The 57671-nt window shown below is 58.9% G+C and carries 48 protein-coding genes, 1 tRNA gene and 1 pseudogene (2 of these 50 only partly in view); 39 read left to right on the top strand and 11 right to left on the bottom strand.

All coding sequences use genetic code 11. From position 1 onward, the window contains the following. The 5 genes from PK28_RS07615 to PK28_RS07595 form a co-directional block, all read right to left on the bottom strand. Positions 1 to 98, bottom strand: partial view of a 3-dehydroquinate synthase gene (locus PK28_RS07615; protein ID WP_044513026.1) — the start only. 1084 nt of this gene lie to the left of the window's left edge; the window shows 98 of its 1182 coding nt (coding positions 1–98); its start codon is at positions 96 to 98; the stop codon falls past the left edge of the window. Positions 99 to 158: 60 nt separating this feature from the next. Beyond that, positions 159 to 1070 carry a UbiA-like protein EboC gene (eboC, locus tag PK28_RS07610; RefSeq protein WP_044513025.1) on the bottom strand — a complete coding sequence of 304 codons (912 nt, stop codon included), beginning with the start codon at positions 1068 to 1070 and terminating at the stop codon, positions 159 to 161. Positions 1071 to 1081: 11 nt separating this feature from the next. Then, complete coding sequence (locus tag PK28_RS07605; RefSeq protein ID WP_044513023.1) at positions 1082 to 1987, bottom strand: TatD family hydrolase; 906 nt, start codon at positions 1985 to 1987, stop codon at positions 1082 to 1084. Positions 1988 to 2036: 49 nt separating this feature from the next. Then, positions 2037 to 2909: an EboA domain-containing protein gene (locus PK28_RS07600; RefSeq protein WP_044513022.1), complete on the bottom strand. Its 873-nt coding sequence runs from the start codon at positions 2907 to 2909 to the stop codon at positions 2037 to 2039. A 409-nt stretch (positions 2910 to 3318) separates the two neighbouring features. Further along, a complete protein-coding gene (locus PK28_RS07595) occupies positions 3319 to 4569 on the bottom strand; it encodes a hypothetical protein (RefSeq protein ID WP_044513021.1) in 1251 nt (416 codons plus the stop codon). A 507-nt stretch (positions 4570 to 5076) separates the two neighbouring features. On the opposite strand from PK28_RS07595, the gene PK28_RS07590 reads away from it, so the two are divergent. The 13 genes and pseudogenes from PK28_RS07590 to PK28_RS07535 all read left to right on the top strand — a co-directional run bounded on the left by PK28_RS07590 (position 5077) and on the right by PK28_RS07535 (position 27157). Beyond that, positions 5077 to 5607, top strand: coding sequence for a c-type cytochrome (locus tag PK28_RS07590; RefSeq protein ID WP_044513019.1), 531 nt, complete (start codon positions 5077 to 5079; stop codon positions 5605 to 5607). Positions 5608 to 5752: 145 nt separating this feature from the next. Beyond that, positions 5753 to 6814, top strand: a complete 1062-nt coding sequence (gene nirK, locus PK28_RS07585; protein ID WP_044513016.1) for a copper-containing nitrite reductase — start codon at positions 5753 to 5755, stop codon at positions 6812 to 6814. Between the two features lie 40 nt (positions 6815 to 6854). Then, positions 6855 to 7634: a formylglycine-generating enzyme family protein gene (locus PK28_RS07580; RefSeq protein WP_197070493.1), complete on the top strand. Its 780-nt coding sequence runs from the start codon at positions 6855 to 6857 to the stop codon at positions 7632 to 7634. 1 nt (position 7635) lies between these two features. Beyond that, complete coding sequence (locus tag PK28_RS07575; protein WP_048825726.1) at positions 7636 to 8241, top strand: SCO family protein; 606 nt, start codon at positions 7636 to 7638, stop codon at positions 8239 to 8241. 201 nt (positions 8242 to 8442) lie between these two features. Beyond that, entirely contained in the window at positions 8443 to 8847 is a 405-nt protein-coding gene (locus PK28_RS07570; RefSeq protein WP_044513012.1) for a group III truncated hemoglobin, read from the top strand. Between the two features lie 16 nt (positions 8848 to 8863). Next, positions 8864 to 9604, top strand: a complete 741-nt coding sequence (locus tag PK28_RS07565) for a cupin domain-containing protein (RefSeq protein ID WP_044513010.1) — start codon at positions 8864 to 8866, stop codon at positions 9602 to 9604. A gap of 307 nt (positions 9605 to 9911) precedes the next feature. Then, positions 9912 to 11009 (top strand): DUF4856 domain-containing protein, encoded by a 1098-nt coding sequence (locus PK28_RS07560; protein ID WP_044513008.1) that lies wholly within the window; start codon positions 9912 to 9914, stop codon positions 11007 to 11009. A 93-nt stretch (positions 11010 to 11102) separates the two neighbouring features. Then, positions 11103 to 12200, top strand: a complete 1098-nt coding sequence (locus PK28_RS07555; protein ID WP_044513006.1) for an imelysin family protein — start codon at positions 11103 to 11105, stop codon at positions 12198 to 12200. A 27-nt stretch (positions 12201 to 12227) separates the two neighbouring features. Then, positions 12228 to 13607: an HTTM domain-containing protein gene (locus PK28_RS07550; protein WP_044513004.1), complete on the top strand. Its 1380-nt coding sequence runs from the start codon at positions 12228 to 12230 to the stop codon at positions 13605 to 13607. A gap of 4 nt (positions 13608 to 13611) precedes the next feature. Then, complete coding sequence (locus PK28_RS07545; protein WP_044513002.1) at positions 13612 to 16041, top strand: TonB-dependent receptor domain-containing protein; 2430 nt, start codon at positions 13612 to 13614, stop codon at positions 16039 to 16041. A gap of 860 nt (positions 16042 to 16901) precedes the next feature. Continuing rightward, a pseudogene (locus PK28_RS20905) lies at positions 16902 to 21650 on the top strand (N,N-dimethylformamidase beta subunit family domain-containing protein); the annotation flags it as partial. A gap of 126 nt (positions 21651 to 21776) precedes the next feature. Further along, positions 21777 to 23930, top strand: coding sequence for a cadherin domain-containing protein (locus tag PK28_RS20900; protein WP_052430539.1), 2154 nt, complete (start codon positions 21777 to 21779; stop codon positions 23928 to 23930). Further along, complete coding sequence (locus tag PK28_RS07535; RefSeq protein WP_044513000.1) at positions 23930 to 27157, top strand: putative Ig domain-containing protein; 3228 nt, start codon at positions 23930 to 23932, stop codon at positions 27155 to 27157. Before PK28_RS20900 ends, PK28_RS07535 begins: the two co-directional genes overlap by 1 nt. 703 nt (positions 27158 to 27860) lie before the next feature. Here the strand turns inward: PK28_RS07535 and PK28_RS07530 are convergent. Together PK28_RS07530 and PK28_RS20400 are read right to left on the bottom strand one after the other, a co-directional pair. Further along, positions 27861 to 28469 (bottom strand): TlpA family protein disulfide reductase, encoded by a 609-nt coding sequence (locus tag PK28_RS07530; protein WP_044516547.1) that lies wholly within the window; start codon positions 28467 to 28469, stop codon positions 27861 to 27863. Between the two features lie 52 nt (positions 28470 to 28521). Next, positions 28522 to 28674: a hypothetical protein gene (locus PK28_RS20400; RefSeq protein WP_156126296.1), complete on the bottom strand. Its 153-nt coding sequence runs from the start codon at positions 28672 to 28674 to the stop codon at positions 28522 to 28524. A gap of 7 nt (positions 28675 to 28681) precedes the next feature. Here PK28_RS20400 and PK28_RS20895 point away from each other — a divergent pair, with 7 nt between their 5' ends. Then, positions 28682 to 28855, top strand: coding sequence for a hypothetical protein (locus tag PK28_RS20895; RefSeq protein WP_156126295.1), 174 nt, complete (start codon positions 28682 to 28684; stop codon positions 28853 to 28855). Positions 28856 to 29029: 174 nt separating this feature from the next. Here the strand turns inward: PK28_RS20895 and PK28_RS07525 are convergent, their stop codons facing one another. After that, the gene (locus PK28_RS07525; protein WP_156126294.1) at positions 29030 to 29401 is read right to left on the bottom strand and encodes a hypothetical protein; all 372 of its coding nucleotides are present in this window, start codon (positions 29399 to 29401) and stop codon (positions 29030 to 29032) included. A 248-nt stretch (positions 29402 to 29649) separates the two neighbouring features. After that, positions 29650 to 31305, bottom strand: a complete 1656-nt coding sequence (locus PK28_RS07520; RefSeq protein ID WP_197070492.1) for a bifunctional metallophosphatase/5'-nucleotidase — start codon at positions 31303 to 31305, stop codon at positions 29650 to 29652. 80 nt (positions 31306 to 31385) lie between these two features. Here PK28_RS07520 and PK28_RS07515 point away from each other — a divergent pair, with 80 nt between their 5' ends. From PK28_RS07515 to PK28_RS07420, 20 genes are all read left to right on the top strand, one after another. After that, the gene (locus tag PK28_RS07515) at positions 31386 to 31703 is read left to right on the top strand and encodes an ArsR/SmtB family transcription factor (protein ID WP_044512997.1); all 318 of its coding nucleotides are present in this window, start codon (positions 31386 to 31388) and stop codon (positions 31701 to 31703) included. 70 nt (positions 31704 to 31773) lie between these two features. Further along, positions 31774 to 32589, top strand: a complete 816-nt coding sequence (locus tag PK28_RS07510; RefSeq protein ID WP_044512994.1) for a sulfite exporter TauE/SafE family protein — start codon at positions 31774 to 31776, stop codon at positions 32587 to 32589. Positions 32590 to 32679: 90 nt separating this feature from the next. Further along, positions 32680 to 34032, top strand: coding sequence for an MBL fold metallo-hydrolase (locus PK28_RS07505; RefSeq protein ID WP_044512992.1), 1353 nt, complete (start codon positions 32680 to 32682; stop codon positions 34030 to 34032). Positions 34033 to 34106: 74 nt separating this feature from the next. Next, positions 34107 to 34445, top strand: coding sequence for a rhodanese-like domain-containing protein (locus PK28_RS07500; protein WP_044512989.1), 339 nt, complete (start codon positions 34107 to 34109; stop codon positions 34443 to 34445). A 33-nt stretch (positions 34446 to 34478) separates the two neighbouring features. After that, complete coding sequence (locus PK28_RS07495) at positions 34479 to 35039, top strand: YeeE/YedE family protein (protein ID WP_044512987.1); 561 nt, start codon at positions 34479 to 34481, stop codon at positions 35037 to 35039. Positions 35040 to 35052: 13 nt separating this feature from the next. Next, positions 35053 to 35670, top strand: a complete 618-nt coding sequence (locus tag PK28_RS07490; RefSeq protein WP_044512984.1) for a class I SAM-dependent methyltransferase — start codon at positions 35053 to 35055, stop codon at positions 35668 to 35670. Between the two features lie 27 nt (positions 35671 to 35697). Then, positions 35698 to 36108 carry a DUF6691 family protein gene (locus PK28_RS07485; protein WP_044512982.1) on the top strand — a complete coding sequence of 137 codons (411 nt, stop codon included), beginning with the start codon at positions 35698 to 35700 and terminating at the stop codon, positions 36106 to 36108. A 38-nt stretch (positions 36109 to 36146) separates the two neighbouring features. Beyond that, positions 36147 to 37199: a c-type cytochrome gene (locus PK28_RS07480; RefSeq protein ID WP_044512980.1), complete on the top strand. Its 1053-nt coding sequence runs from the start codon at positions 36147 to 36149 to the stop codon at positions 37197 to 37199. Then, positions 37168 to 38652 (top strand): OprD family outer membrane porin, encoded by a 1485-nt coding sequence (locus PK28_RS07475; RefSeq protein ID WP_197070491.1) that lies wholly within the window; start codon positions 37168 to 37170, stop codon positions 38650 to 38652. Before PK28_RS07480 ends, PK28_RS07475 begins: the two co-directional genes overlap by 32 nt. Positions 38653 to 38670: 18 nt before the next feature. Then, the gene (locus PK28_RS07470) at positions 38671 to 39147 is read left to right on the top strand and encodes a DsrE family protein (protein ID WP_231576236.1); all 477 of its coding nucleotides are present in this window, start codon (positions 38671 to 38673) and stop codon (positions 39145 to 39147) included. Positions 39148 to 39193: 46 nt separating this feature from the next. Continuing rightward, on the top strand, positions 39194 to 40528 hold the full coding sequence (locus PK28_RS07465; RefSeq protein WP_082017010.1) for an MFS transporter: 1335 nt from the start codon (positions 39194 to 39196) through the stop codon (positions 40526 to 40528). A gap of 236 nt (positions 40529 to 40764) precedes the next feature. Further along, the gene (locus PK28_RS07460) at positions 40765 to 41991 is read left to right on the top strand and encodes an NAD(P)/FAD-dependent oxidoreductase (RefSeq protein WP_044512976.1); all 1227 of its coding nucleotides are present in this window, start codon (positions 40765 to 40767) and stop codon (positions 41989 to 41991) included. Between the two features lie 109 nt (positions 41992 to 42100). Continuing rightward, on the top strand, positions 42101 to 42358 hold the full coding sequence (locus PK28_RS20725) for a 5'-nucleotidase C-terminal domain-containing protein (protein ID WP_044512974.1): 258 nt from the start codon (positions 42101 to 42103) through the stop codon (positions 42356 to 42358). A gap of 51 nt (positions 42359 to 42409) precedes the next feature. After that, positions 42410 to 42598, top strand: a complete 189-nt coding sequence (locus tag PK28_RS07450; protein WP_156126291.1) for a hypothetical protein — start codon at positions 42410 to 42412, stop codon at positions 42596 to 42598. A 108-nt stretch (positions 42599 to 42706) separates the two neighbouring features. After that, entirely contained in the window at positions 42707 to 43384 is a 678-nt protein-coding gene (locus PK28_RS07445) for a response regulator transcription factor (RefSeq protein ID WP_044512970.1), read from the top strand. A gap of 4 nt (positions 43385 to 43388) precedes the next feature. Beyond that, positions 43389 to 44756 carry a sensor histidine kinase gene (locus tag PK28_RS07440; RefSeq protein WP_044512968.1) on the top strand — a complete coding sequence of 456 codons (1368 nt, stop codon included), beginning with the start codon at positions 43389 to 43391 and terminating at the stop codon, positions 44754 to 44756. Positions 44757 to 44849: 93 nt separating this feature from the next. Further along, positions 44850 to 45095 (top strand): hypothetical protein, encoded by a 246-nt coding sequence (locus tag PK28_RS07435; RefSeq protein WP_044512966.1) that lies wholly within the window; start codon positions 44850 to 44852, stop codon positions 45093 to 45095. A gap of 105 nt (positions 45096 to 45200) precedes the next feature. Next, a complete protein-coding gene (locus tag PK28_RS07430) occupies positions 45201 to 46352 on the top strand; it encodes an efflux RND transporter periplasmic adaptor subunit (protein WP_044512964.1) in 1152 nt (383 codons plus the stop codon). Positions 46353 to 46507: 155 nt separating this feature from the next. Continuing rightward, entirely contained in the window at positions 46508 to 49687 is a 3180-nt protein-coding gene (locus tag PK28_RS07425) for an efflux RND transporter permease subunit (protein ID WP_044512961.1), read from the top strand. Between the two features lie 9 nt (positions 49688 to 49696). After that, entirely contained in the window at positions 49697 to 51166 is a 1470-nt protein-coding gene (locus PK28_RS07420) for an efflux transporter outer membrane subunit (protein ID WP_082017009.1), read from the top strand. Between the two features lie 431 nt (positions 51167 to 51597). Here the strand turns inward: PK28_RS07420 and PK28_RS07415 are convergent. Then, positions 51598 to 51674: transfer RNA gene (locus PK28_RS07415), tRNA-Ile, on the bottom strand. Positions 51675 to 51825: 151 nt separating this feature from the next. Here PK28_RS07415 and PK28_RS07410 point away from each other — a divergent pair. The 3 genes from PK28_RS07410 to PK28_RS07400 are packed head-to-tail and all read left to right on the top strand — an operon-like array spanning position 51826 to position 54362. Continuing rightward, positions 51826 to 52491: an HAD family hydrolase gene (locus PK28_RS07410; RefSeq protein WP_048825721.1), complete on the top strand. Its 666-nt coding sequence runs from the start codon at positions 51826 to 51828 to the stop codon at positions 52489 to 52491. Next, positions 52454 to 53686, top strand: coding sequence for a site-2 protease family protein (locus PK28_RS07405; protein WP_231576235.1), 1233 nt, complete (start codon positions 52454 to 52456; stop codon positions 53684 to 53686). Before PK28_RS07410 ends, PK28_RS07405 begins: the two co-directional genes overlap by 38 nt. A 40-nt stretch (positions 53687 to 53726) precedes the next feature. Then, entirely contained in the window at positions 53727 to 54362 is a 636-nt protein-coding gene (locus tag PK28_RS07400; RefSeq protein ID WP_156126290.1) for a hypothetical protein, read from the top strand. A gap of 163 nt (positions 54363 to 54525) precedes the next feature. Here PK28_RS07400 and PK28_RS07395 read toward each other — a convergent pair whose 3' ends face one another. Beyond that, a complete protein-coding gene (locus PK28_RS07395) occupies positions 54526 to 55722 on the bottom strand; it encodes a phosphoglycerate kinase (RefSeq protein WP_044512953.1) in 1197 nt (398 codons plus the stop codon). Positions 55723 to 55924: 202 nt separating this feature from the next. Here PK28_RS07395 and PK28_RS07390 point away from each other — a divergent pair, with 202 nt between their 5' ends. Both PK28_RS07390 and PK28_RS07385 read left to right on the top strand, forming a co-directional pair. Further along, a complete protein-coding gene (locus tag PK28_RS07390) occupies positions 55925 to 56527 on the top strand; it encodes a porin family protein (RefSeq protein WP_044512951.1) in 603 nt (200 codons plus the stop codon). Between the two features lie 60 nt (positions 56528 to 56587). Then, positions 56588 to 57671, top strand: partial view of a D-alanine--D-alanine ligase family protein gene (locus PK28_RS07385; RefSeq protein WP_044512949.1) — the start only. The gene runs 1688 nt beyond the window's last position; the window shows 1084 of its 2772 coding nt (coding positions 1–1084); it begins with the start codon at positions 56588 to 56590; its stop codon lies beyond the right edge, outside the window.

The following is a 57671-nucleotide window of genomic DNA, read 5'->3' as shown; positions in this document are numbered from 1 at the left end:
GCCAGCAACGGGTTATCCGCCTGAAACAGCCCTTCGGTGAAATGAACCGTGTAAGAGAAGGTAACCTGGAACTGCTGCTGCAAGGACTGAGTAGACATAGCGGTGGGCGAAACAGAGTGGAGCAAGAGGCAAAAGCGCAGCGTAAACCGGCCGGGGCGCTAGGTAACGGCAAACACCCGGGCCAGCAGCACCGATACCGGAAACAAGGCCAGCACAAGGAGCCCGTACCACCAGCCGGCAAACCCGGCGGCCAGCGTAGCATCCAGCATAATCAGGGCCATGATGCCGGCTTTCACCGCCCGCCGGATATCCAGGGGCTTTAAGGAAGCAATAGCCCGGAGCAGGGGCGGAAAAATCAGGTAGCTGAACAGGGCCAGAAAGGGCACGATATATAAGCCGTTGATCTGCGGCAACCGCATCAGCACCAGCACACTGCCAATCACCAGACTATACAATCCCAACGACCCCAGTAATATCCTTTTATCACCGCCGTGCACCTCGCCCCTACTGATGGCCGTGATGGCCGCTATGTACACCACCGGCAGCAAGGCCAGATACCAGTAGGCCGATACCGCGGCGGGAACAGCACTAAGCCCCAACAATAAGTTGCCACCACGGCAGGCCCCCATATTCAGCGGCCCCAGAATGGGCTGTTTTTTTCCGATGGCATCATAAACCAAGGCCAGCAGCGCCACCAGAGCGGCAATCAGGCCACTGGTGGCGGAAACCTGAAAGGCCGCGGCCACGCCGCCGGCCAGCAGCAGGGTGCCCAGCAGTGCAGCGCTCCGGCGGCTGGCAGCGCCGCTGGGAATAGGCCGCTCGGGCCGCTCCACCCGGTCCAGGTCCGCGTCAAACACGTCATTAAACACCACCCCACCGCCGTACAGGCCAATGGTAGCCGCCACCAGCCAGAACAGCACGCGCAGCAGGGGGTGCGCAGCCCCAGCCGAATTATTTTGCAGCAGCAACTGAACGGAGCCCGAGGCGGCAAAACCGAGCAGGATATCCGCAATGGCCGTGATAATATTGGCGGGGCGCATGAGAATGAGGTGGGCAAAAAACCGGTTCATGGCCAGGACTGCTAGCGGATGATGGTAGGATCTGCCTCGATTTTGGGGGTTTGCCCGCCCCGCAGAATGGAGTTGCCGGAGAATTTGAGGCTCTGATCAATCAGCCGGTCATTGAGCCAGTCACTTTCCTGCATCTGCCCGCTTTGGCTGAATGCTGCCAGGGCATTCTGGTAGGTAACCAAGTGCACAGTTTCGGCGGGAATGCCGCGTTCCAGCATCAGTTGGGCGGTTTTAGGAACGGCCAGGGGGTCACTGATGCCCCAGTCGGCGGCGCTGTTGATGAAAATGTGCTCCGGGCCGTAGTGCTTCACAATTTCAGTCATCCGCTCGTTGCCCATCTTGGTATGCGGGTAAATGGTGAAGGCCGCCCAGAAACCGCGCTCCAGCACATCCTGCACGGTTTCTTCGTTGTTGTGGTCTACAATCACCATGGCCGGATCCAGCCCGTGCTCCAGGGCTACCTCCATGCTGCGCAGGGTACCCTTCTTTTTATCCCGGTGGGGGGTGTGAATCTGCACCGGCAGGTTTACCTCCCGGGCCAGCTCCAGCTGCAGGCGGTAGTATTTATCCTCGGCGGCGGTTTGGTCGTCGTAGCCTATTTCGCCCACGCCCACCACGCCTTCTTTGCACACAAACAGCGGCAGCAGTTCCATCACCTCTTCGGCCAGGGCCTCGTTGTTGGCTTCTTTAGAGTTCAGACCGATGGTGCAGTAGTGCTTAATGCCGAACTGACTGGCCCGAAACCGCTCAAAGCCAATCAGATGACTGTAGTAATCCTGAAAAGTACCTACCCGGGTGCGGGGCTGCCCCATCCAGAAGGCCGGCTCAATAACGGCCACTACTCCCGCCTGGCGCATGGCTTCGTAGTCATCGGTGGTGCGGGAGGTCATGTGCACGTGGGGGTCGATAAAGAACATAGCTCGGTGGATAAGGAGGTGAAGACAGCGTACCGGTGGGGTGCTTTTATCAGGAAGCGTAAGCTTTTTCGCCGATGCTTTGCCAGGTGCAGGCGCCATCGGTGATGGAATCCTTCATTTCCGGATGCTGCCGCAGCAGCTCCCGGGCCATAGGCAGGTCGCTTTCTATTAAAGCCAGGGCCGCTGCCTGTTTTTCCAACGTATTAGCGCTCAACAGCAGCCGCTGAATATCGGGCATGTACTGCAGGGTGAGATGCGGACTTACCAGGCGCCACACCTCCGGCGTGAGCGTGCGGCCGGCGGCCCAACGCTCGTGGGCGTAATCCACCAGCATTTGGGCCAGGGCGGCGTTGTGGCGGTGGTCCAGGCCGTAAATTCGGTGCAGAGGCCGCACGTTAAATACCGCTTTCAGAATCATCTGATTCCAGGCTTCCGTGGGCAGGTAGTCGTGGGGATAGGGATTATTCAAGGCCACGGCATCAAACACCTGCGTCATGGTGGTGCGCACGCCCTCGGCGGCGCGCTTCACGTGGGTTTCCGGGTAAGGCAGCAGCGGCAGGGCCGCGTAGAGGGTGGCTACTTCGCACAGGTCGGCCGCGGAGGCAAGCCGGTTTAGAATGGCCGTGTAGTCAGCAGGGGTTTGGTGCGGGGCGCGCAACAGGAGTAGCGTGCGGGCGGCCTGCTCCATCGTCCAGGAGGCGGGCTGGAACCCGGGGCGCAGCTGCTGGGCCTGCTCAAGCTCCGCCGCCGTCAGGCTAAGAGGGATTTTGCCCACAAAGCGCGGCGCCATGCTGAAAGCCAGATAAAATGCCTTTTCGGAAGCCAGACCAGCCAGCTGGTTTTGTAGCCAGGCCAGCCCTGCTTCCGGTAGCCGGGCCGCCAGAATAGTCAGCAGGTAATTTTGATAAGATTCTGATGGCATGGCTCCTACAGCATAAATATTGAAAACGGCAGTATTCAAAATTTCAGGGAGGCCATGCTTAACCACTCTCCTCCCTTATCCCAGAGTTTGTTTATCGGAATTCAAGCACAGAACTCAACGTCTTTTTCACCAATACTTTAATATCGCCACACTTTACAAGGCCATTAAATTAATATTTTAAACTTTTATTATCCTATAATAATTTAATCTTTTTTAATAATTATTTGAAACTATAAAAGAACATAGATGCGCATACCGGGGGCTGCGGCTGAATGCCACTTTCGGTTACTTAACTGATTAGCAAGAAGCATTAAATAAGGAAGCAGCCAGCCGCCCCTTGGCACTTGGGCAAAACCTGCCTGCTCAGAGGCCTTCCTGGGTAACCCAAAAACGGGGGAAAGCCGCGGCCTTAGCCTGCGTGCTTTACCGGCACCTCGGCCCGGGCGGCCCTGAGGGCCAGGAGCAGCGCCCCGGCGGGCAGCAGCAGCGTGGCCAGTAGCAGAATACTATGGTAGGCCGGGATATAGCTCCAGTCGAGCCAGAGCATGGTTCCCTGCAGAAACAGCAGCGCCTCTGTGAGCAGAAAGCCCGCCAGCAACAGCCAGGCCCCCAGCCGGGCTGCCCGCTCCCGCAACGCAAGCAGGCCTTGCTGGTGCAGCAGGGCCAGGAGCGTGAGCGTGGTAGCCCCCAGCGTAATCAGGTGCACAAACCCAATCACATAATTGCGCACCGTGAACGACATAATGGCCACGTAAGGTATGGCCACGGCCGCGTGCACCAGGGCTTTGAAGGCCAGGGAGCCAATGCCAAACGCCCACAGCCCGCGCAACAGCGGGGAAAGTGGGGTTACCAGCTGCCGCAGGGCCGGCCACACAGCCCGCAGCCATTGCACCACGCCCAGCAGTTGCAGCAGCACGCCCAAGGCGGTAACGGCATAAATAGCCGGGTGCCGCTCGGCCCAGGCCACCGCCAGGCCATACGTAGGCAACAGGCTGCTGATTAACAAGATAAACGCCTGCCGCAGGCGGGGGCGGTTCAGGGGCAGCTGCTCCTTTTCAAAGTAAGCCACCACCAGCCCCAACGTGCCGAACATAAACCAGCCGTTGAGCTGCCCGTGCAGAAAAAACTGAATAGCCAGGTAAAACAGCGTCATGTTGGGTGGCCGGGAGGCCATAATGGCCCCCAACGCCCACAGGCCCACTGTGGAAAGAACAATACTGCCCAGCCCGGCCAGCAGATAAGGCAGCGCCGCCCAGCCCGCGAGCTTGCGGCGCAAATCGGGCCAGAGCATAGCCACTGCTATGTAAGAAAGCAGCACGTGCAGGGAGGTAGCTACAATGGAGCTGGCCGCATAGCCCTGCAGCGCAAACAGTACAAAAATGGCTATAACAGTAAGCTGCGTGGCCCAGAATAAGTACGTATAGGCCCGCCGCCCGGGGCCGGCCAGCAATACATAGCCCGTAAACAGTGCCAGGTAAACCCAACCCAGCATAGCCCCGTGGCTGTGAGCGTGCATGATATTGCGGTACTCCACGCCCGGCACTTCCCACAGAAAAATATAGCGCATCAGGGCCCCCAGCAAAGCCGCTATGGCCAGGTTGATAAGCGCAAGCTGTATCCACTGACGGGCAGGCGGCCAGGAAACGGGCGAAGAAGGCATGCGGATAGGATGGGTTAGGATATACTAGATGCAAAATTATTTTTTTCCTAAAGCCGGGTTTATGATTTCTGTCATAAAAAGCCGGCGCAGAGAGCCATAGCTTTGGTGAGTTGATGAATGCCATTTCGCGTTCATTCACCCATTTTAATCACTGAAAAGCATGCCTCAGCCCTCCTGTGCTCATACTCCTTGCTTAGTCACACCTTCCTAAATTCTTCCGCGGTGTGCTACAGCTTATTGGAATTAGTGGATTCATGTGGATTATTCCGAAAAAAAACTTAGGTTCATCAGTAGCTTACTGTTAACCTCTTTGCCGGAGAATTCACATTTATCCTTTTCTATAAAAGCCCTGCCTACCTGTTTGCTCCTCCCGGCTGCCAGCGGCGCTACCCACCAGTACCCGCAGTTGGAAAAAGCGAATACGGACAACCTGCGACTGTCCGGGCAATCATTACTCTATCGACATTCCTGATTTCCATTTTTCACTCTTTCCCAATCACTTATCCCATGGTATTTTTAACAAACCCCTCCTCGGTCCGCTCACTGGTGCTGGCGGCTGCCATTCTAGCTGGTGCTGCCACCTTTAGTGCCTGTGGTAGCAACGAAAAACCGGCCGAGGAAACCACGGCCAGCGAAGGCAACATTTATGAATCGGAGGCCGGCAAAGAGGCCATGGCCAAGGCCGATGCGGAAAAGGCCGGCGGGGAGATTTTCACGGCGGAGCAAGTAAAGCTGAGCCCCACCATAGATAAGGAGAAGGCCGCCAAAGGCAAGGGCCTGGCGGAGCTGAAATGTCAGTCTTGCCACAGCATGGGCACCAACCGCGTGGTAGGACCAGGCTGGGCCAACATCACGGAGCGCCGCAAGCCGGAATGGATTATGAACATGGTGGTGCACACCGACAAAATGCTGGAAACCGACCCCGAGGCGCAGAAAATGCTGGAACAGTGCCTGGTGCGCATGCCTAACCAGGGACTCTCGGAAACGGAAGGCCGCGAGGTGCTGGAGTACATGCGCACGCTGGTTGCCAAGAATTAACGATTCCCTAACGGGCGCCCTTCCGGCTGAAGGGGCCTGCCAGGCTCCTGAGCAGGAAGGGCGTTTTTTGGGAATTTACGTGGGTGCTGTACGCAGGCATACGCCATAGTAAGTTCTCCCCACTCCAATTCACAGTTTACAGCGTATGCTTTTCAATATAGAACTACCCAAAGCCCGCATCGGCCTGCTGGCTACCGCTCTGTCGGCGTCAGCGCTTCTGTTTTCCTGTCAGGAAAATGCCCAAAGCAAGGACTCTGATACTGATGTGGTCAATCTGGATGCTCCACTAACCGGCACCGTAACCGCGGAGCTCACCGATGCCCCGCTGGTGCCCAAGCCCCTCACCTACAACACGCCCAAAAAGGTGCTGGTAGAGCTGGAGGTGATTGAGAAAGTGATGAAGATTTCCGACGAGACGGAATACACTTTCTGGACCTTCGGGGGCCACGTACCCGGCAAATTCATTCGGGTGCGGGTCGGCGACCTGGTCGACTTCACCCTGAAAAATGCCCCCAACAGCAAAGTGGTGCATAACATTGACCTGCATGCCGTGAACGGCCCCGGCGGCGGCGCCGAGGCCACCAGCACGGCCCCGGGGCAAAGCTCCAACTTTCAGTTTCGGGTGCTGCAGCCCGGCCTCTATGTGTACCACTGCGCTACCGGCCCCGTGGGCATGCACATTGCCAACGGTATGTACGGTATGATTCTGGTGGAGCCCGCCGAGGGCCTGCCTAAAGTAGACCGGGAGTTTTACCTGATGCAGGGCGACTTCTACACCAAAGGCAAGTTTGAGGAAAAAGGCCTGCAAGGCTTTGATGAAGAAAAAGCCATAAAGGAGCAAGCCGACTATGTGCTGTTTAATGGCCGCGTACGCTCTACCACCGGCAAAAATGCCCTGCAGGCCAACGTAGGCGAAACCGTGCGGCTGTTTGTGGGGAATGGTGGGCCTAACCTGGTTTCCTCCTTCCACGCTATTGGCGAAATATTCGACAACGTGTACATGGAAGGCGGCGCGGCCGTGAACCATAACGTGCAAACCACGCTTATTCCGGCAGGCGGCTCCAGCATCGTAGAGATGTCGCTGCAGGTGCCAGGCGTGCTGAACCTGGTAGACCACTCCATTTACCGGGCGTTTAACAAAGGCGCCATTGCCCAGATTAAAGTAAGCGGCAAAGAAAATCCGGCAGTTTTCAAGTCGAATAAGTAAGCGGTTTGGCCCGGTTGAAGCAGTTGGTGGTATGGAGCGCATGAAGCATTTTCTTTTTCTGATTCTACTGCTTACTGCTTCGGCCGGGGCCCTGACGCATCCTGGTGCGCCTAAGGGGAAACCCATGCATACCGTGCCGAAGGGCGTATATGAGCCCTTTTTCCGCACCGTGGCCAACCGCCCCGTGCCGGTAGCCGCCTTCCGGCTGGATGAGTATGCCGTGACCAATGCGGAGTTTGTGGAGTTTGTGAAAAAGAACCCTGCCTGGCGCCGGTCCCGGGTAAACCGGCTTTTCGCCGACAAAAACTACCTCCACCATTGGGCCACCGACACCACGCTGGGCCCGGCCAACGCGCGGCTGCTGCAGGCGCCGGTTGTCAGCGTTTCGTGGTTTGCCGCGCAGGCCTACTGCCGGTGGAAAGGCAAACGCCTGCCTACCGTGGCTGAGTGGGAAGTAGCCGGCAACGGCAGGCCCCGCAACATGCAGTTTGCCTCCCTCACCGACTATATTCTGGACTGGTACAAACGGCCCAACCCGGAGGTACTGCCCCCGGTGAAGTCTACCTATGTAAATCAGTATGGCCTGTACGATATGCACGGCCTGATCTGGGAATGGACCTTCGACTTCAACAGCTTTGTAGGCTCCACCGACTCCAGAGGCAATACCACCGACGAAGTGCAGGCATTCTGTGCTGCCGGTGCCCTCAATGTGAAAGACAAAACCGATTACGCCGGCTATATGCGCTTTGGCTACCGGGGCAGCCTAAAAGGCAACTTCTGCATTCAGAACCTGGGCTTCCGCTGCGCCAAAAGCATTTAACATGAAACAAACCATCCGGCTGGCATTGGCACTTCTGCTTCTGGCCAGCTGCAGCCCTAATAAGGAAGAGGCCACCGTGCAGTCGGCCACCACTCCGGCGGCCCGGCCAGCGGCAGTGCTGCCCCCGGAAAGCGTGTACCAGCTGCCTGACACTTTCCAGACCCAGGATAAAAAGCCGTTGGTGCTGAAGGCACTGGCCGGTAAGCCCACGGTGCTGGCCATGGTGTTTACCAATTGCGGCTACGCCTGCCCCCGCCTCACCGATGATATGAAAGCCATAGAAGCAAAGTTACCGGCAGATGCCAGCCGCATCAACTATGTGCTGGTGAGCTTTGATGTGGCCCGCGACACGGCCGAGCAGCTGAAAAAGTATGCTACTGATAAAGAGCTGGGCAAAAACTGGGTGCTGCTTCACGGGCCGGAAGAGGCAGTACGCACCTTATCAGTGCTGCTGAATGTGCAGTATGAAAAAAACGCCGACGGCAATTTCTCGCACGCCAACAAAATAATTGTGCTGGATAAAAACGGCGTGCCGCGCTTCCATCAGGAAGGCTTGGGCGTAAATCCGGACGAAACCATCCGGCAGATCAAAACCCTGCTGAACTGAGCAGGAGGCGGACGCCCGGCGCATGGCCGGCGGTCAGCCTGTACCGCCTTTTCTGAATTTCTCCGGTTCCTATGATCTAAGTCATAGGCTGCTGAGGCATGGCCGCCGTATTGTTGTAGTGCCTACCGCAACCGCGCCTTTAAGTAAGACGCGGCCAGGTGGTTGGCTATCCTTTGCCCGCCTGCCCTATCTGCTTACCTCATGGAGAATCCCATTTTATCCGACATCAGCACCCAGGAAGATATCCGCCGGCTGATTGATGCTTTTTACACCGTGGTGCGCCAGGATGCGCTGCTGGGCCCCGTTTTCGCGGCCCGCATTCCCGATGGCCACTGGCCCACCCACCTCGATACCATGACGCGCTTCTGGACGGCCGCCCTCCTGGCGCAGCCCGCCGGCTACCGCGGCAACCCCGGCGCCAAGCACCTGTATCTGCCCATCGAAAAAGAGCACTTCCAGCGCTGGCTCCAGCTATTTGAGCAAACCGTGGACAAAATGTTTGCCGGAGAAAATGCCACCGAAATCAAGCTGCGCGCCCTGAAAATGGGCGAGCTATTTCAGGCCAAGATTAGCATGGCCCGCCAGGGCGGCCTCTCTATTCTGTAATTTATTGCTGCTTGCTATGGATACCATGACCACCCTTTCCGAAGTGCTGAATCTCCTGAAAAAGGAAGGCTATACCGTTGATTTTAATTTGCAGGACAGCTGCCTGATGTGCCACGGCAACTCCCTGCAATTGCATCCGGAAGAGTTTTTGGTGGACAAGCATTATCGTTTCGAAGGCAATTCCGACCCGGGTGATGAAGCCGTGGTGTACGCCATTTCCTCCGACAAGCACCAGCTAAAAGGCACCCTGGTAAATGGCTACGGTATGTACAGCGAAACCCTGACGGATGAGCTGGTAAAAGCCCTGCAGGAGCACAACCCGGCAACCCATACCCAAACCACTGGCCCGGATGCGGCCGAAAAATCGAACGAGGCCACGCCCCGGCGCCCGGCCGGCAGCCGCGTGCTGAATGCCTCCCTGTTAACCTTGGATCTGACCCAGGCCCGGGAGCAGATAAAGCAGGAACCCGCCTGGCAAACCAGTGACCGGAATGCCCTCACGCTTTTTAAAGCGGATGGGATGCGCCTGGTCCTGATGGCGCTGCACGAAGGTGCCACGCTAAAAACCCATACCGCTCCCGGCATTATCTGCGTGCAGGTGCTGGAAGGACTGCTGGATTTCCGCACGGCAGCGCAGGCCGTAGAGCTGCGGCCAGGTGAGCTGCTAACGCTGCAGGCGGGTATTCCGCACCGGGTGGAGGCGCTGGAGGAGGCTGTTTTTCTGCTGACCCTGGCGGCGGCCGGGAAAGGAAAGTAGAGGCCTGACACCATTAATCAATTTTCGTTCAGGTAAATACACTAAATCTTCTGCCCTTGCCAGCTCTGGTGCCTTGCTCTGCCGCGTGCTACTATAGCTAAAAGGGGCAGCCGTTGCGGCCCACTGTGTGAAGCAAGGGCAGCTAAATGGGTACTGTACGTTTTATTCCGGAATGGTCTTTCGCAAAGGCTGCTTTCCTTCCTGCGCTGTCTATTTAGATTAATTTTAAATAGATATTGCACAGACGGGAAAGACGGCCTAATTTTGCGTTGTTTAAAATCATTCCAAATAATTCGCTTCTCTCCCTATGCGTAAGCCTGCTGTTCTTCTCCTTACTTCTCTCGTGGCCGCTTTCTCTTTTAGCTCCTGCGACAAGGATTCCCAGGAAGACCCCACGCCCCAGTACGACATTCCGACGACCTACAATTTTCAGAACGTAAGCTACTCCGGCCAGCAGACGCGCATAGCCATGCTAGATGAGATTGGCACCTATATCAGAACCGGTAACACCGGCGCTGTTTTGGATGCCCAGCAGCTGAAGGATATGTATGCCAACGTGAACAGCCGCTTTTCTACCGCGGAGCTGAACACCTCGGGCAAGCAACTGAAAGACAAAACCCTTTCTACTGTGCAGGCCGAGTACGAAGGCTATTTTGACGGCGTAGCTACCGCCAGCCTAATGGGCACCATGCCCGCCATGAACGGCCATGCTGGTATTCTGACCTCTGCCGATGGCGCCAAGAAATACCTGGTGGACGCCAATGGGATGGAGCTGGGCCAGCTAATTTCCAAGGGCCTGATGGGTGCCGTGTTCTTTAACCAGGCGGTGGAAGGCTACCTCACAGATGAGAAAATTGGCAATTCCGTAGATAATGCCACCGTAACCGCGGGCGAAGGCACCGCCATGGAGCACCATTGGGATGAGGCCTTCGGCTACTTTGGCTCACCTATTGACTTTCCTGCCAACGATAAGGGCCTGAAGTACTGGGCTAACTACAGCAACCAGGTTAATCCGGCGCTGGGTTCTAATAAAACCATGATGGATGCCTTCCTGAAAGGCCGCGCTGCCATCAGCAACAAGGACATGAAGGGCAAAGCCGAAGCCGCCGCCACCCTCCGCTCGGAATGGGAGCGGATAGTAGCTGCCTCGGCCATTCATGAGCTGAACGCTGCCAAAGGCGTAGTAGCCGACCAGGCCCTGAAAAGCCACTACCTCTCCGAGGCCCGCGGCTTTGTGAAGAGCCTGCAGTACAAGTCAGACCGCCGCATCAGCGACACTGTTCACAGCCAGGTGCTGGCCAAAATCGGCACTAACCTTTACAATACCACCGGCGCCGATATCGTAGCGGCCATTGATTTGCTGAGCACGGCCTATAGCTTTGACCCTATTAAAGGGCAGATCTAGAATTAGGGCGGCGTCACTTTTTCTGCATCAGGAAGCAGCCGCTATAGCCCGTACGGGCGTGGCGGCTGCCTTTCGCTTTCTCAACCAAGGAATATGTTTAAAGGAAAAACGCTGGTAACTGCTTCCGCCCTGTTCCTGGCGCTGGCAGCCGGCTGCGACTCGAAAGAGGATACGGCTCCCGCCTCGGAGTACGACCGGGCAGCCATGCTGACCAACTATAGCAACAACCTGATTGTGCCGGGCTATACAGCCCTGAATACGGAAACCACGCAGCTGAAAGCCGCCATAGATGCCTTTGTGGCGGCCCCCGGCGAAGCTACGCTGGCCAGCGCCCGTGCCGAGCTGCAGCAGGCCTACACCGCCTGGCAGATGGTGAGCGGCTACGAGTTTGGCCCCGCCGAGCAACAGATGCTCCGCACCAACCTGAACATTTATCCCGCCACTACCAGCACCATTGAGAGCAACATCTCAGCGGGCAGCTATGATCTGGAGTCGTCGGCTAACCTCTCGGCCAAGGGCTTCCCGGCGCTGGATTACCTATTGTATTCTGATGCCAGCGCCACGGCCGTAATTGCCCGTTTTGTGGCCCAGAGCAACCGGGGCCGCTATCTGCAGGATGTTGCTGCCAATATCAATACCCGCGTAGGTGCCACCACTGCCGGCTGGCAGAGCTACACCGCTACCTTCCAAAAGTCGGAGGGCACGGCGGTAGGCTCGGCCGTGGGCAACCTGGTCAATCAGCTGAACTCGGATATTGATATGACCAAGCGGGCCAAAGTGGGGATTCCCTCCGGCCGCTTCACGGCGGGTACCGCGCAGCCTACCAAAGTAGAAGCCTATTACAGCGGCCTTTCGCTGCCCCTGCTGAAGTCTTCTTTGCAGGCGGAAAAAGCCATGTTTCTGGGGCAGAACGCCGCCGGCGCCAACGGACTGGGCCTGGACGACTACCTGGACCACGTAGGCGCCAAATACAACAACGAGGCACTTTCCGCGGCTATTGCCAAGAAGTTTGATGAGGCCATTGCCGCTACTGATGCCGTGCAGGGTCCGCTTTCCCAGGCCGTAACCACCCAGCCGCAGGCCGTGGGCGCCGTGTACCAGAAGCTGCAGGAGCTGATTGTGCTGACCAAAACCGATATGCCCGCCGCGCTGGGCGTTTCCATCACCTATACTGATAACGACGGCGACTAAGCCTTTCTGCCGCTTCCCTCCTTTTGCATGCTGCGTAAGTTCACTGCTGTCTTAAGCCAACCTGTATCAGCGGCGCCCCTGGCGGTGTTCCGGCTGATATTTGGGGGTATGCTGCTGGCCAGCATTGTGCGGTTTGTGCTGAAGGGCTGGGTAACGGAGCTGTACGTAAAGCCGCAATTCTACTTCCCCTACTACGGCTTTGAGTGGGTGCAGCCCTTAGGCAGCGTGGGCATGCACCTGCTGTTTGGGCTGATGGCCTTGGCAGCCCTGGGCATTATGCTGGGGTTGTTTTACCGCTGGTCGGCGGTGCTGTTCTTCCTCAGCTTCACGTATGTGGAGCTCATTGACAAGAGCAACTATCTCAACCACTACTACTTTGTATCGGTGGTGGCGTTTTTGCTGATCTGGGTGCCGGCCGGGGGGCATTTCTCGCTTGATGCCTGGCGCCGGCCCCGGCAGTGGGTGAGCCACGTACCGCGCTGGGCTATCCTGATTTTTCAGGTGCAGATGGGGCTGGTGTACTTCTACGCCGGCCTGGCCAAGCTCAACCCCGACTGGCTGCTGGAGGCCATGCCCCTGCGCTACTGGCTGCCGGCCCACACCGGCATACCCCTCATCGGGCCTCTGTTCGATTACCTGTGGGTGGCGTACGTATTCAGCTGGTTTGGCGCGCTCTACGACCTCACCATTCCCTTCTTTCTGATGCAGCGCCGCACCCGGCTGCTGGCCTACGCCACCGTGGTGGTGTTCCACGTACTCACGGCCGTACTGTTTCAGATTGGCATGTTCCCCTACATTATGATGGTGAGCACGCTGATTTTCTTCTCGGCGGAGTTTCATGAGCGAATTCTAACCTTGCTGCGCCGGCTGATTCGCCTGCCAGATGCTGCTCCGGCCATGTTTCCGCGCGCAGCTTCGGGTATTCATCCGGTCCTGCTGGCGCTGCTGGGGCTGCATTTTCTGGTGCAGGTGCTGGTGCCGTGGCGCTTTGTGCTGTATCCGGGCAAGCTGTTCTGGACCGAGCAGGGCTACCGGTTTTCCTGGCGCGTGATGCTGATGGAGAAAACCGGCACTGCTTTCTTTTATGTGCGCGACCCACGCACCGGCTACGAAACGGAGGTCCACAACCGCCGCTTTCTCACCGTAAACCAGGAGAAAATGGTGGCCACCCAGCCCGATATGCTCCTGCAGTACGCGCAGATACTCCGCCGCGAGTATCAGCGCCAGGGCATCCCGAATCCGCAGGTGCGGGCCGAGGTGTATGCCAGCCTGAACGGGCAAAGCTCCCGCCTGCTCATCGACCCCAACACGGACCTGGCTGCCTTGCAGGATGGGTTTACGCCCAAACCCTGGATTCTTCCCTTCGACCGGCCTACCGCCCCCACGCCTATCGTAGGGCAGAACTAACGCTATGTACCGCTTTCTTCTTTTGTTCTTCCTGGCCCAGAGCCTGCTTTCCGCCAGCTTCGCTCAAACCTTTTCCATTACTGGGCGGGTTACCAATGCGGAAACGGGTCAGGCGGTAGCTCAGGCCGAGGTATTGCTCACGGGTACTTCCCGCATTGTGACCACCAACACGCAGGGTCAGTATCAGTTTGATGCGCTGCCCGCCGGCAGCTATGCACTAACGGCCTACGCCGCCAAGCTAACCAGCATTACCCTGCCCGTCAGCCTGGGTACTGACAATGCTACCCTGGACTTTTCACTGCCTCCGCTGCGCGTAACTACCGCCGAGGTAAAGGTGGAGGGCGAGCGGGACAAGAGCTTTGGCATCCGGCGGCTGGGCTCCGTGGAAGGCGCCGCCATTTACGAAGCCAAGAAAACCGAAGTGGTAGAGCTGGCCGGCGTTACGGCCAACCTGGCTACCAACAACAGTCGGCAGGTATTTGCCAAAGTAGCCGGCCTCAACATTTGGGAGAGCGACGGGGGTGGCCTGCAGTTGGGCATTGGCGGCCGCGGCCTCAGCCCCAACCGCACCGCCAACTTTAACACCCGCCAGAACGGCTACGATATTTCGGCCGATGCCCTGGGCTACCCGGAAAGCTACTACACCCCGCCTACGGAGGCCCTGGACCGCATTGAAGTAGTGCGCGGCGCGGCTTCTTTGCAGTACGGTACTCAGTTTGGCGGCATGCTCAACTTTGTGATGAAGCACGGCCCCGAGGACAAGCCGCTGGAAGTAACTTCCCGGCAAACGGTGGGCTCCTTTGGCCTGTTTAACACCTTCAATAGCCTGGGCGGCACTACCGGCAAGCTGAACTACTACAGCTTTTACCAGTACAAGCGCGGCAACGGCTGGCGCCCCAACTCGGGCTTTAACGTGCACACGGCCTACGGCGCCTTGCGCTACGACGCCTCGGCTCGTTTGAAACTGGGGCTGGAATATACCTTCATGAATTACCTGGCCCAGCAACCCGGCGGCCTCACCGATGCTGATTTTGCCGCCGATGCGCGCCAGTCCAAGCGGGAGCGTAACTGGTTTCGGGTGAACTGGAACCTGCTGGCCCTTACGGCCGACTACCAGTTGGGTGAGCACACCAAGCTGAACGTGCGCAACTTCGGGCTGTTTGCCGAGCGGGATGCCCTGGGTTACCTGGAGAAAATCAACCGGCCCGACCCCATGCAGGAGCGGCTATTGCTGATTGACCAGTTCCGCAACTTCGGCAACGAAACCCGGCTGGTGCACCGCTACTCCCTGCTTAAGTCCTTCTCCACGGCCCTGGTGGGCGTGCGCTACTACCACGGCTTCACGGACCAAAAGCAAGGGAATGGCTCCGCCGCTGCTGATGCCGACTTCCGCTACTACCCCAACAACGGCGACCCCAGCCTTTCCGCATTTCAGTACCCCAGCCGCAACCTGTCGCTGTTCGCCGAAAACGTCTTTAACCTCTCCGAGAAGCTCAGCGTAACGCCGGGCATCCGCTACGAGTGGATACGCACCCAGGCTGAGGGCCGCTACGACGTGGTGAACCGCGACCTGGCCGGCAATATCTTATATCAGGAGCGCATCCCGGAAAACCGCACCAACACGCGCGGACTGGCGCTGCTGGGCCTGGGCGTCAGCTACAAGCCCAGCGAAAAGCTGGAGGTGTACGGCAACTTCTCCCAGAACTACCGCGCCATCAACTTCAACGATATGCGCGTGGTGAACTCCAACATCCGCATTGACCCGCAGCTGCAGGACGAGAAAGGCTACAGCGCCGACCTGGGCATGCGCGGCGGCACAGCTGGCCTGTTCAGCTACGATGTAAGTCTGTTTAATCTGGTGTATGACAACCGCATTGGTCTGCAGCCGGCCAAAGACACGGTGCAGTTCACCAACTACCTGCTGCGCACTAACATTGGCCGCTCGCGCAACCGCGGCCTGGAGACGTTTGTGGAGGCAGATGTGCTACGCCTGCTCTACGGCGCCGAGCACCGCACCGGCCTTTCCGTCTTCTCCAACGTGACGCTGGTTGACGCCCGCTACCAGATTGACAACGAGCTGTTCCGGAACAAGAAAGTGGAGCTGGCCCCCAGCCTGATTGCCAAAGCCGGCGCCGCCCTGAAGCGCAACCAGCTGCGCCTCTCCTATCAGTACGCTTACACCTCCCGGCAGTTCAGCGACGCCACCAACAGCCTACTGGAACCCACCGCCGTATTCGGCCGCATTCCGGCCTACTGGGTTATGGACCTTTCCGGCAGCTACAGCTACAAGTTTCTCACGCTGGAAACCGGCATAAATAACCTTACTGACCGCCGCTACTTCACGCGCCGCGCCACTGCCTACCCCGGCCCCGGCATTATCCCGGCCGATGGCCGCAGCTTCTACCTGACGCTGCAAGTGCGCCTGCCCAAGTAGCAAATTAAGCAGAGGCAAGGTGGTATTGGATTAACTCCCAGGGCCGCCATGCTACCCATCAACTGCCTTACTATTAGCCAGGTGCCAGCGCTGATACCTGGCATGGCAATGAGGCAGGCAATGGAGATGGAAGCATACTGCCCACTTGAGGGCCAGAGCCCCGGCAGGCGGCAAGGTAGGTGCCGGGAAATTCTCATAGAATTAGCCATGTGAACTACCTGCAATTACTGGCGCTAAGCCCACATGAGGAAGAAATGCCCGGAAGCAAGTAAAAGGACTACTAACCAGGAAGAAACCTAGCTACTGCCTCCTGTAATCACTTGACTATCAATGATTATAGATCATACTACCTGTCATAAATCAATAGTACAGCCCCTGAAAGGCATAACTTCCGTTGTACGGATTATTATAAGCTCAACATTAGATTTATTATAAAATAAATGTATATAATCATGTCATTAACTATATAGCAATACTTATTATTTGTAACTTACAATCATACTAACGCCCTACTACTACCGTTTATCACGCTTACTTTTAAAAGCAGTTTACCCACTTCGCCTCTATTGTTGGACATAAAAAGTCCCTATCTGTCCATACACCAGCACGTATGGCTTGCCTGAGTATTCGCTACACACCTACGCCCCCTGCATTCCTAGTTTACCCGCACGCATCCATATAGGAGGTATACGTTTTCTGTGTGTCTACTATGCGCTGTAGCCTGATTATCTAGCCGGCTACCTCTTCTACCCTACTTCCTGACCAGCCCCATGTGCCCCGCTAAACCGGGGCTTAGGATTCTCTTGTGCCTATGGCACAATGGGGTAGAAATCTATTGCTACTTCTAAACCTATTGCCCCATGGAAACATCTGTAAACACAACTACTTGTTGTCGGCTATTTCATGCCTTTCGATTCTCCATTTTCATTCGATTTATTACCCGGTTAATCAATGGAAACGCCCGTAACGGCCTTCTTACCGCATTACCGCTTCAACCTCTCCTGATCAGTATTTTCTGCTTTACCATTTCGTCTGCCTGGGCCCAAACCAGCAATGCTATTGTTACCGAAAACAGCAAGCCGGGCAACCCCGCATCAGAATGGCAGATTCAGGGGGCGGGTGATTTATCCATTCAGGGCTTTGCTACCGATATCAGCTATAATAAAGGCGAGCTGGCCCATTTTAAGGTAAAAACCGATGCCAGCAGCTATACCATAAAGATCTATCGGCTAGGCTATTACCAGGGCAATGGTGCGCGACTGCAAGGCACCGTAGCGGTATCTGCCGCTCAAACCCAACCACTCTGCATTACTGACCCAAACACGGGTCTGCTGGACTGCGGCAACTGGGCGGAGTCGGCTAGCTGGCAGATTCCGAGTGACGCTGTTTCCGGAATATATATTGCCAGGCTCGCCCGCACAGATAACGGCGGCGCTAGCCATATTGTGTTTATTGTGCGGGATGATGCCAGCACCTCTGATCTGCTATTTCAGACTTCTGATGCCACCTGGCAGGCCTATAATGTGTACGGCGACAACGACAATGGCAGGAGCCTCTATACGGGCGTTGCAGGACTCAAGGCATCTAAGGTAAGCTATAATAGGCCCTTCTACACTCGTTCCGGTGGTGGCGGTGGTGAGAATGAGGACTGGTTATTCAATGCAGAATATCCTATGCTCCGATTTCTGGAAAAGAACGGCTATAATGTTACCTATACAACCAACATAGATACCGAACGGAGAGGTAGTCTGATTTTAAATCACAAGGTATTCATGTCTGTTGGCCACGATGAATATTGGTCGAAAGGCATGCGGGATAACGTAACGGCAGCCCGCGATGCCGGCAAGCATTTAGCTTTCTTCAGTGGTAATGAAGTATACTGGAAAACCCGCTGGGAAAAAGGCCTGGGCACCTCTGCCGACGATTACCGCACGTTAGTCTGCTATAAAGAAGGAACCGCAGGTGAAAACCAATGTAATGGAAAATGTGACCCTAGTACTGAATGGACTGGCCTGTGGCGGAGCGGATGTGAGTTTCCTGGTTCTGGCGCTTGCGACCCTGAAAACGCCTTATCGGGGCAGATAAGCTGGGAAGGCTTCAATACAGCCCTTCAAGTCCCTGACACTTATAAAAACTTACGCTTTTGGCGTAATACCAGCGTTGCCACTCTTCCTGCCGGACAGAGCCGGACCTTCACGCCTAATACTGTGGGATACGAGTGGAATCCGGAGAACGAAACCTATCGGGCCTCCTATCCCGCCGGCCGGATTATACTTTCCCGGACTGAACTCAATGGTAAGACCCACCATGTTTCGCTCTATAAGCACAGCAGCGGGGCTTTGGTGTTCGGCGCAGGTACGGTACAATGGTCTTGGGGGCTGGATAGTGAACATGACCGGGGCAATGACCCTGCCAGCCCAGACATGCAACAAGCTACTGTTAACCTGCTTGCTGATATGGGAACGCAGCCAGCTTCCCGCCAAACAGATCTGGTAGCGGCAACGGCTTCTACCGATGTTCAGGCTCCTACCCTTACCATCACCTCGCCTAATAGCGGGGCTAGTTTACCAGGAGGACAATCTGTAACCATAACCGGCACAGCATCGGACGCCAATACGGGGGCTGGGGTTGTGGCTGGGGTGGAAGTCTCCACTGATAACGGCGGTACCTGGCGCCTGGCGGCTGGCACTACTAGCTGGAGCTTTGCCTGGACGCCTTCTACTCAAGGCACTGCTACTATACAGTGTCGGGCTTTCGATGACTCTGGTAATTTGAGCTCAGTAGATACCAGAAGTGTTACAACTACCGCTCAGGCCTGTCCATGTACGGTCTTCCAGTCATCAGAGGCCCCATCGGGACAGCTTATTGGTGGTGGCGCAGGCCAGGGGCCCGTTTTGCTAGGCATGAAATTTCGGGCCGAAACTGATGGCTATATTACTGGAGTGCGGTTCTACAAGCAGACTGGCAATACCGGTACGCATATAGGACAATTATATAGTGGGGACGGCGCTCTGCTGGCTACAGCTAATTTTACTAATGAAACCGCTTCTGGGTGGCAAGAAGTTACCTTTTCCGCCCCTGTAGCAATTGCTGCCAACACTACTTATATCACTGCTTACCATAGTAGTGGCGGTTTTTACTCGTTTACCAATCCCTACTTTAATGTTGCTAAAGTTAATGGGCCCTTAAGGGGGTTGGCTTACGGCGAGGATGGTCCTCAAGCAGTATTCAATTACGGGTCTACACCCGCATTCCCCAGTTCGAATTTTGAAACTAGTAATTATTGGGTTGATGCGGTATTTGATACGTCGTTGGGCACTGATGATATACCTCCAACGGTCACGTCAATTACGCCCAGTAATAATTCGATAGACTTTAATATTAATAATAATATCACCGTCACCTTTAGTGAAGCTATTAGCTCTTCTTCCTTAACCAATGCGACCTTCAGGCTGCTTGATGGGAACACGGCATTACAGGCTACTCTGACCTATGACGCTCCAAGCCGCACTGCTACCCTTAATCCGTTAGCAGCTTTAGCTTATTCCACTACTTACACAGTAGAAGTAATAGGCGGCAGCACTGACCCTCGCATTAAGGATTTATCTGGCAATGGGTTAGCTACCACCACTACTTGGTCATTTACCACGCGCCCTTCACCACCACCCGTCGCTAACCCTAATGATGGCCCCGGTGGACCCATCCTCGTAATAAGTGCCTCCAGCAATCCATTCAGTAGGTATGCAGTAGAGATTTTGCGTGCTGAGGGATTCAATGAGTTTGCCGCGAAGGATATTTCAGAGATAAGTGCGAATCCTGGATTACTTGACGCATACGATGTTATCATTCTGGGAGAAGTGCCCGTTACAGACGCCAATGTCACTTCTTTGACCTCTTGGGTGAATGCCGGCGGTACTTTGGTCTCTTTCAAGCCAGCGCCCGCCCTAGCCCCTTTACTAGGTATTACCCCCACAGGCGGGGCTCTGTCTGATCAATATCTGCTAGTAAATACGAGTAGTGGACCCGGTGTTGGTATAGTTAACGAAACTATTCAGTTCCACGGAACGGCTGACGGGTATGCCTTAAATGGAGCTACTGCTCTAGCTACCCTATACTCCAGTGCCAGTACCGCAACCAGCAATCCAGCGGTAACCAGCAGAAATGTTGGAACAAATGGGGGAAAAGCAATTGCTTTTACCTATGATTTGGCCCGCTCAATTGTGTATACGCGTCAGGGAAATCCTGCCTGGGCCGGGCAAAAACGGGATGGTCAGGCAGATCCTATTCGCTCAGATGATATGTTTTTCCCTGACTGGGTGAATCTTGATAAAGTAGCCATCCCTCAGGCAGATGAGCAGCAACGCCTGCTGGCCAATATTATCCTGCAAGGTAATATGCACAAGAAACCCTTACCTCGTTTTTGGTACCTGCCACGAGGTTTAAAGGCAGCTATAGTCATGACAGGTGATGACCACGGTGTAGGCGGCACAAAGGGTAGATTTGACCAATATATATCCTTGAGCACTTCTAATACGGCTGAAGCTGTAGCTAATTGGACAGCCATACGGAGTACATCCTATATATACCCTAATACTCCGATTACAAATGCCCAAGCCATGGCGTATGAAGCGCAGGGTTTCGAAATCGGGCTTCACGTGAATACCAATAGCCAAACTTGGACGCCTGAAACGTTAAGAGGGTTCTTTAGTACCCAATTAGCGGATTTAGCTGCCAATTTCCCGGGCATTACCCCACCGGTTACGAACCGCACTCACAGTATTTCTTGGAGCGATTGGTCTACTGAACCTGTCGTAGAATTGGAGAATGGGATTCGTTTGGATGCTAATTATTACTACTGGCCCGGCGCGTGGGTCAAGGACCGGCCTGGCATGTTCACCGGCTCTGGTATTCCCATGCGTTTTGCAGATCTGAATGGGAATCTCATCGACGTATATCAGGCGGCTACTCAGCTAACGGATGAATCGGAAATCACTTATTCTACTCACATTAATACACTGCTGGATAATGCCATAGGCTCCAAAGGATTTTACGGGGTGTTTACCGCTAACATGCACACCGATATCAATGGAGAGAATAGCACCAATGGGTCAAATATCATTATTACTGCGGCTAAACAAAGACAGGTTCCGGTAATCTCGGCTAGGCAGATGTTGACATGGCTGGATGGCCGGAATAACTCCTCCTTCGGCGCGATGACCTGGAGCAACAACTCCTTAAATTTTAGTATTGCAACGGCAGAAGGGTCGCTGAATATGCGGGCCATGCTACCCATTAATGCCGCAGGGGGGCAATTAACTGGGTTGACAGTAAATGGCAGCTCCGTTACTTATACCTCTGAAATGGTTAAAGGCATGCAGTATGCCTTCTTCCCAGCCAACAGTGGCAACTATATAGCTACCTACGGCTCGGATACCGATCCACCACAAATTACGGGGGTAACAGTCACTCAACAGGCACCAGGTGCTATCATCACGTGGAATACTAATGAGGCTTCGGATTCCCGGGTTGATTATGGCACCGCGCCAGATCAATTAACCGAGTCAAAATCAGATGCTGCCTTCGTTAATAACCATAGCCTTACAATTAGTGGGCTAGCTCCTGGTACTACTTATTATTATCGGGTCCGGTCTACGGATGGGGCATCCAATACGATGCTTTTGCCTAATCCTCCGGCTGCTCCCTTAAGCTTTACCACACCTGCTGCGGCCTGCTTTATGGATCAGGGGCTGGCCAGCTTCAGTGCCGGCACGGCGGGGGCAGCTACCTCCGTGACAGCCAGTGGGGTGACGCTCAAGCCCCAGGTAGCCGAGGACTTTTCGGCCTTACCACCCACGAGCCAGTGGCAGAGTTTCTCCTGGGGTTTCGATGGCCCGGGCTCCAGCGCCGTCACCGATGGGCAGCTAGTCGTCAACGGGGCCCGCTTTGTCACTCAGCCCGCTAGCGCCACCTTCGGGCCCGGCACATCGGTCGAGTTCATGGCCACGTTCAATGCCGGCAATAATCAGCACGTAGGGTTTGGTGCTGGCGGGGATGAAGCGCCGGAGATGTTTAATACCGTTCCCTGGATTCTGATCAGCACCGGGGCGAACGGCGCCTCGGCAACCGGCTTATTGGCGCGGGTCCACAACGGCACAGAAGATCTGATTACCGCCCTGCCGGGCAACCTGATTGGCGCAGCGCACACTTACCGCATTGACTGGAAAGCCTCCAGCATTGACTTCTACGTGGATGGGGTGTTGGCACATACTCAGAACATCACCCTTACTACTCCAATGCGCGTGGGCGTGAGTGATGTTATGGCGGCCAGCCCCGGCATCAGTGTGGATTGGATTCGCATTACGCCTTACGCATCCTCCGGCAGCTTTACCTCCCGCATTTACGATGGCAGCACAGCCAAAACCTGGCAGGAAGCCACCTGGACGGCCGATACGCCCGCCGGCACCACGGTGCAGCTGTTCCAGCGGCAGGGGAATTCCACCAATCCGGAGGATGGCACCTGGACCCCGTTTACGGCCATTGCCAGCAGCGGCACGGTTATAGGCGGCACTTCCCGCTTCCTGCAGTACCGCGCCGATTTAGCCACTTCGAATCCCGCGGTTACACCTACCCTGCAGCGTATGGGCATTAATTGCGCCGAGGCCACTTGTGCCGACGTAGCATTTACTCCAACGGCCGGGGCGGTCCTGCCCAACGCTACCGTGGGTGCTTTCTACAGCCAGACCATTACCACCAGCCCGGAAGCCTACAATCTGGTGGCCAGCGGTTTGCCGGCCGGCCTCACGCTGGAGCCCGCTACCGGTTTACTGAGCGGTAAGGCCACCGCAGAAGCCACGGGCGCTGTTATCACCATTACAGCTACCAAGGGCAACTGCACGGCAGAGGCCACCTACACCCTCACGGTGCAGGCTGCCAACCAGCCGCCGGTCTTAGCAGCCATTGCGCCACAGTCGGTAGCAGCCCTCGCTACCCTGAGCTTCACAGCTACCGCTACGGATGCCGATACCGACGTCAGTTCGCTGCGCTTTAGCCTGGCCGGCACCGTACCGGACAAGGCCGTCATCGACGCCGAAACCGGGGTATTCAGCTGGACGCCCGTGCTGGAGCAGGTAGGCAGCCATACATTTAAGGTGATGGTTTCGGATGGTATTGCCAGCGGAGAGCAGGAACTGACGGTCACCGTTACCAGTCCCGCTCCCACGGATATCAGCCTCAGCAGCCAAAGCGTGGAAGAGAATAAGCCCACCGGCACGGTGGTAGGCAGCTTCAGCACGGCCTCGGCCAATGCGGCCCAGACCTACGCCTACTCTCTGATGGCGGGGGAGGGCGACTCGGGCAACGCCTCTTTCCAGATAGCCGGCAGCGACCTGCAGACGGCAGCCGGGTTTGATTTCGAGTCCAAGGCCTCCTACTCCATCCGGGTGCGCGCCACCAGCAGTGAAGCTGGTGGCCCCACCTTTGAAAAAGCGTTTACCATTGCGGTAAACGATGCGAACGAAGCACCGGTGATGACGGCTAATACCTTCAACGTAGCCGAAGGCACGGCTAATGGCGTTACCGTAGGTACCCTCTCGGCCACGGACCCCGATGCGAATCAGCTGCTGACGTACAGTATTACGGGTGGCAACACCAATAATGCCTTCATCATTGTGGGCGATGCGCTGGAGGTAAATAATAGCGCCGCGCTGGATTATGCCACTACTCCGTCCTTCTCGCTGACCGTGCAGGCTACCGACAGCGGCAACCCCGCCCTTAGTGCATCGGCAACTATAACGGTGAACGTGACGGATGTAAATGGAGCGCCTGTTATAGCGGATCAGAGCTTCTCCCTGGATGAGAACACCCGAATGAAACCTCCGTGGGTACGATAGTGGCTTCTGACCCGGATGCCAGCCAGCAGCTGAGCTACAGCATTACGGCGGGCAATGAAGCCGGGGCATTTAAGCTGGAGGGGAACGTGCTGAAAGTGGCCGACGCCGCGGTGCTGGACTATGAAACCACCAAGTCGTTTGTGCTAACTGTGCAGGCTACCGATAATGGCAATCCTGCCCTAAGCAGCTCGGCTACTATCTCCGTACCCCTGACACCGGTAAACGAAGCGCCCGTGTTGGCCAACGTGCCCACCTCGGCCGTCCAAATTCCGGAACAGGCCGCCTACACGTTCCAGGCCACCGCCACCGATCCTGAAAACGATGCTCTCACCTTCTCACTGGCCTGGGCGCCTACAGGAGCCATAATCAATGAAAGCACGGGCGAGTTCACCTGGACGCCAACCGAAGAACAGGGCGGCGCTACGTACAGCTTTACCGTGCGCGTCTCGGATGGTAAACTCACCTCGGAGCAGGCCATGAGCCTGCTGGTGGAAGAAGTAAGCTCAGCGCCGGTTCTCACGGGCGTGCCGGAAACGGCCACTATTAAGGAGCTGGCCACCTACAGCTTCCAGGCAGTGGGCAACGATGGCGACGGCGACGCATTAACCTTCTCGTTGCGTAATGCGCCGGACGGAGCCACCATCAGCGGCAGTGGCTTATTTGCCTGGAATCCTACGGAAGCTCAGGGCCCGGGTGAATACACCATTACCGTGCAGGTTTCTGATGGCAGCTCCACAGATGAGGCCACCGTGGTGCTCACGGTGGAGGAAGTAAACGCCGCCCCGGTACTAAGCGAAATAGCAGATGCTACCATACCGGAAATGGCGGAATACACCTTCACGGCCAGCGCTACCGACGCGGAGAATAGCCCGCTCACTTTCTCCCTGCTCGGGGCCCCAGCGGGTGCTACCATGCAGGCCGGCGTATTTAGCTGGACCCCGACCGAAGCCCAGGGACCTGGTTCCTATACCTTCTCGGTGCAGGTTTCGGATGGGGAATTAACCGATGTACAGGAGATTACCCTGACGGTAGAAGAAGTGGGCACTGAGCCAGTCCTTTCTGCAGTGCCGGCCTCGGTAACCATTCCGGAGCTGGCGGCCTATAACTTCACGGCGCAGGGCTACGATGGCGACGGCGACGCCCTCACCTACTCTCTGCTCAATGCGCCAACCGGAGCCAGTATTGGGGCCAGCAATGGCCTCTTTACCTGGACCCCCACCGAGGCGCAGGGTCCCGGCACCTATGACATCACCGTTCGGCTTACCGCAGGTGGTGCCTACGATGAAGCAGTGGTGCATATTGTGGTGGAAGAAGTCAATGAGGCACCCGTATTAGACCAGCTGGCAGATGCAACCATACCGGAGTTGATGGAATATACGTTTACGGCAGCGGCCACTGATGCGGAAAAAGATGCTCTCACCTTCGCCCTGCTCCGTGCTCCTTCCGGTGCTACCCTAAATGCAACTACAGGTGCCTTTGCCTGGACACCTACCGAAGAGCAGGGACCGGGCACGTACACTTTCCAGGTGCAGGTATCGGATGGCAGCTTAACCGATGAGCAGGAAATCACGCTCACTGTTACGGAAGTTGCAGCCCCCATTGTGCTGACGGGCGTACCAGCCGAGGCCACCATTCCGGAACTGACAACCTACAGCTTTACGGCCTCCGTCAGCAGTACTGAAACCAGCTCTATTGGAAGCTCTCCTTCAGAAGCGCCGGAGTATTCCCTGCAGAATGCTCCGGCCGGAGCCAGCATAAATGCCAGCAGCGGCGTATTTACTTGGATGCCTACCGCAACGCAGGGACCGGGGCAGTATACCTTCACCGTGAGCGTGGCAGTGGGCCAGATGACTGACTCTAAACAGGTTTCTCTGACGGTAGAAGATGTTGTCCTGCCACCTACCATTACCTCCTTTACGCCCACTGCAGGGCCGGTAGGTACGGTAGTTACCATTGCGGGCACCGGCCTGGCCAAAACCACGGCGGTATTCTTTAATAGCAGCAACGCCCGCTTCACCATCAGCAGTGATGCGCAGTTGGTAGCAACGGTACCGGCCGATGCTACTACCGGGGTTATTACGGTTGCGGCGCCATCCGGCACGGCTACCAGCAGGTCGGTCTTTACGGTTACGCCTACTATTTCCTCCTTCTCGCCGGCCTCCGGTCCGGTGGGTACGCAGGTCACCATTACGGGAACCAGCCTGCTGGGCGCCACCTCGGTGCAGTTCTTTAATGGAGTAGAGGCAACCGGGGTAGTAGTACAAAGCAGCACTACTATTCTGGCCACGGTTCCTGTGGGAGCCCGCACCGGTCAGCTTACCGTGAACACGCCTAATGGCAAGGTTAAGAGTGCTGATAAATTCACGGTAACAGCCCCTACCATTCCCCTGCCCATTATCAGCAGTTTCTCTCCTGCATCCGGCCCGGTGGGCACTACCGTCACCATTTTTGGCAGCAACTTCGATGGTGCTACTGCAGTAGCCTTTAATGGTACGCCTTGCGCAGGTATCATCTCCAACACGAGCACGGAGGTAGTGGTACAGGTTCCCACTGGAGCAACCAGCGGCACTATATCCGTAACAACTGAGCTTGGGGTGGTGGTCAGCAAAGACCGGTTTAAGGTAATTGTTGGCGCTCCTTCTACTGCACCTATTATTACCTCCTTCTCGCCGACCTCCGGTCCGGTGGGTACCCAGGTAATCATTATGGGTAGTAACCTGGGTAGCCAGATGGAGGATTTGGTATCGGTTGCCTTCAACGGAACTCCCTGCATTAAACCTGAATGGATTTCCGCCAGTCAGATTAAGGCTACGGTTCCTCCCGGGGCGCAAAGCGGCCAGATTACGGTGACTATCAAAACAGGGGCAGCCACCAGCAAAGACCGGTTTAGAGTAACCAAAGGAGTTTCTACTGTCAGCCTCTCCACGGGCCTGATTGGCGACCCGGATGCCGCCTCGCAAAGTGCGCTACAGCCCCTGCAGGTGTTCCCTAACCCTATTCAGGGCCAGGCACAGCTTAGCTTCTCACTGGCCAAAGACGAAAGCTTCACGCTGGATATCTATGACCTGAAGGGAAGCAAAGTACGCAGCCTCGGCCGCGGCACGGCCCAGGCCCGCCAGCTGACTACGGTGGAAGTAGACGCCCGCCTCCTGGAAGAAGGCGTCTACATTGTGCGCCTGGTTACGGGTTCCGCGGTGCAAACCACCCGCATTACAGTTCGGAAATAACCCGGGGATAACAAAAGCATCGACAGAAAATCAGCGTGACAGGCTGGTTTTCTGTCGATGCTTTTTTTGGTGAATCGCAGCCTTTTCGGCCCTTATAAGACAAAAGCTGCCCGCATAGCGCAAGCAGCTTTTTTTTAGTGGACCCATAGCTGTTCGCATACAATGGCTACAGAGGCTACGGACACAGCACCTAAAATGGCTGGCCGTTGGTAATGGAAGCACAATCCAGCGTGTCAGCCGCTCCCTGGCTTAATTGTGTCATACTTCATCCCGCTCCCGGAACGCCGCCAAGCAAGCTACCTCCCTGGCTGGCAGGTGCAGTTGCGTCAGCGCCTGGTCAGCAGGAAGTGCGTTGCTGAAAGTAACGGCTGCCTTATGACTGCAGCTACCAGGTAGTTGCCCCGGCTATGCTGGCAACCGCCAGAAAAGCCCGGTACTTCCAGCCGCTTCTACTCAGCATTTACTCGATGTGATATACAACAGGCCTCCCTATATCCGACGACTCTCTCCCCTTATGATTTAGAGCACTAAGGCGGGCAATTGCACAGATTTTTGATTGAAATATTCCGGAGTATAATCAGCAGCCAAACCTATAAAAGATGATTATATAACGATACCCTTAGCCAAAAAGAAAGCCCGCTTCAGCATAGAGGCGGGCTTTCTTTTTAGCTGAAGCGGAGCTCAAAACAGCCCCGATATGGCATTATCGAGCAGATATAGCCAGCTTCTCCAAGGCGGCTTTAAACTCCGGCGTGTCGTATTCAGCCATGCCATCGTGGCGGGCCGCTACCTGCCCGTTGGGGTCCAGAATCACCGTAGAAGGAATAGATGGTGAGTCGAAGGGCGCGGCCAGCGGGCCCGTGGGGAAATACACCGGGAAGGTAAAGCCGTGGCGCTTGAGCATGGCCTGGGCCTTGGCCGGGTTCTCATCCAGGGAAATCATCACGAAGGCCACCTTCCTGGGGTCCAGTTTTTTGTAGAGGGCATGAATGCCGGGCATCTCCGCCACGCAGGGCGGGCACCAGCTGGCCCACAGGTTCACGAACACCACCTTGCCCTTCAGGTCGCTCAGGTTGACGGTTTTCCCATCGAGCGTAGTCAAGGGCAGGTTGTGCGGGTACGCGGCGCCGCCCGTCGGCATAATGGGCGCGGCAGCCGGGGCCGTGGCAGCCGTCGGCGCATCCGCTTTCCACAGGCCGGTGGCCAGCAGCAGGCTTTGCAGCCCGCCCAACACGGGCGTGCGCAAAGGAGTAAACAGAACGAGGGCAAATAAAACCAGTGGCAGCCACTGGAGAAGGGTTTTACGATTCATGGTCAGGGGATTTAAAAGCGCAACAACAAACAAATGAAAAAACGTTCATATATCATACTCCGGCAGGCTTTACCTGGGCTACCGTAACGGGCTGTCCATCGGCGACCTGCTCCGGGGTTTCCCGCACCTGCTCGTCGCCAGGCTGCAGCGGTCCGGACACCACCGTGTCGCGGCTCAGTTGCTGGCCTTGCGCACCGGCACCCACCGTAGCCTTGCTGCACGCGCACTACCTGCGCCTGCTTCGGCACGTCAGGCGTGGCAAACACGGCCGAGGTCGGCACGGCGCGGGCATTCATTTCAATGGGCAGGGCCACCAGTACCTGGGCATACATGCCGGCTTTCAGGCGGCCATCGGCATTGGGCACGTTCAATTTCACCAGCTCTGAGCGCACGGCCGGGCTGGGTTCTGAGGAAAAGGCGGGGCGGCCCGGCAGGCGGGACAGGGGCAGCAGAGGGGCCGCGCAAGGCGGCGGGCCGGTCTGGGCATAAAAAAACCGGTTATCACCCCCACTAGCGGGGGCAATTAACCGGGTACACACCCGGCTCCATTACGCGTTTTCCTAAGAAAAGCGGACGGGCGGAGCCTTATTGGGGTGGTTGGCAAACGACTGCCCGGGGCCGGCATTCAGGCCGCGAGCAGGGTTAAGGGTGGGCTCGTTGGCAGGGAACAACAGCCCGAAATACAGATCCGGGAAGTCGCCGCCCAACACGAAGTCCAGGGGCAGCAGTTTGGCTTTGGCTACCTGCGCGGGCTCGGCCTGCGGGTCGGCCTGTACGGTCTGCAGCTTCTTTTTGCAAAGGCCCGTTTGAGACGGTTCCTGCTGGCTGGCATAGCCGGTTGCCGTTGCTAAGGCCCGGGCAGGCAGCGGCTGGCAATGCAGGTAAATACCTGCATAGAACAGCAACAGCAGATGGGCCAGCAAACGAGACATAGGCAACGGTAGTGGCTGCAAAGGTGCACACTTTTACCGGATAGCACCCAAGTCAAAGGCGCGCCAGCCCGTCCAGCGCGGCCAGAAACAACAGGGAGTTAATCGAAACCGTCCTGTTTAGAGCGTATTTGGGCATTGTCATGCTGCGCTGGTCGGAGCATGACAGAAACAACGTTGTTATGGAATCTCAAACACGCTCTAGGATAAGCCGGCGAGCCGGCTAAACCCACTTCCCAGGAATCAGCCGGTTACTTCGCCGCCACAACTTGCACCTTTGCCAGCGTGGGCGGGCTTAGGGTACCGCGCCGGCGCAGGCCGGCCTCCACCACTTCCGTTACGCCCTTGTCCAGCTTCCTGATATTCTCTCCCTTAGCGAAGGTGGTGTAGCGGTGAATGCCTCTGAGCATGCCGTTGTGGGTGACCACGCGGTAGCGGCGCTGCAGGTTTAGCGGCTGCCCGTTCACCTGCACTCCGCTCACCCGCTGGCCGATAGGCCGGTTCAGGTCGGCCGTCCAGTTCAGGCCACTGGTCTGCAGCAGGCCGCCCACCCGGGCCAGGTCGTTGCCGGGGTTCTGGTTGGTGGCGGTTTGCTCCAGTAGCTGGAGCACCTGCGCGCCGGTCAGCTCCAGCGTCACCACTTTGGAGGGGTGCGGCAGCAGGGTGTAGAGCATTTCGCGGGTGATGGGGCCCGGCTCCAGCGACACGCCGTAGCCCACGCCCGGCAGGAAAGCCAGCTCGGTGCCGGTGGCGTCGCGCAGCAGCTCGCCGGCCAGCTGGTCGAAGGGGCTGGCCGACTTATACTGCCGCCCAATGCGGCCGGTGGCCGTGGCCAGTACTTCTTCCAGCTGCGCTTTATGGGGCACCCGTAGCGAGTCCACCAGTTGCGCCATCTTCGTATCGGCGGGATATTCCTCAGTCCAGAGGGTGGGCGCGATGCCCTCCACGCTGGTCATCTTGCCCTCTTTTACCTGCACGGTGAGCTGGCCCAGCACGGCCGCGTCCGACAGGGCCTGCACTACCCACACGCTGCCCACCTGCCGGGGCGGCGTAATCCGGTCGTGGGAGTGCGCGCCCACAATCAGGTCGATACCCGGCACCTCGCGGGCCAGCAGCTCATCCACCTTCGTACCCTGATGCGAGAGTACTACCACCACATCGGCGCGGGCACGCAGGGCCGGCACATAGCGCCGGGCGGCCTCGATGCCGCTGCCAAACGTCAGCTCCCGGGTATTATCGGGGTTGCCGGTCTGGGCCGTGTTGTGGTAGGCCAGGGCCAGCACGCCTACGCGCACGCCGCCCACCGTAAATACCTCGGTCGGCTCGCCCAGAAATGGCTTGCCCGTCGCTTTTTCGAGCACGTTGGCCCCACGCAGCGGGAAGCGGGCCAGCTGCTGCAGCTCGCGGGTACGGGCCGTGCCGTAGTCGAAATCGTGGTTGCCCAGGGCCATAAACTGGTAGCCCAGCGCATTCATCAACTGAATGTTGGCCGCCCCTTGGGTGAGATTCCCCAGCAGATCGTCGCTGAACGTGTCGCCCCCATCCAGCAGCAGTACGTGGTCGGCGCCGCGCTCCTGCCGCACCCGGGCTACGGCTGTGGCCAGGTGGGCAAAGCCGCCCACCTGGCCGGCGCGCTCAAACGAGGAAGGACTGCGGTCCGGGTCGCCGGTCTGGGCGGTGGCGTTGCCGGGGCTTACGCGGAAAGGCCGGTGCCGGCCGTGAATATCGTTGGTGTGCAGAATGGTGAACGAGCCGCTGGCCGCAGCGGCCGCCTGGCGGGAGTTGCCCTGACAGCTGCTCAGTCCCCAGGCGGCCGCCAGAGCAATACCGCTCAGCGCCAGCCAGCGCCACGTACCCAAAAAGCGGGTTAAAACGGTAAAAAAGCTAGTAGTTGGGGCGACTTGCATGAGGATGTAAAACATTTTGGAACCAAAGAGGAAGTCAAAGTTGTATACATGAACAAATGATCATACATTTGCAGCACCATATGACACCGACTACCACCTCCGCCGATCTGAACCTAACCACCGAGAAGATGGAAAAGGTAGCCTTTATCCTCAAGACCACGGCCCATCCCACCCGCATAGCCATTGTGCAGCTGCTGGCCAATCAGGAGAGCCTCTCGGTGACCGATATCAGCGAAAAGCTCAGCGTGGAACAGTCGCTGCTCTCCCACCACCTCACGGGCATGAAGCTGAAGGGTATCCTTAACTCCCACCGCGACGGTAAAAACATCTTCTACTCGTTGAAAATGCGCGAAGTGGTCGACGTGATTCAGTGCCTGGCCGGCTGTACATTCCTGTAAGGGAACCGGCCTTTTTTTGGCCAGTTACATGAACAATCTTTCATAAATACATACGTTCCCCTGTCTACTCATGTTGCACCTCTTCGGCTATTTCGCGGCTATATTCATCGGTCTTTCCCTGGGCATTATGGGGGGCGGCGGTTCCATCCTCACCGTGCCGGTGCTGGTGTATCTGATGGGCGTGAGCCCGGTGCTGAGCACGGCCTACTCGCTGTTCGTGGTGGGCTCCACTTCCGTGGTGGGCGCCTCGGGCTACTTCCGCAAGGGACTGGTCTCGGTGCCCACGGCGCTGGTTTTTTTGGCCACCTCGCTGGCGGCCGTGTTTATTACCCGCAAGCTGGTGATGCCTGCCATTCCGCATGAGCTGTTCACCGTCGGCCACGTGGTTTTTACCAAGGATCTGCTGGTATTGGTGGCCTTTGCCGTGCTCATGGTAGTGGCGGCAGTGTCTATGATCCGCAACCAGCAGGCCGAGGAAATTCTCACCGATGATCTGCACCATAAGCATACCATCAACTACCCGCTCATTCTTACCGTGGGGGCCATAGTGGGCCTGCTGACGGGGTTTGTAGGCGCCGGCGGTGGCTTTCTGATTATTCCCGCCCTGGTGCTGTTTGCCCGGCTGCCGATGAAAAAGGCCGTGGGCACTTCCCTGGTCATCATTGCCATCAACTCCCTGATTGGCTTTACCGGCGACCTGAGCGCGGGCACGGCCATCGACTGGATGTTCCTGGGCGGCTTTCTGGCCTTCGCCGTGGCTGGCATCGTGCTGGGCACGTACCTGGCCCGCTTTATTCCGGGCGCCAAGCTGAAGCCTGCTTTCGGCTGGTTTACCCTGGCTATGGGCACTTTTATTCTGCTGCGCGAGCTGGTATTCAGCCACTAAGCTTTTTTCGGCCAGTTTTTAACAAATTCCCTTCGTTTCCTACCTACCCATTTTTCCTGCGACTTTCCTCACCTTCCAACTACACCCGTTATGAAAATCGAACAGTTTGAAGACAAGGGCCTGGCCCATTTCTCCTACGCCATCCTCAGCGAGTGCGCCCGCGAAATTGTGCTGATTGACCCCGCCCGCGACCCCCAACCCTACTACGACTATGCCCAGGCAAACGACGCTAAAATCGTCAGCGTCATCGAAACCCATCCCCACGCCGATTTCGTGTCCTCGCACCTGGAAATTGCCCAGCGGACCGGCGCCACCATTCGGGTAAGCAAGCTGCTGGGAGCCGACTATGCTTTTGAAGCCTTCGACGAGGGCGACTCCTTCACCGTGGGCAAGCTCACCTTCCGCGCCCTGAATACGCCCGGCCACTCCCCCGACTCCATTAGCATCGTGCTCAGCCGCGAAGGTAAAGACGTGGCCGTGTTCACCGGCGACACGCTGTTCATTGGCGATGTAGGCCGCCCCGACCTGCGCGAGAAGGCCGGCAACATGACGGCCAAGCGCGAGGAGCTGGCCAAGCAGATGTACCACTCCCTGCGTGAAAAGCTGATGCCGCTGGCCGATGACGTGCTGGTGTACCCGGCGCACGGGGCGGGCAGCCTCTGCGGCAAGGCCCTGAGCGGGGCCAACAGCAGCACCATCGGGGCCGAGAAAATCGGCAACTATGCCCTGCGGCCCATGAGCGAGGAGGATTTCGTAAAAGAGCTGCTGGCCGATCAGCCCTTCATCCCCAAATACTTCGGCTATGATGTGGCCCTGAACAAGGCCGGCGCCCCGGCCTACGCCCCCAGCGTGCAGCAGGTAAAGCGCCTGGCCGGTTCGCCTTTGGAAAAAGACCTGGTGATAGTGGATACCCGTTCCGAAGCCGAGTTCAAGAAAGGCCACCTGGAAGGGGCCATCAACATCCAGCAGGGCGGCAAATTTGAAACCTGGTTGGGCTCGATTGTAGGCCCCGAGGAGAAGTTCTACCTCATTGCGGCCGATGAGGCCACGCTGGAAGACCTGATCCGGAAAACCGCCAAAATCGGCTACGAAGCCCTGATTGCCGGGGCCCTGGTGGGCACGCCCGCTATGGAGGCCACGCTCCCGCAGCTGGACGTGGACACCTTCCGCGACCAGCCCGAAGCCTATACCATCGTGGACATTCGCAACGCCCCGGAAACCAAAGCCGAGCCGCTGTTTGAAGGTGCGCTGAACATTCCGTTGCCTGAGCTGCGCGAGCGGGCGCAGGAAATTCCCACCGATAAGCCCATTGTGGTGCACTGCGCCGGTGGCTACCGCTCGGCGGCCGGCAGTAGCATTGTGGAAGCCGCCCTGCCCCAGGCTACGGTCTATGACCTGAGCGAGGCCGTGAAATCCTTCCAGACGGCTGCGGCCAGCCACTAATTACACTGGCAGAATACCGCCGCCCTGCCCCGGGTGGCGGTTGCCCCAGTTCATCCCCTTAACCCTACCCTGCCATGTTCGGTCTCTTTAATTCCGCTTCCAAAGCTTATCAAAACCTGAAGCCGGCCGAGTTTGCCGCCGGCCTGCGCCAGCCCGGCGCGGTGCTGCTGGACGTGCGCCGCCCCGACGAGTTTGCCGGCGGCCACCTACCCGGTGCCGTGAACATCGACGTCACCAGCCCGGACTTCGCCAAGCGCGTAGCCGCGCTGGATAAAGCCCGGCCCACCTTCGTGTATTGCCGCAGCGGGGCGCGTTCCGCTAATGCGGCCGGCCAGCTCACCGTGGCCGGCTTTACCACCGTTGCCAACCTGCTGGGGGGCGTAATGGACTGGCCCGAAACGCTGGTGCGCTAACCCTTTCCTCTACTTCGCTTAAGAACTTCTCTCATGCTTGATTTGATTCGCCAGCCCTGGCCCTGGTATGTGGCCGGCCCGCTCATCGGGCTGACTGTGCCGGCCCTGCTGCTCATCGGCAACAAAGCTCTGGGCATCAGCTCCTCGCTGCGCCACGTGTGCGCCGCCTGCGTGCCCGCCGGCATTCCCTTCCTGACCTATAACTGGCGAGCGGAAATCTGGAACCTGTTTTTTGTGCTGGGCATTGCCATCGGCGGCTTTATCGGCTACCAGCTGATGGGCCACGCCGATACCATTGCCATTTCCCCGGAAACCGTGCGCGACCTGAAAGCGCAGATGCACCTCACGGACTTCTCCGGCCTGCTGCCCCGGGAGCTGTTTGCCCTGGAGAACCTGACCAACTGGAAAGGCTGGGTTTTCCTGGTGCTGGGTGGCTTCCTCGTCGGCTTTGGCACGCGCTACGCCGGTGGCTGCACTTCAGGCCACGCTATTTCCGGCCTGTCTAACTTACAATGGGTGTCCCTGGTGGCCGTTATCGGCTTCTTTATTGGGGGCCTGCTGATGACCTGGGTGTTTTATCCCCTGATGTTTTAATCCGGCCCCGCTGATGAATGCTTCCTCCCCTGCCGCCGAGTTCTGGGACACCCGCTACGAAAGCGAGGCGTACGCCTACGGCACCGCGCCCAACAAGTACTTTCAGCAGCAGCTCGATAAGCTTACCCCCGGCCGCCTGCTGCTGCTGGCGGAGGGCGAGGGCCGCAACGCGGTGTACGCCGCCAGCCGGGGCTGGGAAGTAACGGCCGTGGACTTCAGCAACGAGGCCCGCGCCAAGGCCCAGCGCCTGGCCCTGGCCCAAGGCGTGCACGTGGACTACCACGTAGCCGACCTGACCGGCCTGAGCTGGCAGCAGCCCGCAGCCTATGATGCCATTGGGCTGATTTATGCCCACCTGCCGCCCCTGGCCCGCCCGGCGGTGCATGCCGCTGCGGCCCGCAGCCTGGCGCCGGGCGGCCACCTGATTCTGGAAGCCTTCAGCCTCCGGCAGCTGGGCCTGCCTTCGGGCGGCCCCCAGTCGGCGGCGCTGCTCTACGAACCCGCCGACCTGGCCCGGGATTTTGCCGAGCTGACGCTGCGGGAAAACCAGGAGCTGGGCGTGGTTCTCCATGAGGGCACCTTCCACGCCGGCCCGGCCCGCGTGGTACGCCTGCTGGCCACCCGGGCGTAAACCCTTCTTCTTCTATTACTACCTGACATGAAAAATCTGAAATACCTGGTGCTGGGCGTGTTGTTCGGCATCATTCTGACCAAGAGCGAAGTAGTGAGCTGGTGGCGCATTCAGGAGATGTTCCGCTTTCAGAGCTTCCACATGTACGGCATCATCGGCTCGGCCATTGTGGTGGCCATGATTTCCATTCAGCTAATCAAGCGCAACCATATCAAGAGCATCAACGGCGAGGAAATCAAGATTGCCGACAAAAAGTACAACCACGGCACCTGGATCGGGGGTATTATCTTCGGGCTGGGCTGGGCGCTGACCGGGGCCTGCCCCGGTCCGCTGTTCGCGCAGCTGGGTAGCGGCGTGGCCGGTGCCGCCGTGCTGATTCTGGCCGCCCTGGCCGGCACCTGGACCTACAGCGCCCTGCGCGAGCGGCTGCCCATGTAGCCGCCCCACCTTCTGCTTCTGCCTCTAACATTCACCCGATGGAAACTCCGCAGAAATCCGTGCTGCAGCTGCCCCAGCTGATCCGCATCCTGCTGCTGCTGACGGCGGTAGTTGTGTTAGTGGTGGTGGTGCTGTTTACGCAGCTTTTCCTGCCGCCCGGGCCGCCGCCCACGGAGCCGGTAGCCGAAGCCGAGCAGGGGCCGCCCCCGGCCGGCAGCTACCGCCGCCCGGCCACGCCGGCCCCGGACACGGCCACGATTCCACACACGGCCGCCGGCCGGCAAATCCGCTACGGCCGGGACCTGATTGCGCACACGGCAAAATATCTGGGGCCCAAGGGCTCGGTGGCGCAGCTCTCCAACGGCATGAACTGCCAGAACTGCCACCTGGACGCGGGCACCCGGGGCTTCGCCAACAACTACCTGGCGGTGGCTGCCACCTACCCCAAATTGCGGGCCCGCTCGGGCACCCTCGTCAATACGGAAATGCGGGTGAACGACTGCCTGGAGCGCAGCCTTAATGGGCGGCCCCTGGCCGACAGCAGCCGCGAGATGCGGGCCATGGTGGCCTACATCCACTGGCTGGGCCAAGGCGTTCCGAAGGGGGAAAAGGTATACGGTACCGGCTTTATGAAGCTGGCTTACCTGCCCCGCGCCGCCGACCCGGTAGTAGGCAAGGCGGTGTTTGCCGCTAAGTGCCAGAGCTGCCATGGTCCCAACGGGGAAGGCAAGGCCCTGGCCGACGGCCGCGAGTACCAATACCCGCCGCTCTGGGGCTCCCACAGCTACAACGACGGCGCGGGCCTGTACCGGGTCACCAACCTGGCCCGCTACGTGAAGGCGGCCATGCCCTTCGGCGCCAGCTTCGACCACCCTCAACTAACCGATGCCCAGGCCTGGGATGTGGCCGCTTTTGTGAACTCGCAGCCGCGCCCGCATTTGAAAACACCCCGGGACTGGCCCGACATCCGCAAAAAGCCGGTGGACCATCCCTTCGGACCGTATGCTGATACCTTTTCGGAGCGCCAGCATAAGTACGGGCCCTATCAACCCATTGCCGATGCGCATCCCGAGTTGGCGAAAGGCCAGTAAGCCGGCTGTGTTCCGTTTTGCCCGTTTACTGCTGGCCGCCGTACTGCTGCCCGCCGCAGCCCGGGCGCAGCACGCCGAGCCGGCCCTGACCCCGCCGGTGACGGGGCGCATGCGGCGGCCGCCCTACCCCGCCCCGGCAACGCCGGATACCGTGCGGGCCCACTCCCTGGCTGAGGCCTTTGCCCGGGGCCGCTGGCACGGCCGGGTGCGCAACTATACCATGGCCACGCTCAACCAGGGCTCCTACCCCGATTACTACGCCAACGGCCTGGGGGCCGGGGGGCGCTTTGAAACAGCCTCCTTCCATGGTCTGCAGCTGGGAGCAGGCGGCTTTTTCTGGGCCAACCTGGCCTCCAATAACCTGGCCACGCCGGATACGCTGACGGGCGCCGTGAGCCGCTACGAGGTAGGTCTGTTCGACGTCACCCACCCGGGCCGGCGGCGCCTCACCGGGCGGGCCGAAGAGCTTTTCCTGCGTTACCGCTGGCGGCAGTCGACGGCTACGCTGGGCCGGCAGCTGCTTTCTACCCCGCTGCTTAACCCCCAGGACGGGCGCCTGAGCCCCAACTACGCGCAGGGCCTGTGGCTGGAGTTCCGGGAGCTGCCCCGCACCACTTTCTCGGCCGGCTGGCTGACCGGCGTGGCCGTGCGCTCCACCACCGACTGGACCTCCGTGGCCGGCTCAGTAGGCCTGTATCCGGCGGGCGTGACGGAAACCGGTCAGCGCGCCCTGTACGCCGGCCAGCTGCGCAGCCGGGGGCTGGGCCTGGCGGGCATCAGCCGGCAGTGGGGCCCGCGCACCACGGCGCAGGTCTGGAACTACTACGCCGACAACCTGTTTAACGCCAGCTTTGCGGAGCTGACCACCGGCCGGGCCGTGGGCGCAGGCACACTTACGCTGGGCGCGCAGTACCATTACCAGCGCACGATTGGCAACGGCGGCCACCCCGACCTGCAACGCGCCTACAGCGCGCCGGGCCGCCAGGCTCACGCCCTGAGCGCCCGCCTGGGTTACCAGTTGGGACCCTGGAGCCTAAGCAGCAACTACACGCGCATTACCCGCACCGGGCGCTTTCTGTTTCCGCGCGAGTGGGGACGGGAGCCGTTTTACACCTTTCTGCCCCGCGAGCGGGAGGAAGGCTTTGGGGGCCTGGATGCTGCTGCCTTATTGGCCAGCTACTCCTTCAGTCCGGGCCTGAAAGCCGAAGCCGGCTACGGCCACTACTACCTGCCCAACGTGCGGAACACCCGCTTGAACAAGTATGGTATGCCCTCGTATCGCCAGCTGAATGCCTCCCTTACCTACGCTTTTCCGGGCGGGGCCACGGGGCTGCGCGGGCAGCTGCTGTACGTCTACAAAGGGGCCTTGGGCAATACCTATGGCGAGGCGCGCTACGTAGTAAACAAAGTGGATGTACACCTGCTGAATCTGATTCTCAACTACGATTTCTAACCTTCTTCTCTTTGCATCATGATGACAAGCCTGCTTCGTTTATCCGCCCTGGCCGCCTTGCTGCTGACGGGCTGCGCCACCTCGCACGCCCAAACGACGGCCCCAACCAAGGCAGCCACGGAGTTTGCCGGCGCCGTGGCCGATAAGGCTGAATACAAGGTGGTGTATCAGCTCGACAGTAACGACCCCAAGCTCATTTCCCAGACGCTGCATAACATGCTTAATGCGCTGGAAGACCCCCGCCTGAAGGGCAAGCTGCAAATGGAGCTGGTTGCCTTTAGCGGCGGCACGGATGTATATCTGAAAACCCAGCCCTATGAAGCCGACCTGCAGGCGCTACGCCAAAAAGGTGTGCTGCTGGCCCAGTGCCTGAACAGCATGAAAAAGCGCAACCTCAGCAAGGAAGACCTTTTTCCCTTCGTATCCTACGTGCCCACCGGCAACGGGGAGCTGATCATCCGGCAGGCCCAGGGCTGGGCCATCGTGCATCCCTAACGGCCCGGCCGTCCGGCATCCATTTATCCGGTAACCATTTTCTGCTATGGCTCCCCGTCTCGGCTTGCGCGAAAACTGGCCGCAGTTCACCCTGCTGGTAGCAGTGAATGCCTTTGTGGGTGGGATGGTCGGCCTGGAGCGCACCATTCTGCCCCGGCTGGCTGAGCAGGAATTCCATCTGGTTGCCCGCTCGGCCATTCTTTCCTTCATCGTAGTTTTTGGGTTTACGAAAGCGGTGGCCAACTACTACGCGGGAGCCTGGGCCAATAAAGTAGGACGCAAAAACCTGCTGGTCATCGGGTGGCTCTTTGGCCTGCCCGTACCGCTGCTGCTACTGTGGGCGCCTACCTGGGGTTGGGTAATTGGGGCCAATGTACTGCTGGGTCTCAACCAAGGCCTGGCCTGGTCGAGCACGGTGGTGATGAAGATTGATTTGGCAGGGCCTAAACAGCGCGGCCTGGCCATGGGCCTGAACGAGTCGGCGGGTTACCTGGCGGTGGCCGCCATGGCTTTTGCGTCAGGGTGGGTAGCCACAGAATATGGATTACGGCCCTACCCGTTTTATCTGGGCATAGGGCTGGCCGTGGCTGGCCTGCTAGGCAGCCTGTTGGTGCGCGATACCGGCCACCATGTGGCCCTGGAAGCCGCGCAGACCCCGGCCGAACCGGCGGGGCCGCCCCCCTCCTTCTGGGACGTTAGCTGGCGGCATCCCAACCTGGGCTCGGTGACGCAGGCCGGACTAGTCAACAACCTCAACGATGGCATGGTGTGGGGCCTGCTGCCGCTGCTGCTGGCCGGCAAGGGCTTTACCCTCACCCAGATTGGCACCGTGGCAGCCGTGTACCCGGCTGTATGGGGCCTGGGCCAGCTGGTGACCGGGCCGCTGGCCGACCGGCTCTGCAAGAAGGATCTGCTGTTCTGGGGCATGCTGCTGCAGGGCGCCGTGCTGCTGGTTATGCTCTTCACTTCCTCTTACCCGGCCTTTCTGCTGCTGGCGGGCCTGCTGGGGGCGGGCACGGCGCTGGTGTATCCCACGTTTCTGGCGGCCGTGGCCGAGTATGCGCCCCTGGCGCAGCGGGCGCACAGCGTGGGCATCTTCCGGCTGTGGCGCGACGCGGGCTATGCCATTGGGGCCCTGCTCACCGGGGTGCTGGCCGATGCCCTGGGCCTGGGTGCTGCCCTGGCCGCCATTGGCGGGCTCACGGTGCTATCCGCTCTGGTTATCCGGCGCCGGATGTACTGCCTGCCCGCGCCGGATAACATGGGTTCATCTACCGGCAGCTGTGCCCGCCCCGCTCCTACTTCCCGCCGGAGCAGTACGGTACTCAACGGCCCGCTGCGCCGCTACCCATTCTGGCTTACGGTAGGCGGCGCGGGCTAAGAACGGCCCGGCTCGCGGCTACTGGCGCAACTTCTACCCGGAAGACTCCGGGCCCAATTCAGTTGCCGCCATTCCCTTTGTCTACCGGTTTTAATTTTTACTGAACATGATGGAAGTAAGGGCGAAATAATTGACAAAAATCATGTGAATACATGTTAATATGTTCGTAATTGCATATAAAATTGAATTGAGCACCCCACTCTTCCTTGTCCCAGTCTACCTCAACTTTTTCCGCTATGAAAACCTCCCAAATTTCCCAACACTACCAGGTCCTCATTATTGGGGGCGGCAACGCCGGTTTGTCGGCAGCGGCGCAGTTGCTGCTGGCCGACCGCCAGCTGGACGTCGCCATTCTGGAACCCAGCGCCAAGCACTACTACCAGCCCGCCTGGACGCTGGTGGGCGGGGGCGCCTACGATATTCACGACACGGAGCGCAACGAGGCCGACTTTATCCCGAAGGGCGCTACGTGGCTGCAGGAGGCAGCGGCCTCCTTCGAGCCGGAAGTTAACGTGGTGGTTACGGCCAGCGGGCAGCGCCTGGGCTATGACTACCTCATCGTGGCGCCGGGCATTCAGCTGGACTGGTACAAAATCAAGGGAGCCAAAGAAGCCTTGGGCAAGAACGGCGTGTGCTCCAACTACGGCTACGAGCTGGCGCCCTACACCTGGGAGTGCGTGAAGAATTTTAAAGGCGGCACAGCCCTGTTTTCGGCCCCAAACACGCCGATAAAATGCGGCGGCGCACCCCAGAAAATCATGTACCTGGCCAGCGACAACTGGCGCAAGCGCGGCGTGCTGAACAAGGCCGATGTACATTTTACGACCGGCGGCGGGGTGCTGTTTGGGGTGAAGGTTTTCGCCGATGCCCTGCAGAAAGTGGTAAACCGCTACCACATCAAAACCGATTTCCTGCACAACCTCAAGGAAATTCGCGGGGAGCAGCAGGAGGCCGTGTACGAGGTGTATAAGGATGGCCAGGTGGTGGGCGAAAAGACGATGAAGTTTGACTTGCTGCACGTGGTGCCGCCCATGAGCGCCCCCGACTTCATCAAAAACAGCCCCCTGGCCGTGCCCGGCAACCCGCTGGGCTGGGTGGATGTGGACAAGCACACGCTGCAGCACGTGCGCTACGCCAACATCTTCGGGCTGGGCGATGCCACTTCCACGCCCAACGCCAAAACCGGCGCGGCCGTGCGCAAGCAGGTGCCCGTGGTGGTAAAAAACCTGTTGTCGCTGCTGCGCGAGCAGGTGCTGACCGGCAACCCGCCCTACAACGGCTACGGCTCCTGCCCGCTGATAACGGGCTATGGCAAGCTGATTCTGGCCGAGTTCGACTACGACAACAACCCCACGCCCAGCTTTCCCGTGGACCAGGCCCAGGAGCGCTTTTCTATGTGGCTGCTGAAGCGCTATGCGTTGCCGTGGCTGTACTGGAACAAAATTCTGGCCGGCAAAGCCTGATTTTTTCGTTAGCAGGAATCCGCGTACGCCGGCTGGCCAGAGGGGCCGGCCGGCGTTTTCCGCTTTGGCGCCCGCCATCGGGCCCTCGTTCTTAACTCCTTTCTCCGCTATGCCTGCCACCCTCTCCCTGTTCCAGCTCAACGACGTGCACGGCTACCTGAATCTGCACCAGGAGCTGTTTCACGTCCCCGGCCCCGTGCGCCTGGAAGACCTCTACAACATTGTGCCCATGGACCCGGAAATTGAAACCGTGGCGCTGACCGGCACCGAGCTGCGACAAATGCTGAAAGCCAACCTGGAAAGCACCTACCGCGGGCAGCCCCTGCACCAGATGGGCGGCTACGTGAAGCGCGCCCTGGGTTTGTAGGTTTCCTTCAAAGCTGAAAACCCCAAAGGCAGCCGCCTGCAGCAGGTGTTTGTGCAGGGCCAGCCGCTGGACCCGGCGCGCACCTACTCGGCGGCGTTCATCACGGCCCAGGGCGTACCGGCAAAGCTTGGGCAGCAGCGCCGCAAAACCAGCCACCACGCCGTGGCGGCCATGCGCGCCTACCTGGAGCAGCACCGCCCCCTGGCCGTGGCCCACTACCACACGTTTGTGGTGGTGTGACCGGGTAGGCCGGGTGCCCAAACGCCACCCGGCCGGCGGCCGTGCTATCCTGAACCAGCTTCCTAATCAGCGGCATCGTATACTTGCTTTTTAGGAGGAAGCTGCTGTATGAAGGTTTTATTGGTAGAAGACGAGCCGAAGCTGGCCTCGTTTGTTAAGAAAGGGTTTGAGAATGAGGGCTATGAGCTGGAGGTAGCCTACGACGGGCGTATGGGCCAGTCCTTACTCCAGCAGAACCGCTACGACCTGGTGGTGCTGGATGTGAATCTGCCCTACGTGAATGGGTTTGAGCTATGCCGGCAGGCACGCCAACTCAACCCACACCAGCCCGTGCTGCTGCTCACGGCCCTCGATTCTCTCGATGATAAAATTGCGGGCTTTGAAGCGGGCACGGATGACTATCTGGTAAAGCCGTTTGCATTCAGGGAGCTGCTGCTGCGGGCGCGGGTGCTGACCCGGCGGCACGCGGCCGGCAGCCCGGCCCGCCAGCTCCTACGCTTTTCCGACCTGGAGCTAAACCTGGACACCAAAGTGGTAACCCGGGCCGGCCAGCGAATTGAGCTGACCACCAAGGAGTACTCCTTACTGGAATATCTGCTCCTGAACCGCGGCAAGGTAATTTCGCGGGTGGATATTGCCGAGCGGGTCTGGGAGCTGAAATTCGACACCAATACCAACGTTATTGATGTTTACGTGAGCTACCTGCGCAAAAAGCTGGATAAAGGCTACCCCGTAAAACTGATTCATACGGTGGTGGGCATGGGCTACGTCCTGCGCGAGGGGTAGGCGTATGCTGATTCGCAATAAACTTATTCTGCGCTTTACCCTGCTGGTGCTGGCCATTCAGTTGGCGCTGTCCGCCTTCATTTATTTCTTCCACGCGGCGGCGCGTCAGGAGCGGTTTGCCCAGCGCCTGGCGGGCAAGGGCCGCATGACGGCGCGCCTGCTGCTGCGCACCCCGCAGCCCGCAGATGCCGCCCCGCGCCTGTTCCGGCGCCGCGACCTGCTCACCATTCTGGAAGAACAGATCAGCATCTACGACCCCGCCGGCCGCCTGCTGTACACCAGCGGCGATGAGGTTCAGCAGCAACAGAACCTGCGTTACCTGCCGCTGGTACAGCCTGGGGCCCGGCCCCTGCGCTTTGCCGCCGACAGCCTGGAGGCCGTTGGAGTGGCGTATTTGTACCAGGGGCAAACATACCGGGTTTTTGCCGCCGGCCTCGACCAGTTTGGCCATCTGCAGCTGGAAAAGCTGCGCCTGATTCTGCTGGTAGGCAATGTGGGGGCGCTGGTGCTGATTATTCTGGCGGGCTGGTATTTTGCCGATGAGTCGCTGAAACCGATAAAGCGGGTGGTGGGCCAGGTAGAGCGCATCACGGCCGGGCGGCTGGGGCTGCGCGTGCACGAAGGCAACGGCACCGATGAAATAGCTCAGCTGGCCGTGACCTTCAACCGTATGCTGGCCCGCGTTGAGCAGGCCTTCGAGATGCAGAAAAACTTCCTCAGTCATGCCTCCCACGAGCTACGCACGCCGCTGGCTACGGCCCTGGGCACGCTGGAAACGTCGCTGACCTATGATACCGACCTGGGCGAGGTGCGGCGCAGTATGGCCTCAGCGCAGGAGGAGCTGCGCCGCCTGACCGGCCTCACCAACGCCCTGCTGGCCCTGGCCAAGGCCGAAAACACCGCCTTCCGGCGCGTACCGGTGCGGCTGGATGAATGCCTGACCCAGGCCCTGAACTACTGCCAGGGCAAGTACCCCGGCCGCCAGGTACAGCTCTCCTTTGGCGAAATGCCCCCGAAGGGGACGCCCGAACCGTTTGTGGTGGCGGGCAATGAGCAGCTGCTGACCACGGCCCTGCTAAACCTGCTCGACAATGCCTGCAAGTATAGCAGCGGGCCGGTACACGCCTGTATTGGCTACACTGGCCGAGCGGTGGAAGTGACCGTGACTGACTCCGGCATCGGCATTGCCGCCGAAGCGCTGCCGCTGGTTATGACGGCGCTGTACCGGGCCGAGAATGGCCGGCAGGTACCCGGCTACGGCCTGGGCCTGACCGTAACGCAAAAGATTGCCGAGCATCATGGCGGAAGCCTGGAGCTAAGCTCGCCGCCGGGCGCGGGCACCACCGCCACGCTGCGGCTGCCCCCGCAGTAGCGGTCAATTTTTAATGTTTTCTAATCTGGTTCTCACCCGGCTCTAATGCCGGGGCCGCTTCTTTGTGCCATTCCGCCGCAGAACGTGCGCCCTATGCCCGAGTTCCGAAACCGTATTTTACTGAGTCTGCTCCTGGGCGCGCTGCTGCTCTCCGCGGGGCTGAACGTGTACTTTCTGCAGCAGATTGACGCCCGCCCCCTCAACTATGAGCTGGAGACGGGCTTGCCTGTTTCGGTCACGGAGCTGGAGCTGGCCCAGGCCCGTGCCGAGCTGCTGGCCTGCCAGCGCGGTAGGCAGGCCGGCCCCGACAGCGTCCACGCCGTGCACGCCGCGTTCTGATTTCCGGCTGAACCTGCGGGCGGCATTGCTGCCTTCGGCCAGCTCGCTTCGCTTATACCTCACCCGGGCCACCGACTCCCGGCCGCCCTTTTGCCTTCCTTCATCATGTCTTTCCTTTCTTCATTTCTGCTGCGGACCCTGCTCCCTGGCCTACTGGGGGCTACGCTGGCCGGCTGCGGCACCAATGGCCAGGCCGATACGGGCCATGCGGCCGAACCGGATATCCCCACGCTGCCGGTTACCCGGCTTGTGGCCCACGACACCGTACTGGCCCGCGACTACGTGGCCGATATTCAGGCCGTACGTAACGTGGAGCTGCGGGCCCGGGTGCGGGGTTTTCTGGAGAAAATCTACGTGGATGAAGGCCAGACTGTGAAAAAAGGCCAGCCCCTGTTTCAGATCAATGACGCCGAGTACCGCACCCGTCTGGCCCGGGCCCGCGCCGCGCTGAGCAACGCCACTGCCCGGGCCCGGGTGGCCAGCCTGCAGCTGGACCGGGTGCAGCTGCTCACCGAGAAGAATATCATTTCTAAAACCGAGCTGGACGTGGCCCAGGCCAAGCTGGCCGCCGCCCGCTCCACCATGGAGGAAGCCCGCTCGGCGCAGGCCAACGCCGCCCTCATGCTCAGCTATACTACCATTCGCGCCCCGTTTGATGGCGTGGTGAACCGGGAGCTGCTGAAGGTGGGCAGCCTCATCGACGACGGTACGCTGCTGACCACCGTGTCGGATACGCGGGCCGTGTTTGCCTACTTCAATGTGTCGGAGGCGGAGTATCTGGCGTACATGAAAACGCGCCGGCCGGACTCGGCCCGCCGCACCAACCAGGTGCGGCTGGTGCTGGCCGACGGCACGCTCTACGCGCCTACCGGCCAGATTGAAACCGTGGAAAGCCAGTTTCAGGCCGGCACCGGGGCCATTGCCTTCCGGGCCCGCTTCGCCAACCCCGAGCAACTGCTCAAGCATGGGGCCACCGGCAAAGTGCGCCTGGCCAACCCCGTGACCGACGCGCTGCTCGTGCCCCAGAAGGCTGTATTCGAGCAGCAGGACAAAAACTACGTGTATGTGGTGGATGCCCGGGGCCAGGTGCGCCAGCGCAACTTCGTGCCCCAGAGCCGCCTCAACGCCTTCTACGTGGTGGATAGCGGCCTGAAAGCCGGGGAGCAGATTGTATGCGAAGGCGTGCAGGATTTGCGCGACGGCTCCCGCATCACGCCTCGTCCGGTGACGCTCACCAGCCTGACCACGGCTCTGTAGCCCGTCATGCTGAGCGAAGGCGCAGCCGCAGTCGAAGCATCTCTACCGCTTCGTTGCAAGACCAAATCCAACGAAGCGGTAGAGATGCTTCGGCTTCGCTCAGCATGACGGGCTGTTCCAGCCAACGGCACACCTCCTCACGACACACCTTCTCTATGTTTTCTATCTTCATCAGACGGCCGGTTTTGTCGCTGGTTATTTCCTTGTTTATCACCCTGCTGGGTGTGGGGGCGCTGTTTACGCTGCCCGTCACGCAGTTCCCCGACATCGTGCCGCCCTCCGTGACGGTGCGGGCCAAGTACAACGGGGCCAATGCCGAGGTGTCGGCCAAGGCCGTGGCCACGCCGCTGGAGCGGGCCATCAACGGGGTGCCGGGCATGACCTACATGAATACCGTAACCACCAACAACGGCACCACCCTGGTGGAGGTGTTCTTTGAGGTGGGCACCGACCCCGATCTGGCCGCCGTGGCCGTGCAGAACCGCGTAACCACCATCCTGGATGAGCTGCCCGAGGAGGTAATTAAGGCCGGTGTGGTGACGGAGAAGGAAGTGAACAGCATGCTGCTGTACCTGAACATCGTCAGCGACGACCCCACGGCCGACGAGCAGTTCATCTACAACTTCGCCGACATCAACATTCTGCAGGAGCTCAAGCGCATCAAGGGCGTAGGCCTGGCCGAAATCCAGGGCAGCCGCGAGTATGCCATGCGCGTGTGGCTGAAGCCCGACCGGATGCTGGCCTACCGCGTGGGCGCCGACGAAATTGTGCAGGCCATCCAGACCCAGAGCGTAGAGGCCGCCCCCGGCCGCACCGGCGAAAGCTCGGGCCGCTCGGCGCAGGTGCTGCAATACGTGCTGCGCTACACCGGCAAGCTTTTCGAGCCCGAGCAGTACCGCAACATCGTCATCCGGGCCGAGGCCGACGGCTCGGTGCTGCGCCTCAAGGACGTGGCCGATGTGGAATTTGGGGTGCAAACCTACCGCATGCTGTCCAAGAGCAACGGCAAGCCCTCGGCCGCCATCCTGCTCAAGCAGCTGCCCGGCTCCAACGCCTCCGACGTTATTGCGCAGGTGAAAGAACGCATGGCCGAGCTGAAAGCCACCAGCTTCCCGCCCGGCATGACCTATACCATCAGCTACGACGTGTCGCGCTTCCTCGACGCCAGTATTCACGAGGTGGTGCGGACGCTGTTTGAGGCGTTTTTGCTGGTGTTCGTCATTGTGTACCTGTTTTTGCAGGACTGGCGCTCCACTCTCATTCCGGCCCTGGCCGTGCCGGTGGCCCTCATTGGCACCTTGTTTTTCATGCAGCTGCTGGGCTTCAGTATCAATCTGCTCACGCTGTTTGCGCTGGTGCTGGCCATCGGCATTGTGGTGGATAACGCCATTGTGGTGGTGGAAGCCGTGCACGCCAAGATGCACGAAAAGCACTTGTCGGCCCTGGACGCCACGCTGGAAGCCATGGGTGAAATCAGCGGGGCCATTGTGGCCATCACGCTGGTGATGTCGGCGGTGTTTATTCCGGTGTCATTTATGAGCGGGCCGGTGGGCGTGTTCTACCGCCAGTTTTCGCTCACGCTGGCCATTTCCATCGTCATTTCGGGGATAAATGCTCTCACGCTCACGCCGGCTTTGTGCGCGTTGCTGCTCAAGGAGCCTACTGATGCCGAACGTACGGGCCTGCTGGGCCGCTTCTTTGCCGGCTTCAATAGCCGCTACGAGCGGTTTGCCGACGGCTACCAGCGCCTGGTGCGCACGGTGGCCAGCCGCCAGCTGGTGACGGTGGCGCTGCTGCTGTTCTTCTTGGCAGCCACCTGGGGCGTCAACTCCGTGCTGCCCACCGGCTTTATTCCGAGCGAAGACCAAGGCATGGTCTACATCAACGTGACCTCGCCGCCTGGCGCCACCATGGAGCGCACCCAGCAAGTGCTGCAGGAAGTGCAGCGCGTAGCCCAGACGATGAAGCCCGTGGAATCCGTCTCGACGCTGGCCGGCTACTCGCTGATGAACGACGTGTCGGGGGCCAGCTACGGCATGGGCATGATCAACCTGAAAGGCTGGGACGAGCGCCAGGAATCCGTGACCGAGCTGATGGCCCAGCTGCGGGTTAAAACCAGGCACATTACCGGGGCGCAGGTGCAGTTTTTTACCCCGCCCACGGTGCCCGGCTTCGGCAACGCCGGCGGCTTCGATCTGCGGGTGCTGGACCGCACCGGCCGCGGCGACCTGCACCGCACCGACGAGGTGACGGACCGTTTCATTAAGGCCCTCAACAATACGCCGGCCATCGAAAACACCTTCTCCGGCTTCGACCCCACCTTTCCGCAGTATCTCATTCACCTGGATGCCGACCTGGCCGCCAAGAAGGGCGTGACCGTAGCCCGCGCCATGAAAACCCTGCAAACCCTGATGGGCTCCAACTACGCTGCCAGTTTTATCCGCTTCGGGCAGATGTACAAGGTGATGGTACAGGCCCTGCCCGGCTACCGCACCAAGCCCGAAGATTTGCTGAAGCTCTACGTGAAAAACGACCGGGGCGAAATGGTGCCCTACTCCACGTTTGTGCGCCTGGAGCGGGTGTACGGCCCGGAGCAGTTCACGCGCTATAACATGTACACTTCGGCCACCCTCAACGGCGACACTGCCCCCGGCTATTCGTCGGGCGACGCCATCAAGACCATTGAGGCTGTAGCGGCCAGGGAGCTGCCGCGCGGCTACACCTTCGAGTGGAGCGGCATGACCCGGGAGCAGATTATCTCGGGCAACCAGGCGCTGTATGTGTTCGGCATCGTGCTGGTGTTCGTGTACCTGCTGCTGGCGGCGCAGTACGAAAGCTTCCTGCTGCCGCTGCCGGTGCTGCTGAGCCTACCCACCGGCATCTTCGGCGCTTTCCTTGCCCTGAAGCTGCTGGGGCTGGAAAACAATATCTACGCCCAGGTTTCGCTGGTGATGCTCATTGGCTTGCTGGGTAAGAACGCTATTCTCATCATTGAATTCGCGGTGCAGCGGCAGCGGGAAGGCCTGTCGGTGCTGGATGCGGCCGTGGAAGGCGCCCGCTCCCGTTTGCGCCCCATTCTGATGACCTCCTTCGCCTTCGTGGCCGGTTTGATTCCGCTGTGCATTGCCACTGGTGCGGGCGCTATGGGCAACCGCAGCATCGGCACGGCGGCGGCAGGCGGCATGCTCATCGGCACCTTGTTCGGGGTGGTGCTGATTCCGGGCCTCTACGTGCTGTTTGCGCGCGACAAAAAGCCGGCCCAGCCCATAGCCGAGCCTGCCGCTGAGGTTCCCGTTGCTACCCGCGTTGCAAAACCTGCCCCCGTAGCCGTCTAACGCCGATTTATGAAGTTGCTGTCTTCCCTTATTCGTTTTTCTGCGGGACTTTGCTTCCGCCGCGTGGTTCTGGCCGGAGCAACCGGGGCGCTGCTGAGCGGCTGCCAGGCTACCGCGCCGGTGGTGTTGCCCCGGGCCACACCTCTGCCCAAAAGCTTCAGCGCCGCCCCGGCCGATACTGTTAGCGGCGGAAACCTGTCGTGGCGGCAGTTTTTCACTGACCCCAGCCTGGCGGCCCTGCTGGACACAGCCGTGCGCGCCAACCCCGATCTGCTGGTGGCCGTGCAGCGCGTGGAGGTGGCCCGGGCCGGCCTGACCGCCGCCCGCGGGGCGCTGCGCCCCACCATCAGCGCTACGGCCGCCGCCAGCTACGACCGGTTTGCCGATCTGAGCGGCACCGGCTTCAATGCCACCAACGACGGCCAGACCCTGCCCTCCGTCGCGCCCGACTATTTTCTGGGCCTGCGCAGTGCCTGGGAGCTTGACCTGTGGGGCAAGCTGCGCAGCCGGCGCCAGGCTTCCTTTGCCCGCCTGCTGGCCTCGGAGCAGGGCCGCCGCCTCGTCGAAACGGCCCTGGTGGCCCAGGTGGCCCGCCTATACTACGACCTCCTGGCTCTGGACAACGAGCTGAGCGTACTCCGCAAAAACAAAAAGCTGCAGGATCGGGCCCTGGAAATAGTGAAGGTGCAGAAGCTGGGCGGGCGGGCTACCGAGCTGGCCGTGCAGCAATTTCTGGCTCAGCTGCTGCGCACCCGCAGCCTGGAGGCCGAAACCCGGCAGCGCATTGTAGGAGCCGAAAACGAGCTTAACCGCCTCTTGGGCCGCTACCCGCAGCCCATCCGCCGCGGGGCACCGCTGCCGGAGCAAACCCTGCCCGCCCTGGTCAGGACAGGGATGCCGGCCGCCATGCTGCTGCGCCGCCCCGACGTGCGCCAGGCCGAGCTGGAGCTGGCTGCCACCCGCGCCGACGTGGCTGCCGCCCGGGCCGCCTTTCTGCCCAGCCTTACCCTCTCACCCTATGTGGGCCTGAACGCCTACAAAGCTTCTTTGCTGTTTTCGACTCCCGGTTCTCTGGCCTATGGCCTGCTGGCCGGAGTGGCGGCGCCCCTCGTCAACCGGAGCCAGCTGAAGGCCAGCTACCGGCAGTCGGCTGCCCGGCAACAGGCCGCGTACTACCGCTACCAGCAGGCCATGCAAACCGGGTTTGAGGAAGTAGTGACCAGCCTGCGCGGCCTGGAAAACTACCAGCAGGCCTATGAGCTGCGCCAGCAGGAAGTGCAGGCCCTGACTACCGCCGTGGAAGTATCAAACGACCTATATACGGCCAGCTACGCCAACTACCTGGAGGTAGTAACGGCCCAGCGCAGCGCCCTGGAGGCCGAGCTGAACCTGACCGGCATCCGGCGCGAGCAGTTTCAGCTGCTGATTGACCTCTACCGGGCTTTGGGCGGCGGCTGGACCCCGGGCAGCCTTCAATAAGAGTCCATCAGCGCGCTGAATTGGCAGTTGATGATTGGTGAACATAGTCGCCATTCCTCCAGGTAGTATCGTTAACACGTCCTAAACCCAGCTACTTAACAGTTCTTCAGCCGCAATTTTTGGCTGAAGAACTGAAGCCCCTACAAGCAACTAACTTCAACGTGCAAACTCACTTATCGAACGTGGAAATTTTCATCGATTTTGCGGTGGACATGGCTGATAAGTTGCCCATTATGTGGCAGAAAGCTTATTTTATAACATATTAACTACTCCAAAATAGGATCCATCCGAACGGCATTGCCTTCGCGCCCGAAACTGGCCTTTATCGAACCGGGCGCACCAACGTAATTTTTAACACAATTGCCTCTCTTGCAGCTATTAACAACAATAAAAAAACCGGACTCAACCTCCTGAAAGGAATAAGTCCGGTTTGGTGGGCCCAACTGGAATCGAACCAGTGACCTGCTGATTATGAGTCAGCTGCTCTAACCGATTGAGCTATAGGCCCGGCGCAAAACCAGCCGGTGTGGTTGGTTTCGGCACCGCAAACTTCGACTTTTGTGGGCGTATTTGCAACGCAGAAGCGGATGGATTATGGCGGGCTTCGCAACTTTTTAGTCAGCCAAGTGCTATCCGCGCTTCTATAGAGACCTTCGTATATGGCCAAAAAGCCTAACCTGCTGTTCGATTTCGGCGGCGTGATTATCAATATTGATTACCAGCGCACGCTGGATGCCATGGGCCGCCTGCACCGGCATGGTAGCACCATTGCGTTTACCCAGGCAGCCCAGGCAGAGCTGTTTGACTTAATGGAAACCGGCCGCCTCACTCCCGCTGAGTTCCACCAGGGCCTGCGCACGCACTATGAGTTAGAGGCCACCGACGAGGAGTTGACGGCCGCCTGGAACGCCATGTTGCTGGACGTGCCCGCCGAGCGGCTGGCCCTCATTGCCGAGCTGCGCGCCCAGGGCTACGAAACTGCGCTTTTATCAAACACCAACCAGATTCATATTGAGGAGATAAACCAGCGGCTGCACCAGCAATACGGTCTGCAAAATGGCATTGCCGATGCCCTGGACCGGGTTTTCTACTCCCAGCATGTGGGCCTGCGCAAGCCCGGCGAAGAAATTTTCCGGCATGCGCTGGCCGAGATGAACTGGAAAGCAGAGGAAACACTTTTCATCGAGGACAGTTTTCAACACATTGAAACGGCCCGGCGCCTGGGGTTGCACACGCTGTTCCTGGCCCCGCCTCTCACCCTTCTCGACGCTCTTCCCGACGCCCTCCGTGCCTTCCAATCTTCCGCCTCTCCCCTTTCCTCCTGACGCACCCGTTCCCGGCCTGCGCGACGAGGAAGACTTCCGGCAGTTTTTCACCCGCTACGAGCGGCCCGCGCCGCCGCGCTGGCGCCGGTATGCCCTGCACTTGGTATTGTTTTTCATCACCCTGATTACCACCACCCTGGCCGGCGCGGAATGGATAACCGGCAAGGCTTTCTTTATTCAAGGCAACATTTTTAAGCTGAGTGGCTGGCTGACGAAGCCGGAAATTCTGAGCGGGCTGTGGTTTTCGTTGCCCTTTCTGGGGGTACTCACGGTGCATGAGTTCGGGCACTATTTCACGGCCCGGCACAACCGGGTGCGCACCACGCTGCCGTACTATATTCCGTTTTTCACGGGGCTATTCAATACCATTGGCACGTTTGGGGCCGTCATCCGCATTAAGGACCGGATATTTTCCCGCCGCGAGTTCTTCGATATCGGCCTGGCCGGACCGCTGGCGGGCTTTCTGGTAGCGGTACCGGTGCTGATTTATGGTTTCACGCACCTGCCGCCCCTGGAATACATCTTCCAGATTCATCCGGAATACCGGGCCTATGGTGCCGATTATGCCCACTATGTGTATCAGCAGGGCACTGGCCTTACATTGGCTAAACCACTGCTGTACCAGGGTCTGGAATACCTGTTTGCTGACCCCACCCGCCTGCCGCATCCCAATGAGCTAATGCACTACCCGGTGCTGCTGGCGGGGGCGCTGTCCTTGTTTTTTACGGCCCTGAACCTGTTGCCCATTGGGCAGCTGGACGGAGGGCACATTCTGTACGGGCTGCTGGGCTTTCAGCGGTTCAATCGGCTGTCGGCGGTTCTGTTTATCGGCTTCGTATTTTACGCCGGGCTGGGGTTGTTTTCGCTGCACAGCGCCCTGGATACCTGGCTGTATTGGGGCCTGCCCTATTTTCTGTACCTCACGCTGGTTTTTCGGCGGGTGCTGCCCACGCCGTGGCGCGGCGTGAAGCTGGCTTTCGCGGTATTTGTAGCACAGCTGGCCGCTACGGTGGCCTTTCCGGGGCTGGAAGGCAACCCCGGCTGGCTGGTTTTTGGGTTGCTGCTGGGCCGGGTAATGGGCATTTATCATCCGCCCTCTACCGATGAGCGCCCCCTCTCGCCGGGGCGCAAAGTGCTGGGCTGGCTAATGCTGGTTATTTTTGTGCTTTGCTTTACCCCTTCTCCTTTTCTATAAATTAGTTGAACAGCGGCTTCTGAGCCCGGTTCTATTGCGGATGCTCCTCGAACAAAACCGAATTTTACTAGGTACTACCCAACTGATTATGCGCGAGCATGGCCTCTACGCCTGCCAGCGCAGCACCCAAAATATTCCTTTACTGGAAGTAGAAGTCCCCTACGAGAAAATCCTGCCTGTACAGCTGGAGCGCACCCGGCAAGTGCCCACCCGCTGGCTGCTCTACATGCTGGCCCTGATAGTGTGGGTAGCTATTGAGCCGGTGCAGGAATCCTGGGCTACCGGCACCGTTACGCCCGGGCTGGTGGGCGTACTGGTTTTTCTGGCGGTGTTGGGGGCATTTATTGCGCTGGAGTGGGACCGGCGCTGGTTTCTGCTACATTTCCGCACGGCCCAGCTCAACCTCACCTTCGCCGACCGGCGCCGCGACCGGGCCCAGTTCTACACGTTTGCCCACACACTAGAGCAGCGGGTTAAAGAATATCTGCGCACCCACTATGCCCGCATCAACCCCCTAGGGCCCATTGAACAACAAGTGCGCCGACTGCAGTGGCTGCAGGAAATGCAGGTCTTGAGCGAGCCCGAAGCCCGCGCCCTGATGGTGCGCCTCACGGGCCGCCAACAGGAAACCCTGCAGGGTATGGGCCACGAGTTGGAGGGACTTTACGAGAACTAACATTAGTATGTCATTGCGAGGCACGAAGCAATCCGTCCTCGACAACACCAGATACTTCCTTCTACCAGAAAGCCCTTGACGCGCAGTACGTCAAGGGCTTTCTGCTTTACTTAGGCTTTCTACGTTTCAGAGGACGGATTGCTTCGTGCCTCGCAATGACTACTTACCGGCCTTCCAGCGCCGCCACACCGGGCAGCTCTTTTCCCTCCATGTACTCCAGCAGGGCGCCACCGCCGGTGCTGATGTAGGACACTTTATCGGCGAAGCCTAGCTGGTTTACCGCCGCCGCGGAGTCGCCGCCACCGATGAGGCTGAAGGCGCCGTTTTCGGTAGCTTCCGCAATGGCGCGGGCCACAAACTCAGTACCTACCGAGAAGTTCGACATCTCAAACACGCCCATGGGGCCATTCCAGAGAATGGTTTTGGAGTTGCGGATGATTTCGGCGAACAGCTCGCGGGTTTCGGGGCCGATGTCCAGACCCATCCAGGTGGCCGGAATGCTGTGGCTGCCGGCTACGTCAATATCGGCATCATTGGCAAACTGATTGGCAATGATGCTGTCGACGGGCAACACCAGGTTTACGCCTTTTTCCTTGGCTTTGCGCATCAGGTCCAGGGCCATATCCATCTTGTCGCCTTCCAGCAGGGAGTTACCAATCTGGCCACCTTCGGCCTTGGCAAAGGTGTAGGACATGCCCCCGCCAATGAGCAGATTATCCACCTTATCCAGCAGCTGCTCAATAATTTGGATTTTATCCGAAATCTTGGCGCCGCCCATAATGGCAGTGAAGGGCCGCTCGGCATGATCCAGCACGCGCTTGGCGTTTTCCAGCTCGCCCTGCATTACGTAGCCAGCCACGCGGTTTTCCGGGGTGAAGTGGTGGGCCATGACGGCCGTGGAAGCATGCCGGCGGTGCGCCGCCCCAAAGGCATCATTCACATACACGTCGCCGAGGCGGGCCAGCTTTTCCGCAAAGGCTTCGTCGCCTTTTTCTTCTTCGGCATAAAAGCGCAGGTTCTCGAGCAGCAGGATTTCGCCGGGCTGCAGCGAGGCGGCCATTTGGGCGGCTTCCTGGCCCAGTACATCATCCGCAAACTTCACTTCCTGCCCGTACTCCTGCTGCAGACGCAATACCAGGTTGCGCAGGGAGTTTTTCTTGTCGGGGCCACCTTTGGGCCTACCCATGTGCGAGAGCAGGATAACGGAGCCGCCATCAGCCAGAATTTTTTTAACCGTGGGCGTAGCCGCCCGAATGCGGGTATCGTCGGTGATGCGCAGGTCGCTGTCGAGCGGCACGTTGAAGTCCACGCGTACCACCGCCTTTTTGCCGGCGAAGTTGTACTGGTCGAGGGTTTTCATAAGCTGAGAATAGAAAGTTGGGTGTCGTCTTATACGGGGTTGCGGCGCGTAGTTCGGGAGTTTTTGAGTTGCATGCAATTTTCCTGGGGAGTTAGCGTAGTTATACGACGCTTCCGCATGCCTTTATTCAGCGGATGTAGTCTTTGCCTATTATTGCGCTTCTATCCGGCCTCAATATTGACAAACCCCAACTCTATTCTGAATGTATATCCGCTTCTTGCTGGCAGTGCCAGCCCTGCTGCTTAGCCAGCTGGCCGTTGGTCAGCACCTTCGTTTCGGCGTGAAGGCCGGCGCTAATTATTCCCGGGACAAGGTAAAGCACACCGTTGGCCCCGACCGACTATTGGGCATTAATGGCGGGTTGGTAGCACGCTACTCCCTGACCGAAGATGGATTCTGGAGCATTCAATCCGAGCTATTATATTCAGCGAAAGGGGCAAAAGATAAATACGGCAGCACTACTACCGGTGCCCGGACAACCAACTACTACCACCGTAATTACCTCGATTTGCCGATCCTGACAAAAATCAATGCCAAAGGACTCACATTTGAAGCAGGGCCGCAACTCAGCTATCTGCTCAGTTTTAAGAACGATGTGAACAACGACCTGTATGAACAGCCCCAGCGCCGCGACTTTAACAGCCTGCAGCTGGGATATGTAGCCGGTATCGGTTACGAGCTGCCTTCCGGCCCAAATATCACGCTACGTTATTGTGGTGATATAACTCATCCTCTCCAGTACAGCCCCACGCGCAACTCCGTCTTTCAGGCCCAGCTGGGGTATATGTTCGGGGCGAAGCAGTAACGCAGCAAGTTGCCGGCAGGTAGCGCCATGCTGTCTGACATTCGTACCTTTGCACTACGTATGAAAATAGGCATCTTCTTCGGCGGACCGTCGCGTGAGCGGGAAATTTCCTTTGCGGGCGGCCGCACTGTATATGATAACCTGGACAAGTCGCTGTTTCAGGCCGTTCCCGTATTCGTGGACAGCCGCGGCAACTTCATCCTGCTGGACTGGCACTACATTTATAAAGGCACCATCCGGGACTTTTATCCGCCCGTTTCGGCCCTGCCTGCCTCCGAACACAAGCTGCAGGTGTACCTGGAAAGCCTGGGCGAGCTGAGCCTTGCCCAACAGGACGAAATTATCAATCAGGTAGGCCGCCGTATTCAGCCGCAGGAGCTGAGCAGCCTCATGGATTTTGCCTTCCTGGCTCTGCATGGTCCCGGCGGCGAAGATGGCGCTATTCAGGGCCTGCTGGAGTGGTACGGCATTCCGTATTCCGGCTCCGGCGTGCTGCCCTCGGCCTTTGGCATCGATAAAATTGCCCAGAAAAAGCTGCTCCACGCCCTGAACCGGCCCACGCCGGAGTTCCGCGTGGTATCGGCCGAAGAATGGGACGCCGCCGACCCGGCTGCTACCCTGGCTTACCTGGAGCGCGAGCTGGGCTTGCCGCTGGTGTTCAAAGCCCCGCGCCAGGGCAGCAGCATTGGCATCAGCATTCTGCGCACCGCCAACGTGGAGGCTTTCCACCGCGCCATGGAGCGCAGCCTGTTCCGCAAAACCGTGACCCGCGACGATTGGCAGCGCCTCTCGGAGCGCGACAAAATCATGTGGGTGCAGCAGCTCACCGACATCCGTGAGGGCATTGGCCTGCCCGTGATGTTGGATGCCGATGATGAGCACATTATCTACCACCCCGAGGCCCTGCTAAACACGCTGGCTGAGCGCCTGCAAACCGCCGAACAGGTGCGCCTGACCAACGTGGACGGCGAAACCCAGGTGCTGGTGGAAAGCTTTGTACAGGGCCGCGAGTTTTCCTGCATTGTGGTGGAAGACCCCAACGGTCAGCCACTGGCGCTGCCGCCCACGGAGATTGTGAAGGGCGAGGAGATGTTCGACTACCGCTCGAAATACCTGCCCGGCCTGGCCCGCAAAATCACCCCCA

Origin of the sequence: Hymenobacter sp. DG25B (assembly GCF_000801315.1) — a bacterium.
Lineage (GTDB): Bacteria > Bacteroidota > Bacteroidia > Cytophagales > Hymenobacteraceae > Hymenobacter.
This window is presented reverse-complemented; position numbering and strand designations above follow the sequence as displayed.

Bases quoted from the DNA above. Each gene is read 5' to 3' on its own strand.
- eboC (WP_044513025.1), bottom strand. From the start codon at position 1,070: ATGAACCGGTTTTTTGCCCACCTCATTCTCATGCGCCCCGCCAATATT.
- PK28_RS07605 (WP_044513023.1), bottom strand. From the start codon at position 1,987: ATGTTCTTTATCGACCCCCACGTGCACATGACCTCCCGCACCACCGAT.
- PK28_RS07600 (WP_044513022.1), bottom strand. From the start codon at position 2,909: ATGCCATCAGAATCTTATCAAAATTACCTGCTGACTATTCTGGCGGCC.
- PK28_RS07595 (WP_044513021.1), bottom strand. From the start codon at position 4,569: ATGCCTTCTTCGCCCGTTTCCTGGCCGCCTGCCCGTCAGTGGATACAG.
- PK28_RS07590 (WP_044513019.1), top strand. From the start codon at position 5,077: ATGGTATTTTTAACAAACCCCTCCTCGGTCCGCTCACTGGTGCTGGCG.
- nirK (WP_044513016.1), top strand. From the start codon at position 5,753: ATGCTTTTCAATATAGAACTACCCAAAGCCCGCATCGGCCTGCTGGCT.
- PK28_RS07580 (WP_197070493.1), top strand. From the start codon at position 6,855: ATGAAGCATTTTCTTTTTCTGATTCTACTGCTTACTGCTTCGGCCGGG.
- PK28_RS07575 (WP_048825726.1), top strand. From the start codon at position 7,636: ATGAAACAAACCATCCGGCTGGCATTGGCACTTCTGCTTCTGGCCAGC.
- PK28_RS07570 (WP_044513012.1), top strand. From the start codon at position 8,443: ATGGAGAATCCCATTTTATCCGACATCAGCACCCAGGAAGATATCCGC.
- PK28_RS07565 (WP_044513010.1), top strand. From the start codon at position 8,864: ATGGATACCATGACCACCCTTTCCGAAGTGCTGAATCTCCTGAAAAAG.
- PK28_RS07560 (WP_044513008.1), top strand. From the start codon at position 9,912: ATGCGTAAGCCTGCTGTTCTTCTCCTTACTTCTCTCGTGGCCGCTTTC.
- PK28_RS07555 (WP_044513006.1), top strand. From the start codon at position 11,103: ATGTTTAAAGGAAAAACGCTGGTAACTGCTTCCGCCCTGTTCCTGGCG.
- PK28_RS07550 (WP_044513004.1), top strand. From the start codon at position 12,228: ATGCTGCGTAAGTTCACTGCTGTCTTAAGCCAACCTGTATCAGCGGCG.
- PK28_RS07545 (WP_044513002.1), top strand. From the start codon at position 13,612: ATGTACCGCTTTCTTCTTTTGTTCTTCCTGGCCCAGAGCCTGCTTTCC.
- PK28_RS20900 (WP_052430539.1), top strand. From the start codon at position 21,777: ATGGATCAGGGGCTGGCCAGCTTCAGTGCCGGCACGGCGGGGGCAGCT.
- PK28_RS07530 (WP_044516547.1), bottom strand. From the start codon at position 28,469: ATGAATCGTAAAACCCTTCTCCAGTGGCTGCCACTGGTTTTATTTGCC.
- PK28_RS07525 (WP_156126294.1), bottom strand. From the start codon at position 29,401: ATGTCTCGTTTGCTGGCCCATCTGCTGTTGCTGTTCTATGCAGGTATT.
- PK28_RS07520 (WP_197070492.1), bottom strand. From the start codon at position 31,305: ATGCAAGTCGCCCCAACTACTAGCTTTTTTACCGTTTTAACCCGCTTT.
- PK28_RS07515 (WP_044512997.1), top strand. From the start codon at position 31,386: ATGACACCGACTACCACCTCCGCCGATCTGAACCTAACCACCGAGAAG.
- PK28_RS07510 (WP_044512994.1), top strand. From the start codon at position 31,774: ATGTTGCACCTCTTCGGCTATTTCGCGGCTATATTCATCGGTCTTTCC.
- PK28_RS07505 (WP_044512992.1), top strand. From the start codon at position 32,680: ATGAAAATCGAACAGTTTGAAGACAAGGGCCTGGCCCATTTCTCCTAC.
- PK28_RS07500 (WP_044512989.1), top strand. From the start codon at position 34,107: ATGTTCGGTCTCTTTAATTCCGCTTCCAAAGCTTATCAAAACCTGAAG.
- PK28_RS07495 (WP_044512987.1), top strand. From the start codon at position 34,479: ATGCTTGATTTGATTCGCCAGCCCTGGCCCTGGTATGTGGCCGGCCCG.
- PK28_RS07490 (WP_044512984.1), top strand. From the start codon at position 35,053: ATGAATGCTTCCTCCCCTGCCGCCGAGTTCTGGGACACCCGCTACGAA.
- PK28_RS07485 (WP_044512982.1), top strand. From the start codon at position 35,698: ATGAAAAATCTGAAATACCTGGTGCTGGGCGTGTTGTTCGGCATCATT.
- PK28_RS07480 (WP_044512980.1), top strand. From the start codon at position 36,147: ATGGAAACTCCGCAGAAATCCGTGCTGCAGCTGCCCCAGCTGATCCGC.
- PK28_RS07475 (WP_197070491.1), top strand. From the start codon at position 37,168: ATGCGCATCCCGAGTTGGCGAAAGGCCAGTAAGCCGGCTGTGTTCCGT.
- PK28_RS07470 (WP_231576236.1), top strand. From the start codon at position 38,671: ATGATGACAAGCCTGCTTCGTTTATCCGCCCTGGCCGCCTTGCTGCTG.
- PK28_RS07465 (WP_082017010.1), top strand. From the start codon at position 39,194: ATGGCTCCCCGTCTCGGCTTGCGCGAAAACTGGCCGCAGTTCACCCTG.
- PK28_RS07460 (WP_044512976.1), top strand. From the start codon at position 40,765: ATGAAAACCTCCCAAATTTCCCAACACTACCAGGTCCTCATTATTGGG.
- PK28_RS20725 (WP_044512974.1), top strand. From the start codon at position 42,101: ATGCCTGCCACCCTCTCCCTGTTCCAGCTCAACGACGTGCACGGCTAC.
- PK28_RS07445 (WP_044512970.1), top strand. From the start codon at position 42,707: ATGAAGGTTTTATTGGTAGAAGACGAGCCGAAGCTGGCCTCGTTTGTT.
- PK28_RS07440 (WP_044512968.1), top strand. From the start codon at position 43,389: ATGCTGATTCGCAATAAACTTATTCTGCGCTTTACCCTGCTGGTGCTG.
- PK28_RS07435 (WP_044512966.1), top strand. From the start codon at position 44,850: ATGCCCGAGTTCCGAAACCGTATTTTACTGAGTCTGCTCCTGGGCGCG.
- PK28_RS07430 (WP_044512964.1), top strand. From the start codon at position 45,201: ATGTCTTTCCTTTCTTCATTTCTGCTGCGGACCCTGCTCCCTGGCCTA.
- PK28_RS07425 (WP_044512961.1), top strand. From the start codon at position 46,508: ATGTTTTCTATCTTCATCAGACGGCCGGTTTTGTCGCTGGTTATTTCC.
- PK28_RS07420 (WP_082017009.1), top strand. From the start codon at position 49,697: ATGAAGTTGCTGTCTTCCCTTATTCGTTTTTCTGCGGGACTTTGCTTC.
- PK28_RS07410 (WP_048825721.1), top strand. From the start codon at position 51,826: ATGGCCAAAAAGCCTAACCTGCTGTTCGATTTCGGCGGCGTGATTATC.
- PK28_RS07400 (WP_156126290.1), top strand. From the start codon at position 53,727: ATGCTCCTCGAACAAAACCGAATTTTACTAGGTACTACCCAACTGATT.
- PK28_RS07395 (WP_044512953.1), bottom strand. From the start codon at position 55,722: ATGAAAACCCTCGACCAGTACAACTTCGCCGGCAAAAAGGCGGTGGTA.
- PK28_RS07390 (WP_044512951.1), top strand. From the start codon at position 55,925: ATGTATATCCGCTTCTTGCTGGCAGTGCCAGCCCTGCTGCTTAGCCAG.